Source organism: Pseudomonas citronellolis, assembly GCF_900112375.1.
GTDB classification, from domain to species: Bacteria; Pseudomonadota; Gammaproteobacteria; order Pseudomonadales; family Pseudomonadaceae; genus Pseudomonas; species Pseudomonas citronellolis.
Window position 1 is genome coordinate 1 of sequence record NZ_FOLS01000029.1, and the last position, 57,671, is coordinate 57,671.

The 57,671-nt window shown below is 66.2% G+C and carries 44 protein-coding genes (1 of these 44 running past the window's edge); 18 read left to right on the forward strand and 26 right to left on the reverse strand.

From position 1 onward, the window contains the following. The 7 genes from BM060_RS24040 to BM060_RS24070 all read right to left on the reverse strand — a co-directional run. A partial coding sequence (locus BM060_RS24040) for a toxin VasX (protein ID WP_369679012.1) occupies positions 1-601 on the reverse strand: 601 nt, incomplete at its 3' end. After that, a complete protein-coding gene (locus BM060_RS24045; protein ID WP_074983726.1) occupies positions 598-1,491 on the reverse strand; it encodes a DUF4123 domain-containing protein in 894 nt (297 codons plus the stop codon). The genes BM060_RS24040 and BM060_RS24045, both read right to left, overlap by 4 nt. Further along, positions 1,488-3,524 carry a type VI secretion system Vgr family protein gene (locus BM060_RS24050; RefSeq protein ID WP_074983728.1) on the reverse strand — a complete coding sequence of 679 codons (2,037 nt, stop codon included), beginning with the start codon at positions 3,522-3,524 and terminating at the stop codon, positions 1,488-1,490. The genes BM060_RS24045 and BM060_RS24050 overlap by 4 nt, the downstream gene beginning before the upstream one ends. A 137-nt stretch (positions 3,525-3,661) precedes the next feature. Further along, complete coding sequence (locus BM060_RS24055; RefSeq protein WP_074983731.1) at positions 3,662-5,074, reverse strand: efflux transporter outer membrane subunit; 1,413 nt, start codon at positions 5,072-5,074, stop codon at positions 3,662-3,664. A gap of 11 nt (positions 5,075-5,085) precedes the next feature. Further along, positions 5,086-7,065, reverse strand: a complete 1,980-nt coding sequence (locus BM060_RS24060; protein ID WP_074983734.1) for a MacB family efflux pump subunit — start codon at positions 7,063-7,065, stop codon at positions 5,086-5,088. Next, positions 7,066-8,238, reverse strand: coding sequence for an efflux RND transporter periplasmic adaptor subunit (locus BM060_RS24065; RefSeq protein WP_074983736.1), 1,173 nt, complete (start codon positions 8,236-8,238; stop codon positions 7,066-7,068). Between the two features lie 131 nt (positions 8,239-8,369). After that, complete coding sequence (locus BM060_RS24070; RefSeq protein WP_074983738.1) at positions 8,370-9,383, reverse strand: FecR family protein; 1,014 nt, start codon at positions 9,381-9,383, stop codon at positions 8,370-8,372. Positions 9,384-9,667: 284 nt separating this feature from the next. Between BM060_RS24070 and pvdQ the strand changes: the two genes are divergently transcribed. The 4 genes from pvdQ (at position 9,668) to BM060_RS24090 (ending at position 14,924) form a co-directional block, all read left to right on the forward strand. Beyond that, complete coding sequence (gene pvdQ / locus BM060_RS24075) at positions 9,668-11,956, forward strand: bifunctional acylase PvdQ (protein ID WP_135499923.1); 2,289 nt, start codon at positions 9,668-9,670, stop codon at positions 11,954-11,956. A 127-nt stretch (positions 11,957-12,083) separates the two neighbouring features. Continuing rightward, positions 12,084-12,392 carry a transcriptional repressor gene (locus tag BM060_RS24080; RefSeq protein ID WP_074983741.1) on the forward strand — a complete coding sequence of 103 codons (309 nt, stop codon included), beginning with the start codon at positions 12,084-12,086 and terminating at the stop codon, positions 12,390-12,392. 159 nt (positions 12,393-12,551) lie between these two features. Next, positions 12,552-13,874, forward strand: a complete 1,323-nt coding sequence (locus tag BM060_RS24085) for a lysine N(6)-hydroxylase/L-ornithine N(5)-oxygenase family protein (RefSeq protein ID WP_074983743.1) — start codon at positions 12,552-12,554, stop codon at positions 13,872-13,874. 57 nt (positions 13,875-13,931) lie between these two features. After that, positions 13,932-14,924, forward strand: coding sequence for a GNAT family N-acetyltransferase (locus tag BM060_RS24090; protein ID WP_074983746.1), 993 nt, complete (start codon positions 13,932-13,934; stop codon positions 14,922-14,924). Positions 14,925-15,492: 568 nt separating this feature from the next. Here BM060_RS24090 and fhuE read toward each other — a convergent pair. The 3 genes from fhuE to BM060_RS24105 all read right to left on the reverse strand — a co-directional run bounded on the left by fhuE (position 15,493) and on the right by BM060_RS24105 (position 19,508). Next, on the reverse strand, positions 15,493-17,919 hold the full coding sequence (fhuE, locus tag BM060_RS24095) for a ferric-rhodotorulic acid/ferric-coprogen receptor FhuE (protein ID WP_074983749.1): 2,427 nt from the start codon (positions 17,917-17,919) through the stop codon (positions 15,493-15,495). A gap of 99 nt (positions 17,920-18,018) precedes the next feature. Next, complete coding sequence (locus BM060_RS24100; RefSeq protein ID WP_315903719.1) at positions 18,019-19,017, reverse strand: FecR domain-containing protein; 999 nt, start codon at positions 19,015-19,017, stop codon at positions 18,019-18,021. Then, the gene (locus BM060_RS24105; protein ID WP_074983755.1) at positions 18,984-19,508 is read right to left on the reverse strand and encodes a sigma-70 family RNA polymerase sigma factor; all 525 of its coding nucleotides are present in this window, start codon (positions 19,506-19,508) and stop codon (positions 18,984-18,986) included. The genes BM060_RS24100 and BM060_RS24105 overlap by 34 nt, the downstream gene beginning before the upstream one ends. A 192-nt stretch (positions 19,509-19,700) precedes the next feature. Between BM060_RS24105 and BM060_RS24110 the strand changes: the two genes are divergently transcribed. From BM060_RS24110 to BM060_RS24130, 5 genes are all read left to right on the forward strand, one after another. Further along, a complete protein-coding gene (locus BM060_RS24110) occupies positions 19,701-20,228 on the forward strand; it encodes a sigma-70 family RNA polymerase sigma factor (protein WP_074983758.1) in 528 nt (175 codons plus the stop codon). Positions 20,229-20,249: 21 nt separating this feature from the next. Further along, positions 20,250-21,239: a FecR domain-containing protein gene (locus tag BM060_RS24115; RefSeq protein WP_210147053.1), complete on the forward strand. Its 990-nt coding sequence runs from the start codon at positions 20,250-20,252 to the stop codon at positions 21,237-21,239. A gap of 221 nt (positions 21,240-21,460) precedes the next feature. Further along, the gene (locus BM060_RS24120) at positions 21,461-23,962 is read left to right on the forward strand and encodes a TonB-dependent siderophore receptor (protein WP_074983762.1); all 2,502 of its coding nucleotides are present in this window, start codon (positions 21,461-21,463) and stop codon (positions 23,960-23,962) included. A gap of 120 nt (positions 23,963-24,082) precedes the next feature. Then, entirely contained in the window at positions 24,083-25,282 is a 1,200-nt protein-coding gene (locus BM060_RS24125; RefSeq protein ID WP_074983765.1) for an efflux RND transporter periplasmic adaptor subunit, read from the forward strand. Further along, on the forward strand, positions 25,276-27,222 hold the full coding sequence (locus tag BM060_RS24130) for a MacB family efflux pump subunit (protein ID WP_074983767.1): 1,947 nt from the start codon (positions 25,276-25,278) through the stop codon (positions 27,220-27,222). Before BM060_RS24125 ends, BM060_RS24130 begins: the two co-directional genes overlap by 7 nt. A 77-nt stretch (positions 27,223-27,299) precedes the next feature. On the opposite strand, the gene BM060_RS24135 is transcribed toward BM060_RS24130, so the two are convergent. The 5 genes from BM060_RS24135 to BM060_RS24155 all read right to left on the reverse strand — a co-directional run bounded on the left by BM060_RS24135 (position 27,300) and on the right by BM060_RS24155 (position 34,034). Then, positions 27,300-28,412: a PepSY-associated TM helix domain-containing protein gene (locus tag BM060_RS24135; protein WP_074983770.1), complete on the reverse strand. Its 1,113-nt coding sequence runs from the start codon at positions 28,410-28,412 to the stop codon at positions 27,300-27,302. A 10-nt stretch (positions 28,413-28,422) separates the two neighbouring features. Continuing rightward, complete coding sequence (locus BM060_RS24140; RefSeq protein WP_083426833.1) at positions 28,423-30,867, reverse strand: TonB-dependent siderophore receptor; 2,445 nt, start codon at positions 30,865-30,867, stop codon at positions 28,423-28,425. Between the two features lie 92 nt (positions 30,868-30,959). Beyond that, positions 30,960-31,925, reverse strand: coding sequence for a FecR domain-containing protein (locus tag BM060_RS24145; protein ID WP_074983773.1), 966 nt, complete (start codon positions 31,923-31,925; stop codon positions 30,960-30,962). 4 nt (positions 31,926-31,929) lie between these two features. Next, a complete protein-coding gene (locus tag BM060_RS24150) occupies positions 31,930-32,457 on the reverse strand; it encodes a sigma-70 family RNA polymerase sigma factor (protein ID WP_074983776.1) in 528 nt (175 codons plus the stop codon). A gap of 284 nt (positions 32,458-32,741) precedes the next feature. Next, on the reverse strand, positions 32,742-34,034 hold the full coding sequence (locus BM060_RS24155) for a tyrosine-type recombinase/integrase (RefSeq protein WP_174672453.1): 1,293 nt from the start codon (positions 34,032-34,034) through the stop codon (positions 32,742-32,744). Between the two features lie 1,577 nt (positions 34,035-35,611). Here BM060_RS24155 and BM060_RS24165 point away from each other — a divergent pair. Both BM060_RS24165 and BM060_RS24170 read left to right on the forward strand, forming a co-directional pair. Then, complete coding sequence (locus BM060_RS24165) at positions 35,612-36,544, forward strand: NAD-dependent epimerase/dehydratase family protein (protein ID WP_074983778.1); 933 nt, start codon at positions 35,612-35,614, stop codon at positions 36,542-36,544. Between the two features lie 166 nt (positions 36,545-36,710). Further along, positions 36,711-37,463 (forward strand): SDR family oxidoreductase, encoded by a 753-nt coding sequence (locus BM060_RS24170; RefSeq protein WP_074983781.1) that lies wholly within the window; start codon positions 36,711-36,713, stop codon positions 37,461-37,463. 29 nt (positions 37,464-37,492) lie between these two features. On the opposite strand, the gene BM060_RS24175 is transcribed toward BM060_RS24170, so the two are convergent. Then, on the reverse strand, positions 37,493-38,572 hold the full coding sequence (locus BM060_RS24175; protein ID WP_135499925.1) for a saccharopine dehydrogenase family protein: 1,080 nt from the start codon (positions 38,570-38,572) through the stop codon (positions 37,493-37,495). Positions 38,573-38,889: 317 nt separating this feature from the next. On the opposite strand from BM060_RS24175, the gene BM060_RS24180 reads away from it, so the two are divergent. Beyond that, complete coding sequence (locus BM060_RS24180; RefSeq protein ID WP_371857842.1) at positions 38,890-39,645, forward strand: type 1 glutamine amidotransferase domain-containing protein; 756 nt, start codon at positions 38,890-38,892, stop codon at positions 39,643-39,645. Here BM060_RS24180 and BM060_RS24185 read toward each other — a convergent pair. The 3 genes from BM060_RS24185 to BM060_RS24195 form a co-directional block, all read right to left on the reverse strand. Next, entirely contained in the window at positions 39,620-40,606 is a 987-nt protein-coding gene (locus BM060_RS24185) for an alpha/beta hydrolase (RefSeq protein WP_159458827.1), read from the reverse strand. The genes BM060_RS24180 and BM060_RS24185 overlap by 26 nt on opposite strands. A gap of 165 nt (positions 40,607-40,771) precedes the next feature. Further along, positions 40,772-41,677 carry an acetoacetate decarboxylase gene (locus tag BM060_RS24190; protein WP_074983788.1) on the reverse strand — a complete coding sequence of 302 codons (906 nt, stop codon included), beginning with the start codon at positions 41,675-41,677 and terminating at the stop codon, positions 40,772-40,774. Positions 41,678-42,009: 332 nt separating this feature from the next. Further along, a complete protein-coding gene (locus BM060_RS24195; protein ID WP_074983790.1) occupies positions 42,010-42,471 on the reverse strand; it encodes a MerR family transcriptional regulator in 462 nt (153 codons plus the stop codon). Positions 42,472-42,605: 134 nt separating this feature from the next. On the opposite strand from BM060_RS24195, the gene BM060_RS24200 reads away from it, so the two are divergent. Together BM060_RS24200 and BM060_RS24205 are read left to right on the forward strand one after the other, a co-directional pair. Continuing rightward, on the forward strand, positions 42,606-43,436 hold the full coding sequence (locus BM060_RS24200) for an alpha/beta fold hydrolase (protein ID WP_074983793.1): 831 nt from the start codon (positions 42,606-42,608) through the stop codon (positions 43,434-43,436). 171 nt (positions 43,437-43,607) lie between these two features. After that, positions 43,608-44,594 (forward strand): NAD(P)H-quinone oxidoreductase, encoded by a 987-nt coding sequence (locus tag BM060_RS24205; protein WP_074983795.1) that lies wholly within the window; start codon positions 43,608-43,610, stop codon positions 44,592-44,594. A 78-nt stretch (positions 44,595-44,672) separates the two neighbouring features. Here the strand turns inward: BM060_RS24205 and BM060_RS24210 are convergent, their stop codons facing one another. From BM060_RS24210 to BM060_RS24230, 5 genes are read right to left on the reverse strand one after another with little or no spacing between them, the layout of a single operon-like run. After that, entirely contained in the window at positions 44,673-45,440 is a 768-nt protein-coding gene (locus BM060_RS24210) for an SDR family NAD(P)-dependent oxidoreductase (RefSeq protein WP_074983796.1), read from the reverse strand. Continuing rightward, positions 45,437-46,612 (reverse strand): acyl-CoA dehydrogenase family protein, encoded by a 1,176-nt coding sequence (locus BM060_RS24215; protein WP_074983798.1) that lies wholly within the window; start codon positions 46,610-46,612, stop codon positions 45,437-45,439. The genes BM060_RS24210 and BM060_RS24215 overlap by 4 nt, the downstream gene beginning before the upstream one ends. Positions 46,613-46,636: 24 nt before the next feature. Continuing rightward, a complete protein-coding gene (locus BM060_RS24220) occupies positions 46,637-47,356 on the reverse strand; it encodes a histidine phosphatase family protein (protein ID WP_074983800.1) in 720 nt (239 codons plus the stop codon). Then, on the reverse strand, positions 47,346-47,723 hold the full coding sequence (locus BM060_RS24225) for a DUF6285 domain-containing protein (RefSeq protein ID WP_074983802.1): 378 nt from the start codon (positions 47,721-47,723) through the stop codon (positions 47,346-47,348). Before BM060_RS24225 ends, BM060_RS24220 begins: the two co-directional genes overlap by 11 nt. Beyond that, entirely contained in the window at positions 47,720-48,778 is a 1,059-nt protein-coding gene (locus tag BM060_RS24230) for a phosphotransferase family protein (protein WP_074983804.1), read from the reverse strand. The genes BM060_RS24225 and BM060_RS24230 overlap by 4 nt, the downstream gene beginning before the upstream one ends. A 198-nt stretch (positions 48,779-48,976) precedes the next feature. On the opposite strand from BM060_RS24230, the gene prpR reads away from it, so the two are divergent. The 4 genes from prpR to BM060_RS24250 all read left to right on the forward strand — a co-directional run bounded on the left by prpR (position 48,977) and on the right by BM060_RS24250 (position 54,842). Continuing rightward, positions 48,977-50,929: a propionate catabolism operon regulatory protein PrpR gene (gene prpR / locus BM060_RS24235; RefSeq protein WP_083426835.1), complete on the forward strand. Its 1,953-nt coding sequence runs from the start codon at positions 48,977-48,979 to the stop codon at positions 50,927-50,929. 272 nt (positions 50,930-51,201) lie between these two features. Then, the gene (locus BM060_RS24240; RefSeq protein WP_210147054.1) at positions 51,202-52,797 is read left to right on the forward strand and encodes a long-chain fatty acid--CoA ligase; all 1,596 of its coding nucleotides are present in this window, start codon (positions 51,202-51,204) and stop codon (positions 52,795-52,797) included. Positions 52,798-52,869: 72 nt separating this feature from the next. Further along, positions 52,870-53,199 (forward strand): DUF485 domain-containing protein, encoded by a 330-nt coding sequence (locus BM060_RS24245; RefSeq protein WP_074983811.1) that lies wholly within the window; start codon positions 52,870-52,872, stop codon positions 53,197-53,199. After that, positions 53,196-54,842 carry a cation acetate symporter gene (locus tag BM060_RS24250; RefSeq protein ID WP_074983813.1) on the forward strand — a complete coding sequence of 549 codons (1,647 nt, stop codon included), beginning with the start codon at positions 53,196-53,198 and terminating at the stop codon, positions 54,840-54,842. The genes BM060_RS24245 and BM060_RS24250 overlap by 4 nt, the downstream gene beginning before the upstream one ends. 87 nt (positions 54,843-54,929) lie before the next feature. Here the strand turns inward: BM060_RS24250 and hemB are convergent, their stop codons facing one another. Together hemB and BM060_RS24265 are read right to left on the reverse strand one after the other, a co-directional pair. After that, on the reverse strand, positions 54,930-55,901 hold the full coding sequence (gene hemB / locus BM060_RS24255; protein ID WP_074983815.1) for a porphobilinogen synthase: 972 nt from the start codon (positions 55,899-55,901) through the stop codon (positions 54,930-54,932). A 502-nt stretch (positions 55,902-56,403) separates the two neighbouring features. Then, on the reverse strand, positions 56,404-57,671 hold the 3' portion of the coding sequence (locus BM060_RS24265; protein ID WP_074983818.1) for a hybrid sensor histidine kinase/response regulator. Its footprint extends 1,102 nt past the window's final position; 1,268 of the gene's 2,370 nt are visible here — the last part of the coding sequence; its start codon lies beyond the right edge, outside the window; it ends in the stop codon at positions 56,404-56,406.

Below are 57,671 nucleotides of genomic sequence, written 5' to 3' on the forward strand. Positions count from 1 at the left end.
CCCGGGTCCGTCGTTTGTCCGCCTCGCGGTTCTGCGCATGCTCCTTGGCCAGAACGCGTTCGCGGACCTCCGGCATCAGTTCGGCCAGCAGCGTTTCACTTGCGTCGAGCGGAGGGCAGTGCGGTGCCTGCAGGCGCAGGGCGACCTCGCCCAGGGCGACGTGGCGCATGCGCCGCTGGCGTATGCCGGCCTCCGCCAGTTGGGCGCAGGCGTCTGCGCCGAGGGGGATTTCGCTGTACAGGAGCCAGGCATCGTGGCGCTTGTCCAGGGCGAAGCCGGCCTGGCTGCCGTGCAGCAGGACGCTCTCGTCGGCCGTCAGCGGCTGCGACTGCAGCAACCCGTCGGCGGCCACGGCATAGCGTTGCAGCGGCCCCTGCCCATGCCAGAGGTAGAGGAAGCCACCGCGCAGGCGGCGCAGGGCCATGGGGTGGCTGCTGGCACGCACGGCCGGTTGCAGGCGGGCGTGGCGGGCGGGGTGCTCGGCCAGGGCGTAGCGCGCCGGGACGACGTACAGCTCGTTCTGGCGCGCCGGGCAACTGGCTATCGGGTTGCGGGCGTCGTCATGGCTCATGCCGTGCAGGCGGTTGGGGTTGCTGATCATGAAGCGCTCCTTGCTTGCAGGACGATGGCGTAGGCGAGGTCCGCGGCAGCCTCCAGGCGCCGGGATGGCGTTTGGCTGGACGTCGTGTCGAGCAGTGCGGCTATCTCCGGGTAGTCCTGCAGCGCTTGCTCGCCCAGCAGACCGAAGAGGTTGGCATAGCGGGCAATGTCGACTTCGCTATATAGGCCTCTGGCGTGGGCCTGCTCGGCCAACCCGCGCAAATGGGCGCAGCGCGCCGACCTGTCGCAGTCCGCGGCGTAGTGCGGGAAGGCCTGCCGCAGGTGCGCATCCAGTTGTTCCACGACACGCTGCCAGCGCACTTCGCCCAGGCGTTCCAGTTCTTCGTCGTCAAGTCGGTACGGGCCGTCCTGTCGAGCCGGCACAGGCCCCGCGGGGCGACGGTGACATAGCCAGGAGCGGGTTTCGCCATCGAAGGCGAGGATGGTTTCGAATGGGCCGAACAGGCAGGCATCGCCATTGGCCACGGCCCGTCCCAGCAGCGCATTGGCTACCGCCGGATCGGCCAGGCGCAGGAGCATTTCCTCGCCCTGGGGATGGCGTACGTTGAGCAGCCAGCGCAGATGGGCGAGCCGTTCATGCCAGGGGGCCTGGCCGAACAGCAGGTAGCCCCAATCCCCCTGGCCCTGAGCCAGAAAGGCGTCGAGCAACGCATCGTCCGGCCCGTTCAGCTGGACGAGGCAGGGGGAGATATCGACCAGCTCGTCCCATCGCGTCTGGGTGTAGAGGAGCTGGAAGGTCGTGGTCCCGCTCCATTGCCGCAGCCATTGGGGGAGCTCTGCGAGGCTGGCGCCATCCAGCAGCAGGCTAGCCCCTTCGGTCCATGGCAAGCCGGCTGGCAGCGGCGGCAGGTAGCGAACCTCGGCGTTCATGCTTGCGCTCCCGCTGCCTGGGCGCAGATGGCGCACACCGGCAACTTGCGCAGCAGGGCCTGGCGCTGCGCGGCGATCAGCAAGGCTCCGGGCTTGTCCTGGTCCGCCTGTTGCAACGGCCCGGGCAGCAGGGGCGCGGCCGGCGTGCCGACACCGGGACTGCCGCCGCTGTTGAGCATCACCTCGGCACCGCTGAGGGTGACGCCGCCGGGGTCGAGCTTGACGAAGCTGCCGCCGGCCTTGAGCGTCAGTTCCTGGCCCGCGTCGATCGCCACCTTCTCGCCGGCGTAGTAGTGGATTTCGTTGCCGGCCTCGATGAACTGGCCACTGCCGAGCTTCAGGTGCTGGTCGTTGCCCACCGTCAGGTGGTCGTCGGCGCGCACCTCGACCTTGCGGTCGCCATGGGTGGTGCGGTGTTCCTCGGCCTTGAACTCGCTGTAGGCGTTGGCTTCCACCGTGTCGTGGCGTTCGTGGCCGACGCGGATCTTCTGGTCGCGCTCGATGTTCTCGTCCCAGTCGCGCTGGGCATGCAGGTAGATCTGTTCCTGGCCCTTGCGGTCCTCGATGCGCAGCTCGTTGTAGCCACCGCCGCCGGGGCTGGAGAGTGTCTTGAACAGGCTGCGGGTCTTGTTCGCCGGCAGCTCGTAGGCCGGCAGGTGCTCGGCGTGGTACAGGCAGCCGCTGATCAGCGGCTGGTCCGGATCACCCTCGAGGAAGGTCACCAGCACTTCCATGCCGATGCGCGGGATGGCGATGGCACCGTACTGCTTGCCAGCCCAACTGGAGGCCACGCGCAGCCAGCAACTGGTCTTGTCGTCGGCCGCACCGATGCGGTCCCAGTGGAACTGCACCTTGACCCTGCCGTAGCGGTCACAATGGATTTCCTCGCCCTTCGGCCCCGTCACCACGGCGGTCTGGCTGCCCAGCACGCGCGGCTTGGGATGCGCCAGCGGCGGGCGGTAGGGCACGTCCCAGGGCGTGGCGAGGAAACGGTTGCGGTAGCCCTGGTGGAAGTCGTCCTTGCCGTCGCGGGCGTCTCTGGTGACCGACTCTTCCAGCACCTGCGGCTGCTTGCCTTCGTGCAACACTTCGGTGAGCAACCAGAGGTCGTTCCACTCATCGCGCGGGTGCTCGCGCAGGGGCAGGAAATGGCCGCTGCGCAGGCTCGGCTGGTCGCTGCGGCCCTCGGCCTGGCGGTAGTCGGCGCGGTGCCTTTCCAGGCTGCGCTGGCTCAGCAGTTTGCCGCGCTCGCGCTCGGTGAAGCGGCCGGGGTAATCGTAGTCCTCGAGGTCCGGACGACTGTCGCTGCGGGCCATGCTTTCCAGTTGCAGCCTGGGCTTCTCGAAGTCGTAGTCGCGGCGGCTGACGCGGGCGGTACGGGTATCCAGGCGCTGACCGAAGCGCTTGATCACCGGCAGGTCGGCGACCAGGCCGGAGTCCTGCTGGTAGGCCACCGGCGCCAGCTTGGGGAAAGCCGTCTGGTCGTCGCCGAACACCAGCAGGTGCCCGTCGGGGCTGTGCTCGAAGTGGTAGTGGAGACCTTCCTCTTCGCACAGGCGCTGGACGAAGTGCAGGTCACTCTCGTCGTACTGGGTGCAGTAGTCGCGCGGCGGGTAGACGGTGGGGCCGAGCTGGAAGCGCTGGGCGTCGGCGAGGATGCCGTGCTCCTCCAGCACCCGGGTGATGATCTGCGGCACCGTCAGCTGCTGGAAAATGCGCTGGTTATGCCGATGCGCGAGGTAGGCCAGGCGCGGTACCAGGCTCACCTGGTAGCGGGTCAGGCGCTTGCCGGATTCGCCCTGGGCCACCCGGTGCAACTGGCCATGGATGCCGTGGCCCTGCCCCAGGTCCAGGTAGGCGCCCTTGTGCAGCAGGCTTTCCAGGTCCAGGTCGGGACGTTCGCTGACCAGCTCGATGTCGAAGCGATAGGGTTGGTTCAGGGCTTCGCGGCCATGGAATTCGAGCACCTGCAGGTCGCTGTCGAGGCCGTCGATATTCAGGCTGAAATGGGGCTGGTTGGCGGGGGAGAACATGGCTGGCTTCCTTTCCAAGGGAAGCCGCTATCACAGCAGGTCCGCACTAGGCAGGCCTGTAGGGGGTATCCGTCAACGGAGGATGAATCGGCTGAAGAAGGCAGGAGTGCCAGTGCCTGGGTGTGAAGAGCGCGGCGTCAGGGTCGTCGGGCGAGGCTGCCGCTCTCTTCCCAGCCGCCCCCCAGGGCCTTGAACAACCCCACCGCCGCCTGCAGGCGCGCCAGGCGCAGCTGCACCGCAGCGTCCTGCGCCTGGTAGAGGGTGCGCTGGGTGTCCAGCACCGTGAGCAGGGTTTCCGCGCCGGCCTGGTAGCGGCTGTCGGAGAGTTCGAAGGCGCGCTGCGCCTGTTCCAGTTCCTGCTGCTGCCAGTGCAGCTGGCGGTCGATGCCGTCGATGCCGTTCAGCGAGCGCTCGGTGTCGGCGAAGGCGCCGAGGATGGCCTTGCGGTAGTTTTCCAGCAACTCGCGCTGCAGCGCCAGGCGGCGGTCGCGCTCGGCGCCCAGGCGGCCGTGGTTGAAGATGGGCGCGAGCAGGTTGGCGCCCAGGTCGTAGTAGGAGGTGCGCAGCAGGTCGGAGGCGTGGTTGGCGCCGGAGGACAGGTTGGCCGTCAGCGTCAGGCTGGGCAGCATGGCGGCGCGGGCCACCTGCACGTCGGCCTGGGCCGCCGCCAGTTGCGCTTCGGCGCGGGCGATGTCCGGGCGGCGGGCGAGCAGTTCGCTGGGCAGGCCGGCGCCGACCTGCGGCCACTGCACGCTGTCGAACGGCTGGCCGCCCAGTTTCAGGGCCGGCAGCGGTTCGCCGATCAGGGTGGCCAGGGTGACCTGGGCATCTCGTTCCTGCTGCAGCAACAGCGGCAACTGGCGCTGTTGGGCGGCCACCAGACCGCTCTGCTGGGCCACCTCCAGCTCGGTGGCGGAGCCGGCCTCGCGGCGGCTGCGCACCAGGCCCAGGACCTGCTCGGCGTTCTCCAGGTTGAGCCGGGCGATGCGCTGCTGTTCGCGCAGCGCGAGCACCTGCAGGTAGGCGTCGGCTACCCCGGCCACCAATGTCAGTTCCACGGTGGCGCGGTCGTATTCGCTGGCCTTGAGGCTTTGCAGCGCGCTGCGGTAGGCGGCGCGGCGGCCGCCCCAGAAGTCCACTTCGTAGCTGGCGCTGAGGCCGGCGCTGAAGGTGTCCACCGCCTCATTGTCCTCGCTGGCGTCGATGCCGCTGTAGCCAGTGCCGTGCAGCAGCTTCTCGCGGGTGACGCCCAGTTGCGCGTTGACCTCCGGCAGCAGCGGCGCGCCGGCGATCACCGCGCTGGCGCGGGCCTGGTCGACGCGGGCGATGGCCGCCGCCAGGTCCTGGCTGTTGTCCAGGGCACGCTGGATCAGGCCGTCCAGCTCGCCGGCGCCGAAGCGCGTCCACCAGCGCTGCAGCTCGCCGCGGCGGGTGTCGCCGGCGCCATACTGCCAGGCGGGTGGGGTGACGATGCCGCTGTCGAGGGGGGCCGGGGCGCCGGCGCAGGCGCCCAGCAGCAGGCAGGCGGGCAGTAGGCTCAGGGCTTTCATTCGGGTGTCCGTCATTGGCTGGCCAGGGCGGCCACCGGGTCGAGGCGGGCGGCCTTGCGCGCCGGCATGAAGCCGAACACCAGGCCGGTGGCCAGGGCGCAGGCGAAGGCGCCGAGGATGGCCGCCGGGGAGAACGCCACCGCCACCTTGCCCAGCAGCAACGCGCCGCCGATGCCCAGGGCGATGCCGACGCCGGCCAGGCCGCCGACCACCGAGAGCAGCGTGGCCTCGGTGAGGAACTGGCGCAGGATGTCGCTCTGCCGCGCGCCGGTGGCCATGCGGATGCCGATCTCGCGGGTGCGTTCGCGCACGGTCATCAGCATCACGTTCATCACCCCGATGCCACCCACCAGCAGGGAGATGGCGGCGATGGAGCCGAGCATCAGCGACAGGGTGTTCTGGGTGTGCGCCTCGGCCTGGATCAGCGCGGCGTTGTTGGTCAGCTCGTAGTCGCGCTGGCCGCGGTGCAGGCGCTGCATCAGGCGGTCGATGGCCTTCTCCGTCTCGTGCACGCGGCGCGCGTCGGCGGCGGCGATGATCACGTATTCCGGGTTGCGCGTGCCGAACAGGCGGATGCTGGCGGCGGAGTAGGGCACGGCGATGCGGTTGTCGGCATCCTGGTCGCCGGAGCTGGAGCCCTTGGCCTGCAGCACGCCCACCACCTGGAAGGGTACGTTCTCGATGAGGATGTAGCGGCCGATCGGGCTGCTGGCACCGAACAGCTTCTCGCGCACCTTGGCGCCGATCACCGCGACCGTGGCGGCATTGGCTTCGTCGCGTTCGGTGAAGTAGCTGCCTTCGCTCACCGGCCAGTTGAGGATCGCCGGGAAGTCGGTGTTGTTGCCGCCGACGTAGGCGTGGTAGTCGAGGCTGCCGTGGCGCACCACCAGTTCGCCGCCGTTCACCGGCATGGCCATCTTCACCTGGGGCAGGGTGGCGATGGCCGCGACGTCGTCCAGGCTGACGATGCCCATGGGCGTGCGCGGGTTGGGCGAGTAGCCGCTGAGGTAGATGATGTTGGAGCCGAAGGCGCCCATCTGCGCCATCACCTGGCGCTTGCTGCCTTCGCCCACGGCGAGCATCACCACCACCGAGGCCACGCCGATGACGATGCCCAGCAGGGTGAGGGCGGTGCGGAAACGGTTCAGCCACATTACCCGCCAGGCGGCGCGGATGGCTTCCAGCAGTTCGGCGCGCCAGGCCCCGGCGGGCTCGGCGCTGCCCTGCTGCAGGCGCTCGCGCAGCTCCTCGGCGCGCAGGCCGGGGGTGGCCGGTTGCGACGGCGCGCCATTGGCGCTGTCGCTGACGATCTCGCCGTCGAGCACCTCGATGACGCGCTTGGCGCGGGCGGCGACGTCGCGGTCGTGGGTGATCAGGATCACCACGTGGCCCAGGGCGGCCAGCTCGTCGAGCAGCGCCATGACCTCGGCGCCGCTGTGGCTGTCGAGGGCGCCGGTGGGTTCGTCGGCGAGGATGATGTGGCCGCCGTTCATCAGGGCGCGGGCGATGGAGACGCGCTGCTGCTGGCCGCCGGAAAGCTGCTGCGGGCGGTTGCCGGTGCGCTCGCCCAGGCCCAGGCGCTCCAGCAACTGGCGAGCGCGGCCGTGGCGCTGCAGGGCCGGGGTGCCGGCATAGATGGCCGGCATCTCGACGTTTTCCTGGGCCGAGGCCGAGGGGATCAGGTGGTAGCCCTGGAACACGAAGCCGAAGGCCTCGCGGCGCAGCCAGGCCTGCTCGTCGCTGTCCAGCTCGGCGACGTCGCGCCCGGCGAACAGGTAGCGGCCGCTGCTGGGGCGGTCGAGGCAGCCGAGGATGTTCATCAGCGTCGACTTGCCGGAACCGGAGGCGCCGACGATGGCGACGAACTCGCCGGGGTGGATACTCAGGGAGATGCCGCGCAGCACCTCGACCTCGGGGCTGCCGTTGCCGCCGTAGCGCTTGCGTACGTCGCGCAGTTCGATCAGCGGGATGTCCTGGAGGGTTTCGCTCATTCAGCCCTCGCCATTGTCCGGGGCGGCCATCAGCAGGCGCTCGCCTTCCTGCAGGCCGGACAGCACCTGGACGTGCAGGCGGTCGCTGATGCCGGTCTCGACCTTGCGGCTCTCCGGCTTGCCGTTGCGCCCGACCACCCAGACGTGGCGGCCGCCCTGGCCATCTTCATGCAGCGCGGCCACGGGCGCGGTGAGGGTGCCCTGGGCGGTGGCGGCGACGAAGAACACCTGGGCGGTCATTTCCGCCATCAACTGGTGGTCGCTGTTGTCCACGTCCACCAGCACCGTGTACAGCACCACCCGGCCGCTGCCGCTGGAACCGCCGGCGGAGCCGCTGCCGGTGCTTTCCTGGTTGTTCGGGTCCAGAGGCTTGGGCGGCACCGGGAGGATCTGCCGCACCGTGCCGCTCCAGCGCCGTTGCTCGCCGGCGAGGGTGGTGAAATAGGCCGGCATGCCCGGCTTGACGCGGCCGATGTCGGCCTCCGAGACCTGGGCCCAGACGGTCATCGGCGAGAGCTTGGCGATACGCAGGATCAGCGGCGTCTGCTGCTGGGCGTTGAGCGTCTGGCCCTCGCGGGCGTCCACCGCCACCACGGTGCCGGACATGGGCGCATAGATGCGCGTGTAGCCCAGCTCGGCCTCGTCGCTGCGCAGGGTAGCCTTGGCCTGGTGGATCTGCGCCTGGTACATGTCTATCCGCGCCTGGGTCGCCTGCACCTGCGCGTAGGCGGTCTGCACGTCTTCCTCGCGGGTGGCGCTGGCGGCGGCCAGGCGCTGCTGGCGCTGGTATTGCTGGCGCGCCAGCAGGTGCTGGGCGCGCTGCTCGGCCAGCTGCGCCTTGAGCACTTCGATGGAGTAGCGGCCGGCGTCGACCCGCGCCTGCTGGGTGGAGGGGTCTATCTCCACCAGCAGTTGGCCTTCCTTGACCTCGTCGCCGGGCTCCACGTGCAGTTTGAGTATCTGCCCCGATGCCTGGGCGCCGACGTCCACGTAGCGCCGTGGCTGCAGGGTGCCGAGGGCGGTGACGCTGCTTTCGATGTCGCCACGGGCGACCGGGGCGGTGATCAGGTCATCGCCGCCGAAAGGGTGGGTCTGCCAGGCTGCGACGGCGAGCAGGGAGGTGAGAAGGGCTGCGATCAGCAGCGTGCGACCAGTACGACGGGGGCGTTTCATTCGGGGTTCCGGCCAGGGCTTGGAAGGCATGCCGCCGCGGGATCGCGGCCAGGCATGCGCTTTCGGGAAGACGGATGATGCCCAAGGAAATTTAGCGCCGACAGGGCTCGCGGAGCTTTATTCGCGCGCTGTTACAACTGCGCGTAGCGGCTGCTGATGCGGATGCTGCCGTTGTCCAGGCGCTGTAGCTCGACCGGCAGCACCCGGGGCAGGGCATTGACCAGTTCCTGCAGGTTGCGCGTGCGGTAGGTGCCGCCGATGCGCAGGTTGGCCACCGTCTGGTCGGCCAGCACCAGCGGGGCGTCCAGATAGCGGTTGATCAGCGGCAGGGCGGCGCCCAGCGATAGGTCGTCGAGCACCAGGCGGCCGTCGCGCCAGGCCAGGACCTGGGCGGGGTCGGCGCTGGCCACCAGGGGCTGGAGCATGCCGGCGCGGTAGCTGGCCTGCATGCCGGGGGTCAGGCTGCTGTCGTTGCCGTCCTTCTCGCTGCGCACCCGCACCGAGCCTTCGGTGACGGTCACGGTGACCTGGTCCTGGTACTTCCACACGTCGAAGCGCGTGCCGGTAACGGTGATGCTGCCCTTGGCGGCGCGCACCACGAAGGGGTGGCTGGCGTCGTGGCTGACGTGGAAATAGGCCTCGCCGTGGTCCAGCACCACCCGGCGCATGTCGCGGAAATTGGCATAGGACAGGCGGGTATTGAGGTTCAGCTCGACCTCGCTGCCGTCGGGCAGCACCACTTTGCGCAGGGTAGCGTCGGCCTGGTAGCGGTGGTAGCTGTCCGGCACCCAGCCCTGCAGCCAGCCCAGGTAGCCGGCGGCCGGCAGTACCAGCAGGGCGAGGGCGGCGGCGCGCAGCTGCTTGCGCCAGGAACGCCGGCGGCGCCCGGCCTGCGCGGGCGGGCGCGGCAGCGGCGGACGGCGGCCGGTAGTGCGCGGGGTGGGGCGGGCTTCCAGCAGGTGTGCGCTGAGCTTCCAGATCTTTTCCACTTCGGCGTACTTGGCCGCGTGCCGCGGGTCGCTTTCCAGCCATTGCTGGAACTCCGCACGCTCGGCATCGCTGCAGTCCTGCTCGTGCAGGCGCATGCACCAGTGCGCGGCGGCCTGCGCCACGGGATCGCTAGAAGGGGAAGGGGGGGTAGTCATGAAGGGGCCGGTTGAACCTTGCCGCGCCTGGATCCGGCGCCGCCATGGCGGAGGGATGATGGGCGCAATTATAGGAGAGCTCGCATCCTACGGAAAGCCGCGGCCGGGCGCCAGCCACCCCGATCCAGCCTTGCCCGGGCGCATACGGCGGGCGCCGGTAAAGTTTCCCGGGCGCGCTTCGTTCCCTGAATGCCGGCGTTCTGGGCGGAGCATTCATGCCGCCGAAGGCCGCGACTTCCCGTCGTCCTGCGCCATCCGCGGCGCGCTCGTACAGAGATGAATCGATGCAAAAGCGCACCCTCGTGGCCGGCCTCGCCGGCGCCTTGCTCGGCCTGCTGCCCCAGGCCCACGCCGACAGCGCCCGCCCGGCCGCCCTGGCCGCCGACATCCGCTGGACCGCTTACGGCGTACCGCACATCCGCGCCACCGACGAAGGCGGCCTGGGCTTCGGCGTCGGCTACGCCTACGCCCGCGACAACGCCTGCCTGCTGGCCGACGAGATCGTCACCGCCCGCGGCGAGCGCTCGCGCTATTTCGGCGCCGAGGGCGAATCCTCGGCGCAGGTCGGCAACCTCGCCTCGGACGTCTTCTTCACCTGGCTCAACCGTCCGGAATCGGTGGAGGCCTTCCGCAAGGCCCAGTCCGCGGAAGTGACGCAACTGCTGGAAGGCTACGCGGCGGGCTTCAACCGCTTCCTGCGCGAGGCCAGCACCGACACCACCAGTTGCCTGGGCCAGCCCTGGCTGAAGCCGATCGACAGCAGCGACCTGGTGCGCCTGACCCGCCGCCTGCTGGTGGAGGGCGGTGTCGGCCAGTTCGCCCAGGCCGTGGTGGCCGCGGCGCCGCCGGGCGCTGCCAGTGCAGCCCTGACCGGCGCGGAGGGCTTCCGCCTGGCCGAGCAGCGCCGCGAGCGCTTCCGCCTGGAACGCGGCAGCAACGCCATCGCCGTCGGCGCGGAGCGCTCGGCCAGCGGCCACGCCCTGTTGCTGGCCAACCCGCATTTCCCCTGGCAGGGCGCCATGCGCTTCTACCAGCTGCACCTGAGCATCCCCGGCAAGCTGGACGTCATGGGCGCGGCGCTGCCCGGGCTGCCAATGGTGAACATCGGCTTCAACCGGCACCTGGCCTGGACGCACACGGTGGACACCTCCAGCCACTTCACCCTCTACCGCCTGGAGCTGGACCCGCAGAACCCGCTGCACTACCGCCTGGACGGACGCTGGCAGCCGCTGGAGAAGCGCGTGGTGAAGGTCCGGGTGCGCGGCGCCGACGGCCAGTTGCAGACGGTCGAGCACAACGTCTACGAATCGGTCTACGGCCCGGTGCTGGTCTGGCCCGGCAAGCTCGACTGGAGCGCCGGCGAAGCCTACGCCCTGCGTGACGCCAACCTGGACAACACGCGGGTGCTGCAGCAGTGGTACTCGATCAACCAGGCGCGCGACGTGGCGGACCTGCGCCACCGCGTGGAATCCCTGCAGGGCATTCCCTGGGTGAATACCCTGGCCGCCGACGAACACGGCGACGTGCTCTACCTGAACCAGTCCGTGGTGCCCAACCTGACCCCGGGACAGCTGCAGGCCTGCGCCATTCCCGCGCTGGTCGCCGAGGGCCTGCCGGCGCTGCAGGGCAACCTCGGCCGCTGCGGCTGGAGCCGCGACCCCGGCGCGGCGCAGCCCGGCATCCAGCCGGCCACGCAGTTGCCGGCGCTGGTGCGCCGCGACTTCGTGCAGAACTCCAACGACAGCGCCTGGATGACCAACCCGGCGGCGCCGCTGGAAGGCTTCTCGCCGCTGGCCAGCCGCCAGGACCAGCCGCTGGGCCTGCGCGCCCGCTTCGCGCTGCAGGCCCTGCAGGGCAAGGGCGCTATCGATGAACCGCTGCTGCAGCGGCTGGTCACCGGCAACCACGTCTACGCCGCCGACCTGGTGCTGCCCGACCTGCTGCAACTGTGCCGCCAGGCGCAGGAAGCAGCGCTGTCGTCCGCTTGTGGCAGCCTCGCCAAATGGGACCGCAGCGCCAACCTCGACGCCGGCCCGGGCTTCGTCTACTTCCAGCGCTTCATGAGCCACTTCGACGCGCTGGAGGGCGCCTGGAAGGTGCCCTTCGACCCTGTGCGCCCGTTACAGACGCCCAGCGGCATCGCCCTGGACAAGCCGCAGGTGGCGAAACAGGTGCGCGAGGCTCTGCTGGCCGCGACGAAAGAGGTGCATGAGCTGGGGCTCGACCAGCGCCAACGCTGGGGCGAAGTGCAGGTCAGCAGCACAGCCAAGCCGCCGATCCCGATCCCCGGCGGCGACGGCCACCTGGGCATCTACAACGCCATGCAGAGCGTGCCCCACGGCGACCATCTGGAGGTGGTGAGCGGCAGCAGCTACATCCAGCTGGTCAGCTTCACCGCCGAGGGCCCGCAGGCCAAGGGGTTGCTGGCGTTCTCCCAGGCCAGCGAGCCGCGCTCGCCGCACCACGCCGACCAGACCCGGCTGTTCTCGCGCCAGGCCTGGTCGCCACTGCCCTTCACCGAGGCGCAGATCGACGCGGACCCCACACTCCGGGTGGTGCGCCTGGCGCAATGAAAGGAGGCGGACTCCCATGATTTCCAACGAGTTTCAGGCACCTGCGGAACGGATTCGACCATGCAAGAGGAGGGCGGCGCACCCTGACCACTGGCTGCGCCCGGCCCAGGGGGACAAGGAGAAGCCAATGACCCAATCCAGAGCCAGCGAGCCCGCGCGGCGGATTCTGGCCCATGCCGGCCTGCGCACCAGCCTGCCGCGGCTGGTGGTGTTGAGCGCCTTCCACGAGCAGGACGCCTACACGGTGGAAGAGCTCTACCAGCGCCTGCGCGAACCGACCAACTCCATCACCCAGGCCTGCGTGCAGAGCACCCTGCGCAGCCTGGGGCGCAGCGGCGTGCTGGTGCGCGATGCACAGCGCCGCTACCGCCTGGCGCCCTCGTTCTCGTTCTCGATGGCGCTGGACGAAGAGGGCGAGGCGCGCCGTCTGCAGTGATGCGTCGCTAGAGATTCCTACAGAAAACGCTAATAGGACGCATTCTAAATTTCCGCAAAGCGGTCTCGTCTTTCAGAAACAAGGCGCCGATGCGGCGTCCCCATGGGCCGGCGGACCGCCACCGCGCCTCCTGGCAAACGGGCTAAGGATATTGGCAGCATGAACCAGATGATCACCCCCACCTACGACGTTCTCGGCATCGGTTTCGGGCCTTCCAACCTGGCGCTGGCGATCGCGCTGCAGGAGCAGGCGCAACGCGAGGGCCTCGACTACCATGCGCTGTTCCTCGACAAGCAGGGCGACTACCGCTGGCACGGCAACACCCTGGTGGCGCAGAGCGAACTGCAGATCTCCTTCCTCAAGGACCTGGTGAGCCTGCGCAACCCCACCAGCCCCTACAGCTTCGTCAACTACCTGCACAGCCAGGGGCGCCTGGCGGACTTCATCAACCTCGGCACCTTCTACCCGTGCCGCATGGAGTTCAACGACTACCTGCGCTGGGTCGCCCGGCACTTCGCCGAGCAGGCCCGCTACGGCGAGGAGGTGCAGCACGTGGAGCCGGTCGCCGGCGCCCACGGCATCGACCTGCTCAAGGTGGTCTCGCGTGACGCCGAAGGCCACGAGAACTACCGCCTGGCACGCTCCATCGTCCTCAGCACCGGCGGCACGCCGCGCATCCCGCAAGCCTTCGCCAGCCTGCGCGGCGATGCGCGGGTGTTCCACCATGCGCGCTACCTGGAGCGCATGGCCGAGCAGCCCTGCGTGCGCCACGAGCCGATGCGCATCGCCGTGGTCGGCGGCGGGCAGAGCGCCGCCGAGGCCTTCATCGACCTCAACGACAGCTACCCCTCGGTACAGGTCGACATGATCCTGCGCGCCGCCGTGCTCAAGCCGGCTGACGATAGCCCCTTCGTCAACGAAATCTTCGCGCCCGACTACACCGACCTGGTGTTCCAGGAGCCGGAAAGCGAGCGCGAGAAGCTGATCGCCGAATATCACAACACCAACTACTCGGTGGTGGACCTCGACCTGATCGAGCGCATCTACGCCATCTTCTACCGCCAGAAGGTCTCCGGGCAGGCCCGCCACGGCTTCCTCTGCCGCCGCCACGTCGAAGGCGTGCGCGCCGACGCCGCCGGCGTGCACCTGAGCCTGCGCGACAGCGCCACCGGAGAGGTGGGACAGAAGCAGTACGACGCGGTGATACTGGCCACCGGCTACGAGCGCAACTCGCACCGCGAACTGCTGGCGCCGCTGCAGGCGCACCTGGGCGACTTCCGCGTCGACCGCGACTACCGCCTGCAGACCGACGCGCAACTGCGCGCGCCCATCTACTTGCAGGGCTTCAGCCAGGCCAGCCACGGCCTCAGCGACACCCTGCTGTCGGTCCTGCCGGCCCGCGCCGAGGAGATTTCCACGTCGCTGTTCCGGCACCTGCAGGCGCAGCCGGCAGCTCGCACAGTCGCCGCCGAGACCGCCTGAGCCCATGGGCCCGTTGCCGCCCCCATCGGGGCGGCGCCTCCAAGCGAGAGTATCCGCATGTCCAGTCCGCTTCCCGAATCCATCCTGCCACTACCCGACGGCCGCCAATTGAGTGCCGAGACGCAGGGGCGACGCCTGACGCTGTCCCTCGATGGCGCGGGGCTGCTTGCCCTGGAAAGCGATGGCCATACCTGGCAGCTGCTGTCCGAGGTGTCACCCTTCGCGCTCTGGGCCTTCGCCTACTGGTGCTTCGCCCATGACGAACAGCGCCAGGTAATCCTCCTGCAAGGCGCCGGCTGCCCGGCGCAGGCCTACGCCGAAGGGCTGCTCAGCCGCACCGGCGACGGCCTGGCGCAAGTGGAGCGCAGCGCCTTCTGGCAACTGCCGCAGCCCTGGTTGCGCCAGCCCCTTGAGGTGGCGTTCCCCCAGGTGTTCCGCATGGACGCCGGCAAGCGCCACCCGCTGCGCCCGCCCAAGCCTGAAGGCGAGGTCTACCGGCGCTTCGATGCCCGCCTGGGAAGCTGGATATCCCTGCGCACCCTGGATATCGACGCCGACCTGGAACGCTTCAACCGCTGGCAGAATCACCCGCGCGTGCTGGAGTTCTGGCAGGAGGGCGGCAGCCTCGCGCAGCACCGGGCCTACCTGGAAAAGCTCGCGCTCGCCCCTCACGCGCTGACGCTGATCGGCTGCTTCGACGACCAGCCCTTCGCCTATTTCGAGGCCTACTGGGCCAAGGAAGACCGCATCGCACCGTTCTACGCAGCGGACGACTATGACCGCGGCATCCACATGCTGGTGGGCGAAGACAGCCAGCGCGGCCCGCACAAGGTACAGAGCTGGCTGGATGCCCTGGTCCACTACCTGCTGCTGGACGAACCGCGCACCCAGCGCATCGTTGCCGAGCCCCGCGCGGACAACGCGCGCATGATCGGCCACATGCAGCGCCTGGGCTTCTGGCGCGAAAAGGAATTCGACTTCCCGCACAAACGCGCGGCGCTGATGGTGCAGAGCCGGGAAAGCTTCTTCGAGCGCTGCGCGCTGCGCTGACCGCCTCAGCCCCGGGGGCGCTCCAGGCGGGGGCCTGCTTTTCTACGGGGCTACGGATTTACGACGGTGTTGAGGCAGAGGTTAAAGAGCACCCTCACCCCAGCCCTCTCCCGCAAGCGGGAGAGGGGCCATTCGTGCCACCGGCGTGCCACCGGGGTGTCCGGCGGGGGCGTTGAATCCAATCGCGGACAAAGTCCGCTCCTACGCCCTCCGGCAAACATCAGACCTGTAGGATGGCGTTGAGCGAAGCGATACCCATCACCACGACCGCATGGGTTTCGCCAAGGCTCAACCCATCCGTTGAGGCGCGCCTTGGCGCAGCCGGCAAGACAGTTGCTCCTACGCCCGTGCTTCCTGGAACCGTAGGAGCGGACTCTGTCCGCGATTCGGCGGATAACGCCGTAGGCGTTATGCGCCCTACGGATTTCCAGAGAAACATCCGAGCACTCGGAGCGGCGTGCTACACCAAGCCCTCAACCCCACCCCACATGAAAATGCCGTTCCCCTCATAAAGAGAAACGGCATTCTTCCTTGACTGAACAGCGTCCAGAGCTTTGTCGTTCGCCGCTCAGAACTTGTAGTTCAAGGTGGCCAGGACGTTGCGGGGGGCGCCCCAGATGCCCTGGCCGTACCAGTTCACCGCGGTCTGGTACTTCTCGTCGAACAGGTTGTTGACGTTCAGCTGCGCCGAGATCTGCGGGGTGATGTCGTAGCGGGCCATCAGGTTGGCGACCAGGTAGTCGGACTGCTCCTGGCGCTGGCCCTGGGGACCCACGCCGTCGTAGTAGATGCGGCTCTGCCAGTTGGCGCCGCCGCCCACCGTCAGCTGCTTCCATTGCCCCGGCAGGCGGTAGGTGGTGAACAGGCGTGCCATGGTGCGCGGCAGCTGGGTGTTCACGTCATTGTCGTCGGAGTCCTTGGCGCTGTAGTGGGTGGCGAAGAAGAAGGCGTTCCAGTTCTCGGTGAGGGCGCCGGACAGTTCGAACTCCACGCCCTTGGAGGTGGCGCCGTCGGTGGCGTAGTAGGCCGGGCTGTCGGGGTTGCCGGGCACGGAGTAGCCGACGTCCTGCTGGCCGAGGTTGTCCTGGACGATCCGGAAGGCGGCCAGGGAGGCGTTCAGCCTGCCGTCGAGGAATTCGCCCTTGATGCCGGCCTCGTAGGCGTCGCCGGTGACCGGGTCGAGCCAGCCGCCGTTGCGGTCGCGGTAGTCCTGGAAGTTGAAGATGCTGGTGTAGCTGGCGTACAGCGAGTAGTTCTGGTTCAGGTCGTAGACCAGGCCGGCGTAGGGGATGAACTTGTGGTCGCTGTAGTCGTACTCGCCCGAGGAGGCCCAGCCGGCGCCTTCGCGGTCGTACTGGGTGAAGCGGCCGCCGAGGATCAGCTTCAGCGGGTCGGCCAGGGACAGGCGCAGGGCGGCGTAGCCGGCCTTCTGCTTGGTGTGGTTGCGCTCGGAGAGTTCGCGGTTCTCGTAGTCCCACTCCGGTTCCGCCACGTGGCCGAAGTCGTACACGCTGACCGGGGATTGCCAGGGCGTCTTGTTGCCGATCCAGTCGAACGAGTACTTGTGGTCGAAGTAGGTGGCGCCGACCACGGCCTCGTGGGTGCGGCCGAACAGTTCGAACGGGCCGGACAGGCGCAGGTCGGTGCTCTGCTGCTTGCGCTCGCCGGGGAAGCGCGACTGCGAGGGTTCGGCGTCGATCAGGCCGGTCTCCGGGTCGGGAAAGCCCCAGTTGAAGATACGTGCGTTGTCCACCTCGTTGCGGTTGTGCATGACGCGGAACTGCGCCTGCCAGTCGTTATCGAAGCGGTGCTCGAGGTTGGCGAAGAAGTTCTTGACCTCGACTTCCTCGGTGTTCCACTTCGGCGCGATGCTGAACGAGCGACTGTAGTGGGTCTTCGAGCCGTCGCTGTTCCACAGCGGCACGCCGCCGTAGGTCAGGCCGTCGGCGTCGGACTTCTGGTAGCTGGCGCCCAGGCTCAGGGTGGTGGCGTCGGTCAGGTCCACGTCGACCACGCCGTAGATCACGTGGCCCTCGCGGGAATAGCGGTCGAAGAAGTTCTTCTTGTCCTGGTAGGCGCCCACCAGGCGGCCGCGCACGTTGCCGGTGGGCGTCAGCGGGCCGGACAGGTCCAGGGTGCTGCGGTAGTTGTCCCAGGAGCCGGCGCTGACCTGCGCCTCGCCGCGGAATTCCTTGCTGTCGGCGCGCTTGCGCACCAGGTTGACCGAGGCCGAGGGTTCGCCGGCGCCGGTGAGCAGGCCGGTGGCGCCGCGGACGATCTCGATGCGGTCGTAGATGATGGCGTCCAGCTCGGACTCGCCCGCGGCGTAGTTGCTCTTGTAGTAGCTGGAAATTCCGTCGTACTGCAGGTCGTTGATGAAGAAGCCGCGCGAGGCGAAGACGGTGCGCTCGCTGTCCAGCTGCGGCGCGGAGATGCCCGGCGCGTTGGCCAGCACGTCGCCGAGGGTGGTCATGTTCTGGTCGTCCATCCGCTGGCGGGTGATGACGCTCACCGACTGCGGTGTCTCGCGCGTCGACAGCGGCAGGCCGGTGGCGGAGGCGGTGGCGCCGGTGGTGTAGGAGCCGGTGCCTTCGGTGGTGGTGCCCAGGGGGCTGGAGATGACCTGGGTAACGCCCAGGTTTACCGGCTCTTCCGAGACCGGCTTCATGGTGTAGCGGCCGTCGCTGTCCTGCTCGGCCTGCAGGCCGGAGCCATCGAGGAGCCGTTGCAGGGCTTGCTGCACGCTGTAGCGGCCGTCCAGGCCGTGGCTCACGCGGCCGTCGGTCAGCGCCGGGTCGAAGGAGATCAGGACCTTGGCTTCGGTGGCGAAGCGCGTCAGCACTGCGCCCAGGTCGCCTTTGCCGATGTGGTATTCGCGCACGTCGGCGCCATCGGGTTCGGCCTGGGCGGGGACGCCCAGGCCCAGTACGGCGGAAAACAGCAGCGCCTGGGCCAGCGCCAGGGGGAGGGGACGTGGGGCGAAGGGTGCTCTCATGGTGGTGTCGTGCTCTTCCAGGTTGGCAGTGGGGCGTTTGCCCTCTGCTTGATGAGTCGAAGGAGCACGGGGAAACCTATCAGCGGCCCGCAGAAATTTTCAGCGAGGCACGACCTTGACCCAATAGCGGGTGCGCTGGACGACCCGCACCGGCAGGCTGGAGGCCACCGCCCGCAGGGCCTTGTCGGTGTCGTCCAGGGAGAAGGTGCCGCTGATCCTGAGCCCCGCCACGGCGGGGTCGCAGTGCAGCCAGCCGCTGCGATAGCGAGCCAGCTCGGCCAGGAACTCATCCAGCCGCTGCCGGTTGGCGACCAGCAGCCCGGTGCTCCAGGCATCCTGGCCCGGAGAAACGGGGAAAGGCCTGCCGGCAGCATCGGCGCTGAGCGAGCACTGCTGGCCGGCCTCGAGCAACAGCGGCTGCCCGTGGGCCGGCGTGAGGCGGACACGGTGCTCGAAGACCGCGACCTGGGCGCTGTCGTCCTGCAGGCGCACGGCGAAGCGGGTGCCCAGCGCCTGCACCGTTCCTTGCGGCACCTGGACGAGGAAGGGGCGGTTCAGGCTATCGGGGGCCGTGGTCACCAGCAGCTCGCCGCGACGCAGGATCAACTGGCGCTGGTGGGCGTCATAGGCGACATCCACCGCGCTGTCGCTGTTGAGCTGTACGCGGGTGCCGTCAGGCAAGGTAGTGCCGAACCGCTCGCCCAGCGGGCTACGCAGGTCCGCATCCCATCCCGCCGTCCTGGTGTAGCGAAGGCCGCCATAGCCCAGCGCCGTGCTGCCCGCGACGAGCACGAAGCCCTTGAGCAGCGTGCGTCGGTTCAGGCGTCCGTTCCGCTCGGCCTGGAGCAGGGCCCGGGGCGCGAGCGAAGCGGGCAGGCGGCCGAACTGGCCAAGCGTCAGCTCCACCTGGCGCCAGGCCCAGGCGTTCTCGCCGCGCTCTTCCAGCCAGCGCTGCCAGGCATTGCGGTCGTGCTCGGTGGCGTGTTCGCTCTGCAGCAGGCTGTGCCAGGTGGCGGCCTGCTCCAGCGCTTCGCGCTGCTGTCGGTCGAGGCGGTCCAGGAGGCTCAGGGCAGGGCTCCCAGGCGGAAGAGCATGCAGTGATGGGTGGCCTTGGCGATGTAGCGGGTGATGGTGACCTCGCTGAGGCCCTCGGCTTCGGCGATCTTCCGGTAGGTCATGCCCTCGAGTTGGGAAAGCAGGAAAGCGCGCCGCACCTTCGGGCCCAGCCCGGCCAGCATACGGTCCAGCTCGCAGAGCGTTTCGAGCAGGATGGCCCGGTCCTCTTCGCTGATTTCCAGCGCCTCGGGCTGGCCGGCCAGCTCCGCGAGCCAGGCGCGCTCCAGGCGGTCGCGCCGGTAGTGGTCGATCATCAGCCTACGCGCGATGGTGGCCAGGTAGCCCCGGGGCTCGCGTACCTCCTGCAGGCGATCCGGGGCGTCCTGGGCGGTCAGGATGCGGATGAACACATCCTGCACCAGGTCCCGGGCAAGCTCGGTGCAATTGACCCGCGGCCGCAACCAGCCGAGCAGCCAGCGGTGATTGTCTTGATAGAGGTGACTCACCAATTCCCTGGTACGCGATGCCGACATGGATAGTCTGGGTCATGAAATTGAGACTTATTACCATCTTATGATTTTCGCCAGGCCTCCGGCAAGGCTGGCACGGAAGAGAGGATGCCTGTTTGGCAGGCTTGTTTTGCGTGTGGCAGCCAGGTTATAAATGATAACTATTGCCATTTGACAATCCCTCCCTGCGCTCCTCCAGCAAACACGAGGCCACCAATGTCCGTCGCCGAGCTTCCCGGGCAGCAGGGGTTGCATTTGCTGTACAGCGATCACCACGGCTGGCTCAAGGGCTGGCTGCACAAGCGCCTTGGCAATGCAGCCGATGCAGCGGACATGGCCCATGACGTGTTCTTGCGTCTGCTGCTCAAGCCTGCCTCGCGTGGCTTCTCCAGCCCGGTGGATGCGCGTGCCTACCTGCGCACGATGGCCCGCGGGATGTGCATCGACCTGTGGCGCCGGCGCGAGGTGGAGCAGGCCTGGCTGGACACGCTGGCGGCCCAGCCGGAGCCTTTCGAGCCGTCGCCCGAGTTCCGCCTGCTGGTGATCGAGACGATCCTGGAGGTCGGCGCCGTGCTCGCGCGCCTTTCCGACAAGGCCCGGCAGGCATTCGTGATGGCGCAGATACATGGCCTGCCTACGCGGGAGATCGCCGCCAGCCTCGCGGTATCCGAGCGCATGGTCCAGAAGTACCTGGCGCAGGCCATGCTGCAACTGGCCCTGGTCGATGCCGGCCTGGCTCACTGACGCATGGACAGTAGGCCCGCAATGACGCTGCGCGACGACGAGGTCAAGGCCGATTTCGCCAGCCTGGAAGCTGCGGCGCAGTGGTACGCGACGCTCTATGCCGAGGGCTCCACGGGGGCCGAGCGGAGTGCTTGGGAGCAGTGGCTCGCGCAATGCCCGGAGCACCGCCAGGCCTGGCGACATATCGAGGCCGTCAGTGCCCGTTTCGTCCCCCTGCGTGGCGATGGTGTGCGCGAAGCGGCCGCCGCGGCGGTGGGCGCCGCAACCAGCAAGGATCTGGAACGGCGCCTGGTGCTGCGCGGCCTGGCCGCGCTCGCCGGAGTGGGGCTGTGCGCCTGGCTGGGGTGGCGTTATTCGCCGCTGCCGGGGCTGGTCACGGCCTGTCGTTCGGACTTCAGCACCGGTATCGGCGAGCGGCGCGACCTGAAGCTGGCCGACGGCACGCGAGTCTGGTTGAACACCAGGAGCGCGCTGGACGTCGCCTACGACACCAGCCAACGCCTGCTGACCCTGGCGATGGGCGAAATACTCATCGATACCGCGAAGGACGACTTGCGACGGCCCTTCTTCGTCCGTACCGATTTCGGCAGCATGCAGGCACTGGGGACGCGCTTCAACGTCCGCCAGACGTCGACCCATACGCTGCTGGCGGTATTCGAGGGCAGCGTCAGGATCCGCAATGCGGCGGGCGAGATGCAACTGGTCGCGGCCGGCCAGCAGCGCCAGTTCACGGCCACGGCCATCACCCCGACTATGCCTGCCGAGCCCATGCGGGAGGCCTGGACGCGGGGTGTCGTCCTGGCCGACAACATTCCGCTGGGCGTGCTGGTGGAGGAGCTGGGACGCTACCGACAAGGTCATCTTGGCGTGGCGCCGGAGGTGGCCGAGCTGAAGGTCGTGGGACGTTTCCCCATCGACGATCCCGATCATGCCCTGGCCATGCTCGAACGCAATCTGCCCGTGCGGGTACGCCATACCTTGCCCTGGTGGACGAGCATCGAGCCGCGTTGAGCGGCGAGCGGCAGAAGCCTCGCGAATATTTTTCATCGCGACGGTTCGTTTTTCAGCGCCTCGTTCGATTCCGTAGATGACAGAGGAGCATTCGGGAGCATGAGCGCCCCGAGCGCGCCCGGCAGACGAGCCCACCCAGGCGGCCGCTGCCAGGGCTCCGGCGCCTGCCGTAGCGGCGCTGGCCCTCGCCTTGCCAACCGTCATTCCAGGGAAATCGTCCTATGTTCTGCCCATCGTTCCGGTCGCGCGCCGTTTCCACCGGCCGCCCCCGCCTGCTCCTGCACTTCGCGCGTCGTCCCCTTTCGCTGGCAGTGCGCTGCGCGCTGTTGGGCGCCGTCACCGTGGCGGCCATGGGGGCGAGCGTCGCCACGCGGGTCGAGGCCGCCGTCAGCGCCGGGCGGACCGTGGCGAAGCGTTTCGACATCGCGGCCGGGCCGTTGTCGGCGGCGCTCAACCAACTGGCGGATCAGGCCGATGTGCTGCTGAGTGTTCCCGGCGCGGTGACGACGGGCAAGAGCAGCGCCGGTTTGCATGGAACCTACAGGCTGGACGAAGCATTCGACCTGTTGCTGTCCGGTACGGGGCTGCAGGCGGTGGAGCAGGGCGACGGCAGCTACACGCTGCAGGCCATTCCCACCACCGGCGCGGCGGAGTTGGAGTTGTCGCCGATGACGGTGGTCGGTAGCGAGCCCGACGCGATCGCGCAGAGGGTCAATCCCGCCACCACGGTTGGCTCGAAGACGCCGCTGAGCCAGCGCGAGATACCGCAGTCGGTCAGCGTGGTCGGCCAGCAACAGATCCAGCAGCAGAAAATGAAGAACCTCGACGACGCCATGCGCCAGAGCCCCGGGGTGACCGTCAGCCTGGCCAACCCGATGGCCACCGACTACTACGCGCGCGGCTTCCCGATCGGCACCTTCCAGCTCGACGGCGTGCCCACGGCGATCCCCGCCGGCGGCGCGGCGACCATCGCCGATAGCCTGGCCATGTACGAGCAGGTCGAGGTGCTGCGCGGGCCGGCCGGGCTGTTCAACGGCTTCGGTGGCGATGGCGGGGTGGTGAACCTGGTGCGCAAGCAGGCGCCGGCGCAGTTCCAGGGTTCGGCGGAAGTGCTGGCCGGCAGCCGCAGCACCCACCGCGAGCAACTGGACGTGGGCGGGCCGTTGAACGACGAAGGCAGCCTGCGCGGGCGCTTCGTCGGGCTGACCGGCTATGGCCATCAGATGCAGGATGGCACCTGGCAGCGTGACCAGCAGTTCTACGGCACCCTGGAGGTCGATCCCGATCCGGACACCACCCTGCGCACCGGCATCAGCCATAGCGAAACCACCGCCAAGCCCATGTACGGCCTGCCCGGATACTCGGACGGGCGCTTGCTCGACGTATCTCGCTCCACATATCTGGGCGCCAGCTGGAACGCCCTGAGCAACCGTCGCAGCAACGCCTTCGCCGAGGTCGAACGGCAGCTGGCCAACGACTGGAAGGCCAAGCTCACCTACAACTACCTCACCATCGACACCCACTTCCTCAATGGCATTCCCGGCGGCCCGCTGGAGCCGGGCACCAACATCGGCAACCCCTACAGCTACAACTACCAGAGCGAGGATCGCCAGCAGGCCGTGGACACCTACGCCAGCGGGCCGTTCTCGCTGTTCGGCCGCGAGCACCAGCTGACCTTCGGCGCCAACTACCTGCACGAGAACACCCACAACACCCAGCGCTTCATCAACACCGAGACCAGCGGCCTGGACGATTGGGGCGACTACTTCGAGGACGTGTTCAGCAGCAACCCGCTCTACTCGAAGGACTTCGCCGGCGGCCGGCACAACGAGAACTGGACGCTGATCGAGCAGTACGGGGTCTACGGCAACGTGCGCCTGCACCTGGCCGACCCGCTGACGCTGGTCGCCGGTGGGCGGATGACCTGGTGGCATGCGCGCATCAAGCCCGCCGACGCCTATGACAACTACTTCGGCACGCCGCCCTCCGATACGCACGTCAAGGGCAAGTTCTCGCCCATCGTCGGGCTGGTCTATGCGCTCGACGACACCTATTCGGCCTATGCCAGCTACACCTCGATCTTCAAGCCGCAGAGCGGCTTCTACACCGAGGCCGGCAGCCTGATCGAACCCGTCGAGGGCAAGCAGTACGAGCTGGGCATCAAGGGCGAATACCTCGGCGGCCGGGCCAACGCCTCGGCGGCGCTGTTCCAGATCGACGAGAGCAACCGCGCCCTGTCCGACCCGCGCTTCCCCGGCTACTACCTGGCCCAGGGCAAGGCGCGCAGCCAGGGCCTGGAACTGCAGGTCAGCGGCATGCTGCTGCCGGGCTGGACGCTCTCCGCCGGCTACACCTACGACGACGTCAAGTCGCTGGACGACAGCACCAATGCCGGCGCGCCGTTCAGCATGGTGGCCCCCAGGCACCTGTTCAAGCTGGCCTCCGACTACCAGTTGCCCGGCGCCTGGCGCCAATGGAGCATCGGCGGCGCGGCCTATGCCACCAGCTCCACCGGCTGGAAGGACAGCAGCGGCGAGTGGAACGGCGGCGGCTATGCGACCCTGGATGCCCACGTGGCCTACCAGTTCCTGCCCGACTGGAGCGTCGGCCTGTACGGCAGCAACATCCTGGACCGCAAGTACTACCAGTCGATCGCCGGCGCCGCCGGCAACTACTACGGCGAGCCGCGCACCCTGCTGGCCTCGCTGCGCACCACCTTCTAACCCGCTGCAAGCCCGCCCCGGTGCCGCCGCGCCGGGGCGGGCGGCCAGCCTGCCGGTGCCTGGTAACCGGCATACCCTGGCGCGGCCCACGGGCTGCGCTTCGCTGCCACGAGGTCGTCGATGCTCCCCCGCCGCAACCCTTTCCTCCGCTTCCTGCCCTTCCTGGTTCCGCTGGCGCTGCTGCTCGGGCTGCTCTGGTGGACGCTGCTGCGCACTGTGCAGACCGTCGACAGCGTGCCCGTCGGCTACGGTGACATCGAAGCCAGCGTGAGCGCCGTGGGCACCCTGCAGCCGCAGAGCTACGTGGACGTGGGCGCCCAGGCTTCGGGCGCGATCCGGCGCATCGCGGTGCACCCCGGCAGCGTGGTGCGCAAGGGCGAGTTGCTGGTGGAGATCGACCCGTCGCTGCAGCAGGCCAAGGTCGATGCCGACCGCGCCGCGCTCGACAGCCTGCGCGCGCAGCTGGCCGCGGCGCAGGCGCAGCGCGACCTGGCCCAGCAGGACGCGCAACGGCAGCAGCAGATGCACGTCCATGGCGCTACCCGCCTGGAGGACCTGCAGGTCGCCGAGGCCGGCCTGCGCGTGGCGGTGGCGCGGATCGCCGACCTCACGGCGCAGGTCGTCGGGGCGCAGTCCACCTTGACGGGCGACCTGGCGCAGCTGGGCTACACCCGTATCTACGCGCCGATGGCCGGCACCGTCGTCACCCTCGATGCGCGCGAGGGCCAGACCCTCAACGCCACCTACCAGACGCCCAACCTGCTGCGCATCGCCGACCTGTCGCAGATGACGGTGTGGACCGAGGTGTCCGAGGCCGACATCGGCCGCATCCACCCCGGCATGCCGGTGTACTTCACCACCCTGGGCAGCCAGACCGAGAGCGGCGTGCGGCGCTGGCGCGGCCGGGTGCGCCAGGTCCTGCCGGCGCCGCCGAACCCGCCGGGGCAGGCGCGCGAGCAGGGCGGCGCCCAGGCCACGACGGCGCCGCCGGCGGGCAAGGTGGTGCTCTACACCGTGCTGTTCGACGTGGACAACGCCGATGGCGCGCTGATGCCGCAGATGAGCGCCCAGGTGTTCTTCGTGCAGGCCAGCGCCAGCCATGTGCTGCTGGCGCCCCTGGCGGCGCTGAAGGCCGGCGCCGGCAAGGCGGATGCCTACACTGCGCAGGTCCAGGCCGGCGGCGGCATCGAAACGCGCCAGGTGCGCATCGGCGTGCGCGACCGCCTGCATGCCGAGGTGCTCTCCGGGCTGGCGGCCGGCGAACGGCTGGTCACCGCGATCCACCGGCAGCACGCCGGCGCCGGGAGGTTCCGGTGGTAGCGCCGCTGATCGAACTGCGCGACATCCGCAAGACCTACGGCGGTGGCGACAGCCCGGCGCTGGAGGTGCTGCACGGCATCGACCTGTCGATCGGCGCCGGCGAGTTCGTCGCCATCATGGGCGCCTCCGGCTCGGGCAAGTCCACGCTGATGCACATCCTCGGCTGCCTGGACCGGCCCAGCGCAGGCAGCTACCGCTTCGCCGGGCAGGACATCGGCGCCTTCGACGCCGACCAACTGGCCTGGCTGCGCCGCGAGGCGTTCGGCTTCGTGTTCCAGGGCTACCACCTGATCCGCACGCTGGATGCCCTGCGCAATGTCGAGATGCCCGCCGTCTATTCCGGCGTGCCCGCGGCCGAGCGCGACGGCCGCGCCCGCCAGTTGCTCGAGCGCCTGGGCCTGGGCGAGCGGCTGGGCAACCGTCCCCACCAGCTCTCCGGCGGCCAGCAGCAACGGGTGTCGATCGCCCGCGCGTTGATGAACGGCGGGCGCATCATCCTCGCCGACGAGCCGACCGGAGCCCTGGACAGCAAGAGCGGCGCCGAGGTGATGGCGCTGCTGGCGGAACTGGCGGACGCCGGCCACACGATCATCCTCATCACCCACGACCGCGACGTGGCGGCGAAGGCGCGGCGCGTGGTGGAGATCCACGACGGGCGCATCGTCAGCGATTCCGCCGACGCCGCGGTGGAGCAGGGCGGGGCCGGGCATGATTTCATGGCGGCGATGGCCGAGGGCGTGGCGCGCGCGGCCTCGCCGTGGACCGATGCGCGCGAGGCCATCCGCAGCGCCTGGCGGGTGATGTGGCTCAACCGCTTCCGCACCCTGCTGACGCTGCTCGGCATCGTCATCGGCGTGGCCTCGGTGATCGTGATGCTGGCCGTGGGCGCCGGCACCCAGGAACAGGTCATCGCGCGGATGGCGATCTTCGGCACCAACCGCCTCTACGTGGTGCCCGGCGGCGACAGCGCGCGCGGCCCCGGCGGCACGCTGAGCGAAGCCGACGCGGCGCTGCTGCGGCAGGTGCCCAACGTCAGCGTGGCGATGCCCTTCGTCCAGGGCCAGGTGACGCTGCGCGCCGGCAACGTCGATACGCTCGGCCCGCTGTGGGCGGTGACGCCGGATGCGCAACGGGTGCTCAACTGGAAGCCGGCCCGCGGACAGCTCTTCACCTGGGAAGACGAGCGCACCCTCGCACCGGTGCTGCTGCTGGGCAAGAAGGTGCGCGAGCGCCTGTTCGGCGACCTCGATCCGCTGGGGCGCTACGTGCTGGTCGACAACGTGCCGTTCCAGGTCATCGGCGAGCTGGAGGAGAAGGGCGCGCTATCGGGGGATGCCGACGACGACGATGTGGTCATGGCGCCGTTTTCCACCGGTAGCCGCCGTGTGCTCGGCCGCCTCGACCTGTCGTGGATCTCGGTATTGATCGATGACCTGGAGCAATCCGCGGCCACCGCCCGGCAGATCACCGCGACGCTGGCTGAGGCCCACCACGTGCAGGACTTCCACGTCTACGACCGCGCGGCCTCGGTCAAGGCGCAGCAGGACACTCAGCAGACGCTGACCCTGCTGCTCGGGCTGATCGCCGCGGTGTCCCTGGTGGTGGGGGGCATCGGGGTGATGAACATCATGCTGATGACGGTCCGCGAGCGCACGCGCGAGATCGGCATCCGCCTGGCGACCGGGGCCCGCCAGCGCGACATCCTGCGCCAGTTCCTCAGCGAGGCCATGCTGGTGTCGCTGGTCGGCGGCGTGGCGGGCACGGTGATAGGCCTGGGCATAGGCGCGGCACTGATCCTCTGGGAGGTGCCGATCATCTTCTCGCTGCGGGGCATACTCACCGCCTTCGTCTGTGCCCTGGGCACCGGGCTGCTGTTCGGCTTCATGCCGGCCCGGCAGGCGGCGCGACTCGATCCGGTGGTGGCGCTGGCGAGCGAATGAGGGCACTGGGGCGCTCGATGAGAGCGGGCCTAGGTGCTCCCCGCAAGGCGGTATGGGCGGCCTTTTGCGGTACATCTCTAGGGGAGCCGCGGCGGGAGGTTTCCGACGCCGCGAAGCCCTCGCTTGCCGCCATGGCGGGCCAGCCACAGGTAGACGCCGCTGCCGAGCACGACGATGGCGACGATGTCGAACGCCGCCCAGATGAGCTTCAGCGGCAGGCCGCCATAGTTGCCGAAGTGCAGGGGGCGCGAGAGTTCCAGCGCGACTATGTACCAGCGTGGCTCGGCGACGGCGCTGAGCTTGCCGCTGCGCGCCTCGACCAGCACCGGCTGGAGAATCTCCGAGGTCAGCGGCGTGCGCCCGCGCATGAATACCGCATAGTGCTGCGGGCTGCTGAAGAAGGTGCCGGGCATGGCCAGGAATTCCGGCTGGCTGCCCGGCAGCGCCTGTGCGGCGACACGTAGCGCCACGCCGGGCGGCACGGGGTCGGCGACGCGCGGCTGGCCCCGGTATGGCGCCACCAGTTGCGCCAGTTGATCGCTCTGCCAGTGCTGAAACAGCGGAATGGCCAGGGTATTGAGCACGCCGGTCAACCCCACCACCAGCAACCAGACCAGGCTGACGATGCCCAGCAGGTTATGCCAGCCCAGCCAGCGTATGCGCGCATTCCTGTGGCGATGCATTTCGGCGAAGCCCAGGCGACGCATGAAGGGCGCGTAGACCACGCAGCCGCTGACCAGCGACACCGCCAGCAGCAAGCCCATGAAGCCGAGCAGCAGGCTGCCCGGCAAGCCGGCGAGCAGGTCGGTGTGCAGATCGAGAATGAACTCCAGTAGCGCATTGTCATCGGGCAGTTGCGCACCGCTGTAGGCATCCAGGGTGAAGATGCGGCTGTTGCCACGCGGTGTGTCGAGGGCCTGGTCGAAATTCAGCTTGATCCGTCCTGGCACCCGGTGATCCCAGATCAGGTAGCGCAGCACCAGGCCGGGCGCCCGGGCCTGGCCGAGGGCGACCAGTCGCTCCAGGGGCAGAGGTTCCGCCCCGGGCGACTGGTCGATTGCTGGTTGCAACGCGTGCTCGATCTCTTCCTGGAAAACCAGCGGCAGCCCGGTCAGGCACAGCAACAGCAGGAACAGGGTGCAGACCAGGCTGGACCAACGATGCAGCCATAGCCAGTGTTTCAGCGACATGCGCGCGGGCTCACCAGCTGTATTTCACGCTGGCCAGCACGCTGCGCCGGCCGCCCCAGAAGCACTTGGTGGCGGTAGCGCAGGCCGAGACGTACTCCTTGTCCGCCAGGTTGTTCACCGTGGTTTCCACCTGCCAGCCGGCCAGGCTCGGGTCCAGTGCCGCCAGGTCATAGTGCGCGCCAACGTCCAGCAGGGTGTAGGCGGGCACCTTGAGGGTGTTCAGCGCGTCGGCGTAGCTGGTGCCGATGTAGCGCACCCCGGCGTTGACGCCGAAGCGATCCAGTGCACCGCCGTGGAAGCTGTAGTCGGCCCACAGCGAGGCCATGTGTTGCGGGATGTAGGTGATGCGCTTGCCTTCGTTGCCGTCGTTGCTGTGGGTGACCTCGTTGTCCAGGTAGGTGTAGGCACCGATCAGGCTGAGCGACCGGGTCGGCTCCAGATGCCCTTCCAATTCCACGCCACGCGAGCGCGCCTCACCGGTCTGGGTGCTGAAGTTGGGGTGATCGGCATCGGAGGTGAGCACGTTCTGCTGGGTCAACTGGTACACCGCCAGGGTGACGAAGCCGTTCTGCTTCGGCGGCTGGTACTTCACGCCGGCCTCGTACTGCTCGCCCTTGCTCGGCTGGAAGGCGCCGCCCTGGTAATCGGTGCCGGCAGTGGGCTGGAACGAGCGCGAATAGCTGACGTAGGGAGCCAGGCCACTGTCGAACTGGTAGACCAGGCCGCTGCGCCAGGTGAAGGCACGGTCGCCCTGGTGGGTGGACTGGTCGTTGCGACGGTCGTCGGTATCGGTGGAGGCCACGTCCTCGCGGCCGCCCAGCAGCAGCGACCAATTGCCCAGGTGCATCTGGTCCTGCAGGTAGAGCCCGGTCTGCTCCTGGACCTGGCGTGTGCGCAGGGTTTCCGCCGGCTTGCCGATGCCCTGGTGGTAGTCGGGGGCCGTCACGCTCAGCGATGGGGCGCTGGCCAGGCCCTGCTGTTCGCGGGAACTCAGGTGCTGGTAATCGACGCCGAGCAGGGCCGTGTGACGCAGCGCGCCGGTGGCGAAGTCGGCCTGCAGCTGGTTGTCCAGGGTGTAGGCGTCGAGCTGGTCCTCGTCGAACATGACGCGACGGGTGAGCAACTGCTGGGCCGTGTTCACCCCGGCGGTGAAGACGCTGCGGTAGTCGGTGTCCATGTGCATGTAGCGGAAGTTCTGGCGCACGCTCCAGACCTCGTCGAAACGATGCTCGAAGAGGTAGCCGAGGGACTGCTGGGTGCGGCGGAAGCGATCGAAGTCGGCGTCGCCATCGAAGAAGTGCGTGGACAACCGGCCGCTGGCCAGCGGCTTGACCGTGCCCTGGTAGGGCAGGAAGCCGTAGTAGCCGCCGTCCGGATCATCCTGGTAGAGCGCCTGCAAGGTCAGGCGGGTGTCTTCGTCGGGCTGCCAGGTCAGCGACGGCGCCAGGGCCAGGCGTTCCTCGCGGGAATGGTCGACCTGGCTGTCGGCGGTGCGTTTGAGCGCAATGACGCGGTAGGCCAGGCGGCCCTCGTCGTCCAGCGCGCCGGTGCTGTCCAGGCCCAGTTGGTAGCGGTCATGGCTGCCCACCTGGAGTTCCACCTCGTGGGCGGCATCGGTGCTTGGGCGCTTGCTCACCAGGTTGACCATGCCGCCCGGGGTGGCCTGGCCGTACAGCACCGACGAGGGACCGCGCAGCACCTCGACGCGCTCCAGCAGGTAGGGGTCGACCTGCGGGACCGCGTAGTTGCTACCCAGCAGGCGCATGCCGTCGAGGTAGCCGTAGTCGTAGTTCACGCCGCCGCCGAAGCCGCGGTAGAGGATGGTGTCGTAGCGGCTGCCACCGGTTCCGCGGTATTCGGGGAGTACGCCGGGCACGTAGCGCAGGGCCTGGCGGACGCTCTGCACGTTCTGCCGGTCCAGTTGCTGGCGACCGACGACCGAGATCGATTGCGGGGTGTCCAGCAGGGCCGCATCGGTCTTGGTTCCGGTGGCGCTGCGCTTGGCGCTATAGCCCTGCACCGGGCCCCAGGCCGATTCGCGCTGGGCGGTTACGGTGGCGTCAGGCAAGGCCAGGGCCTGGTCGTCGCCACGGCGCAGGAGGAACCCGCCGCCAGGTTGAGCCTGGGCTACCAGACCGCTGCCGGCCAGCAACCGGGCCAGCGCCTGGGTGGCGTCGAAGCGGCCGTGCAGGCCCGGGCTGGCGAGGCCATCGAGCTGGTGTGCGGCGAAAGCGATGTTGACGCCCGACTCGTGGGCGAAGCGGGTAATTGCGCTGTCCAGCGAGCCCGCGGGAATGTCGTAGGCGCGCACGCTTTCACTCGACAGCGGGGCGGCCTGGAGCCCGGCCAGGGGCGCTGCGGCCATGGCCAGGTGCAGCGCAAAACGGAGGGAACGGGCGCCACGTGCCACGCTGGCTGGCGGGCAGAAGGCTGGCAGACTGCGGAAGGCGTTCATGCAACGGCTCTCGGCAAGGAGTGGATGTCACTGTCTCTACCGAAGCAGATCGCCAATCCCCTCAAAAAAATTTCAAGAACCTCGCAAGGCGCTCAAGCCGGGCTGATGTTGACCCAGAAACGCGTGCGGTAGCTGAGCTGCAAGCCGTGGGTGCGGGCCAGGAAACGCAGCGTCTGGTCGGTGTCGGCGAGCTGGTAGTTGCCGCTGATGCGCAACTCGGCGATCCGTGGGTCACAGGCCAGGCGGCCGACCCGGTAACGCCCCAGTTCGTCGAGGAGCTCGACCAGCCGCATGTCGCGTGCTGCCAGGATGCCCTCGGCCCAGGCGCCTTCGGCGAAGGGCCTGGCCGGCGCTGGCTCGGCCCGTGTCGCGCGTAACCACCAGTCCTGCCCCGTTTGCGCCTGGCGCGGCGGCGCCCCGTTCGCCGGCAATAGGCTGAGCTCGCCATGGCTGACGCTGACCCACGCGCAGTCCGGGTACAGGCGCACGCAGAACCGTGAATCCATCGCCTGCAGCAGGCCGAAGGGCGTCTCCACGCGGAACGGCCGCCGCGGGCTGGAGGTATCGGTAGCGGTACTGACCAGCAGCTCGCCACGGCGCAGTATCACGCGCCGTTCGGTGGCACTGAAGCGCGTGCTGATGGCGGTGTCGGTGTTGAGCACCAGGCGGGAGCCATCGGCCAACTCGATGTGGCGCATCTCGCCGGTGGCGGTGCTGTACTCGGCCAGCAGTCGTTGCCAGGGGGCCTCGCGATAGGCCAGCCAGGCCGGCGCCGCGCTGGCGCCCAGCAGCATCAGCAACTTGAGCGCCTGGCGTCGGTTCAGGCTGGTGGCGGGCAGCTTCTCCAGCACCTGCCGGGTGAGTTGCGGGGAGACCCGCCGGAAATCCTCGCCCAGCGACTGCACGCGTTGCCAGGCCAAGGCATGCTCGGTGTTGCTGGCATGCCATGCCTGAAAAGCCGAGAGGGTTTCCTCGCTGGGTTCGCCGAACTGAAGCTTCACCGCCCAGCCGATAGCGTCGTCGATGGTCCGGTTGGACAGGGGAGCGGGCGCGCTCATTGCCTCATTCCTCGAAATGCAGGGCGTAGCAGGCGCGCAGGGCGGTAGCCAGGTAGCGCTCGACGGTGGCCAGGGATACCTCCAGGCGCTGGGCGATCTGCGGACAGGTCAGGCCCTCCAGCTGGGCCCAGATGAAGGCCTGGCGAACCTTGGGCTTGAGCCGGTCGAGCAGGCGGTCGATGCGTATCAGGCTTTCCAGCATGAGCAGGTGGGTTTCCGGCGACGGCGCTTCCGCTTCCGGTAACTGTGCGACCACCTCCAGCCAGGCCTGCTCCAGCTGTTGCCGGCGCCAGTGGTCGATGACCAGCCCGCGAGCGATGGTGGTGAGGTAGGCGCGTGGCTGGTCGAGGTAAACCGCTGCGCCACGGGCACGCGCCAGCAGGACTCTAAGAAAAGTGTCCTGGGCCAGGTCGGCTGCGCGCTGGGAACAGCCGGTCTTGCCCCGCAGCCAACCCTGGAGCCAGCCATGATGCTCGGTGTAAAGCTTGTGCAGATCGCACTCCGCAAGCTGGGAACGGCCAAGACTGGACACTGGGGCACCATGTGCAATTGATAATCGATCTTATTATATTTTTCTGATGGCATCTCGCAATAGCCATGAGGGCGGTGGCCTCGGGAGTTCCTCAGGCGAGATGAGTGAGCCTGGGTGGGGCAGGGCTTGGTCAGAGTTCAGCCAGGCATGGCGCGCGGATCCCTTGGGGACGTTGAGGCTGACCAGGCTGATCAGGCCCTGGTTGCACCGGAGTATTAGCGGGTGTTCAACGGTAAGAGTGGTGCGCCCGCGCTTGAAAGTTCGGGGAGTGCTTTTCCTGAATATCAGCGCTTGATTTTCAGCCCCTTTACCGAATGCGCGCGCTGTTCGTCCAGCGAGTTGTAGTAGGTGTTCTGCGTGGTGCTCAGGCTGTTGTGGCGCAGGTCGGCCTGCAGGTCCTTCATGTCGCGCAGCGGCGCGTCGAAGGTGGCCGAGGTGTGGCGCAGCCAGTGCAGCGAGACCGAGCGCAGCTGGTCCACTTCGTCGTCGCTCCAGCCTTCGGCCGCCATGCGTTGCAGCGCGCGGTCGAACAGCGCCTGCAGGAGCAGCCGCACATGGCGGTCGGATAACCCGGCGCGGCCCTTGAGGGTGCCGATCAGCGGCGTCCGTTCCTGGGGCGAGGGCAGGGGAGGCAGGCCCAGGTGGCGGCGGTAACGGGCCAGGTAGCCGTGCACGTAGTCGTCGCGCACGCTGATGCGCGCGGCCTTGTTGCCCTTGCCGACCACGTGGAACCACCAGTTGCCGGTGGTATCGCGGCGGAAGTCGCCCATGCTCGGCGTCCAGTTGTCGCGGCCGATCAGGTCGGAGATGCGCAGGTACATGGCGAACAACGTGGCCACGATGAACAACGTGCGTTCGTGGCTGGCGTCCTCGGCGGCCATCAGTTCGGCCGTCTCGATGACGTAGCTCCATTGCAGTTGCGTCAGCGAACGCGAGGCCACGTTCATGGTGTTGTGCTGCTTGTAGACGGACTTCTGCTTCACCGCGCGGAACGGGTTCACCTCGGTCAGCCCTTCGTCCATGGCGTGCTGGAAGAAGCTGCCGCACACGGCGAACACCTGCGCCACCGAGCCCTGGGACATGCGGTACGGGCGCGAGGGCAGGGGGCTCATGGCCTCCGTGGCGAGCTTGCGCTCGCGCTTGGCCAGGGTGCTGCTGAAGGGGCGCCAGGCGGGGTTCAGCACATGGCTGTCGGACTCCAGCTGCTTGCGGCCGCCAACACGCACGAAGCGCGACTTGACGACCGGGCCGACCCATTCGGCAGGCGGGTTGAGGCAGAACTCCATGAAGGCCTCGGCATCGCGCCGGCGCAGGTCGAGCAGCGGCTTGCCGGCCACCAGCAGGGCCCACAGCAGCAGGCGCTCGACGTGGGTGCGATAGGAGGTATAGGTGGCCTCATTGCCGCCATAGGACTTGAGGAAGCCCCGCACGGCGAAGTAGCCCTCGATGGCCCGCAGGTCTTCAGCGAACGCCTGCAGGTAGTCGCGCACCGTGGGCAGTTCTTCGCTCAGCTGCATGAAATTCAGTTCATGGAAACGCGCGAAGGTCTCGAACAGCGGCTGTGGCGATTGCGGCATCGTGAAGGCTGGAAATGGAAAAACGGCGGTCGCGCCGGGGTGCCGTGCAATATCCAGGTCTGGCTGTTATCGGATATTGCTTGCGCGCTAAGGAGTTGGCCCGGCAGGGCGAGAAGCGACAAGCCGAAGGCTCGGCAAGGCGCATTCTAGACAGCTTCGGCTGCAAAGGTCGAGGGCTGCCGATGGATTTCTCGCAAGCGTCGTTCCGTCGTCCATGGACGTTTCAGATTGACTGGCGCAAGGCACGCGAGCGCATCTGAGCCGATTGGCTCAAGGCCTGGAGAATTGGTGCCAGGTCCAGCCTTGGGCCTGGGGCCGAATCGATGAATGCGCCGGCTCAAAATCTGGTGCCGCATGGATCGCTGCAGGTGCAGTCCGGCGCATGAGCGTCGTACGTTGCACGAATAGCTGCTGCGTTTACGTGAAAAGCGTGACGAGGATTGGCCGCGAGGTTCGCAGATTTCACGTAGCGTCGCGTTGGTGTTGGTGTTGGTGTTGGTGTTGGTGTTGGTGTTGGTGTTGGCAGCGTCGAATGGGTTGCCTGCGAATCCGTTTGGGGAAACGTGGAATGATCGAGCGCCGAGTCTGCGGTGAACCGACAACCGAGAGATCGAGCTTCAGATCGGCGAACTGGAAATACGAAGTCGGTTCGTAACCGGGAGCGAGGCCAGGTGTGGACATGAATGCCGATCGAGCGGAGCTGCCACGGCAGATCGACGGATCGACTCGGGGAAGATGCCGAAGCGGGCAAACGAGCGGTTTTCCCTGGTGAATTCTGCAAGGGCCATCTGCAGCTGCGCTTACCCATGACTTCGCATAATGTATATTATGTTAAATTAAATATCTGCCCATGAATCCCTGAGCCAACCCTGGCTTGCTTGCGACTGCTCGAATTTGAAACTATTTGGCTCGGATCTCGCCTCCTCGCTCTCTGGTAGCTAAAGAAGTTTCGAACGATTCCCTGAGCTCAATTTCCTGCAACTGAGTGCGGAGCTTCCCGCCGTTCATCTCAGGAGCCTCAAATAAGTGGAATTCCATTCCTTAAAGGTGGAATGCCCGTTGCAGTCGGGGTTGCGGCCATTCGCTCACTCGCGAGCCGGCCGAGCTCGCAGGCATACAGATGATCGCTGCCGTCCATAAACCTGTGTCTGCCTTTCGCGTACTGTCCGGGACGACCTTCGAAGCTAAAGCCCCCTACCCGCTGCCTGGGAATTTGAACGGCAAGAACGGCTTGGCGAAGTGGCGCAGCAAGAAGGTGTACCAGCCCAAGACCTCCAGGTTGTGGCGATCACCGGCCTGAGAGCCGAGGCGATAGCCAGAGTTAGGTGGTACCGATATTCACACCAGTCATCTCCGCACATCCCTCCCTCGAATAGCTGGAAGCATGCCCTTGACCTTAAAGCCAGCTTCAATCTTAGGGTGCGCATAAAAGCCCTGCTGTAAAAACCATCGCTGAACAGTGCCGACGTACGAAAGGCTGCGACAGATGGGCTTCGCGCCGGACGTCCCGGCATACGTGACGGCCCAGGGCCAGGCAGTTGGCAGATTGATCTTCATTCACAGTTCAAGGAAACATCATGCAAACCGTTCTAGGAGCAACCGGCCAGATCGCCATGGAGTTGGCCCGAGAACTGCGCCGTACCTACACGGACGACATAAGGCTCGTCAGCCGTAAGCCCCTCAAAATCAACGACTCCGACGCTCTGGTGGCGGCCGATCTGCTTGATGCCGATCAGGCAGCCAAGGCGGTCAAGGGCAGCAGCATCGTCTACTTCACGGCTGGTCTACCGCCGGATACCCAACTGTGGGAAACGCAGTTCCCGGTGATGCTGCGCAACTCGCTCGATGCAGCGCGAGCGGCCAAGGCCAAGTTCGTCTATTTCGACAACACCTACATGTATCCGCAGGATGACCGCGTGCTGACCGAGAGCGCTCCGTTCGAGCCCGTCGGCCGCAAGGGCCGGGTGCGCGCGCAGATGGCATCCATGGTGCAGCAGGAGATGCAGCGAGGGGACATCCCGGTGGTGATTGGCCGTGCCCCTGAGTTCTATGGGCCCGGCAAGACGCAGAGCATCACCAACACCCTGGTCATCGACAACATCAGGGCCGGCAAGACGCCCCGCGTGCCCGTGCGGGACGATACCAAGCGCACGCTCATCTGGACCCCGGATGCAAGCCGGGCGCTGGCCGCCCTGGGGAACGCATCGGACACGTTCGGGCAGACCTGGCACCTGCCCTGCGACGACGACCGCCTCACCTACAAGCAATTCGTCGCCCTGGCGTCCGAGATCTTTGGCCGGGAGCCTTCCTACAAGGTTCTCGGCAAATGGACACTGACGGCCGTTGGCCTGATATCCAAGCAGGTCCGTGAATTGCGGGAGCTGCTGCCGCGGTACGAGCACGACAACCTGTTCGACTCCTCTAAGTACAAGCAGCGTTTCCCCGATTTCAAGGTCACGACTTATCGCCAGGGGCTCACTCGGATCCTGGCCGACTCTGGCCGCAGTTAAGCCAGGAAAGACCGCCATGACTGCAGCCTCCTGCGCGTGGCCTCGAACGCAGTATTTCGGTGCGGCTCGCTAGCGCCAAAGACGGGATGTGCTCCATGTCTATAGGGGAAAGGTGCAGAGCACCAGGGCTCACTATCCTCCCCCCTTTTCTCCATGAGGGAATCAAATGAACACCGACGCCAAGAACGTCGTTATAACCGGCGCCAGCTCTGGACTTGGGGCCGGTATGGCCAGGGGGTTCGCAGCGCGTGGCTACAACCTGGCGCTGTGCGCGAGACGAGTCGATCGGCTTGAGGATCTACGGCGAGAATTGATCGCACGCTACGATGTCAGGATTGAATTGCGTGCTCTGGACGTGAACAACCATGCCGATGTCTTTCAAGTCTTCCGAGAGTTTCAACAACTCTTTGGGCACATCGATCGCATCGTCGTGAATGCGGGAGTCGGTGAGGGGCGTCGCATTGGAACGGGGCACTTCGACATCAACCGGCGGACTGCCGAAACCAACTTCATTGCGGCACTGGCTCAATGCGAGGCGGCTGTAGAAATCTTTCGCCAACAGAACTTCGGCCACCTGGTCAATATATCCTCCATGAGCGCAGTGCGAGGGCTTCCCAAGCATCTGACCACCTATGCCGCGAGCAAGGCCGCCCTCGCCCACCTGACCGAAGGCATCCGCGCAGAGCTGCTTTCGACACCCATCCGCGTCAGCGCGATCTTCCCTGGCTACATTCGCACCGAGCTCAATGCGGGCGCAAAGCGGCTACCCTTCGAGGTCGACGAAGAAACCGGATGTCGAGCCTTGGTGGCCGCTATCGAGCGAAAGCCCGCAACAGCCTATGTTCCTGCATGGCCATGGGCATTTCTTGGGGTTTTCATGCGGTTTCTTCCCCTGCGCTGGATAGTGAAGCTCAATTGATTCGAGCGACGTAACGGAACTTGAACGCACTAATCAATCCGCAGGGGACCTGACTCCGGCAGCCGGCTCACCAGGTCGGCACCGACCAGCTTCGCCGGCGTGTAAGCGCCGCCGGCGGGTTGATGCGTCATCAGGTATTCGACCACCGTCAGCGAGCCGGTGATGGTCAGGCTGTAGCCGTTCGCCGTGCGGATGCGCGCAGTTTTCCTTTCACCCCGTGCATTGATGGCCTCGCCCCAGACGAAGGTGGGCTGCAGTGCGCGTTTTTCCTCGCTGGGGCCCTTCACCGTCCTGGCGATGCGCGCCTTGATCAGCCTTTGCACCCAGCCTATTCCCAGCAACGGCCGGATATAGTTGGCGCGCCTGGCGCTGGCGATCATGCGCGGTGAGCCGGGAATGAACACTTCGATATTGGGGATGCCGGTGGTGTGGTAGGCGGTGGATACGTCGCCCCAGGGGATCGTCATCGCCTCCTTCTCGCCGTCGCCGAAATCGATCCGGCGCACCTTGTAGGCCAGCGGCACGCTGACTATCCGGCCGTCGCGGCGCACCTTGCCGCCCTGCGCCAGGCCTTCGACCGAGGTCTTGGCAGTGCCGGGCGAGAAGCCCGAGCGCGAATCGAACCCCAGCGCCAGATGCGTGGCGTCGGGCAGCGCCGCCTTCAGCGCAGCGGCAACGCAGTCCGTCGGGATGACGTCGAAGCCCACGCCGGGGCAAAGCACCACACCGGCTTGCTGCGCACGGCCATTCAACGACTGCGCCAGCTCGAACACGGCGATCTCGCCGGTAATATCCAGGTAGTGCGCGCCAGCGCGCAAACAGGCTTCCATCATGGGCGCGGCGGTGGCCGAGAACGGGCCCGCACAGTTCAGCACCAGCGAGTGCCCCTGGATCTGCCCGGCCAGCGCTGGGGCATCGTCAAGCCCGAACGCACGGGCCTGCAGACCAAGCTCGCGTGCCAGCGCCTCGACACGTTCCCGGCTCCGGCCGGCCAGCACCGGCTTGAGCCCTCGCCGAGCGGCCTCGCGGGCAATCAGCTCCCCGGTGTACCCATTCGCACCGTAGATCATCCAGCGCATCGCTGCAGGCATACTGTTTTGCGCACTCATGACATCGTTCCTGATTCGTTAATGTTCCAGAGCCTAAATGACCTGCCCATGGGACAGGGGCAACTCGACGAGCACCGTCATCGAGGGCCGGGATTGGCGCCTGCAACACCGTAACCTTGAAGTAAACTTCAATGTCAAGCCAGGTCCCTCCCATACCCCACCCATCCACTCGGAGGATTGGATAGCGCCCGGACAGGCTTGACCTTCAATCGAGGTTGAAGGTGAACATGCTTGCGCGCTGTTGAAAGCGAGCATTGAAGGAATTGAGGATGAGGCTGAAGACTATTTTTTCCGTTGCTGTGGCGGCTCTGGCCGGAATGTTTGTTTCATTGAGCAATGCGGAGCCAACCCCGGCTGGCGCAGTGACAGACAATCGACAAATCCTCGTGATCGTTACCAATCACTCCCGCTATCCGTCCAGGGCCGACACAACGGGACTTTGGCTGACCGAGCTGACGCATTTCACCGATGTCGTCGAAGCCGCGGGCTACTCCACCGTGTTTGCCAGCCCCAAAGGCGGCAAGACTCCGCTGGACGAACGCAGCATGGGGTGGCTGTACATGGATGAGTCGGCCCGGCAGCACATGAAGTCGCCGGCATTTCGCTTGCGCCTCGCCAACACGGTGCCGGTCGCCAATGTCGACCCGAGCCGGTTCAGTGCCATCTATTTCACGGGTGGCCATGGTGTCATGTGGGACTTCCCGGACAATCCGGACCTTCAGCGCGCCGCCGAAAAAATCTATGCCCAGGGAGGCGTCGTTGCAGCGGTCTGCCACGGCGTGGCCGGGTTGGTGGGTGTAAAGGACGACAAGGGAAACATTCTGATCAAGGACAGGACCGTCACCGGCTTCTCCAATCGCGAGGAACTACTGTCGGGAATGAGGAGCCAGGTGCCGTTCTTCCTCGAAGACCGGCTCGTCGCTCAGGGCGCTCGGTATCGAAAAGCCTGGCTGCCTTTCACGTCCTACGTGGTAACGGACGGCAGGCTGGTTACCGGCCAGAATCCTCAGTCAGCAGAGGCGGTGGCAAAAGCGGTGGTCACTCTCCTCACCAGCCGGCAGATGAAACACTGATGCAAGTCCGCTGCGCTCTGGATCGGTAGGTCCAGAGCGCAGCGCAACTATGCGAGCAGCGGAGCTTGGGTGCCACCCTCCCCAGAACGGACACCAAGAACTCAGCCTGGATGTCCAGGTTCCTGCTCAGGTGCGGCTCCAGATAGGGTTCGAAATGGTTGCTGTCGAGGGTGACGACCGTCACATTCGGGTTGCCGGCATTTCGTACCGACTGCTCATCGAATGGCGCGATCGTATCGCGGCTGCCGCCAATGACCAGGGTGCGGGAGGCTATCCGGCGCATCGAGTCGATTGGACGATATCCCAGCATGGTCAGGACAGAGCGTGCGGCGATGTAGTTCGGTGCGCCCGGGCCGTACAGCTCGGCACTCGCCGCCTTGGCGCCGGCGGCTCCATCTCGCGTCATGGTAGCGAAGCCACCTTCATCGGCCACGATGGGTATGTACAGTGGATTCCCTCCCCTGAAGACATCCCGCACCGCGTGCAACAGGATGCGAATTCGTGAGCGCAATGGGGTACGGCGGGACGCAGCCTTGCCATCGAGCATGGGCACTTGAGCAATGATTCCTTTCAGCTCGGGATGTCGCTCCCCTACGGTGAAAGCGATGCCTGCACCCAGGGATGACCCCCACAGGAAGATCGAGTCGCAAGCCACTTCTGGCTGAAGGGACAGGTGCTGAAGAGCGGCTTCTGCATCCGCGATGCGGTCGGGGACCGAAATCACATGCCGCGGCTCCCCCGAGCTTTCCCCCCAGCAGCGGAAATCAAAGGTCATCACGGCACACCCCAATTGCAGGAATCGGTCTCGGAACGGCGGTAGGAAAGAAGTCTGCACGCCACCCCAGCCATACATCAGCAGGATGGCAGGAACCTTGTTGGAACGACTGGCGCCGTCAGGGAGATAGACCGTTGCAGCGCAGCGCTCTCCCTGGCTGATGAAGCTGCTTTTTCTCATGCTCATGGAGTGAGGACCTTGGAGGGGGGGGGATTGCGGGACCGCCAACATCACACCGGGCAGGACTCCCCTGCCCTGCTCCAGCGCCAGTTGCTACCTGGCGCCACGACACAGGCGACAGCCAAGACCTGGTCGACCTGCAAGTGATATCTGCGGCATTCATCCGCCGCTTTAGTCGAAAACCTTCAGCGCGGTTGGCAGGTTCAGTACGATCTGCGCGTCCTTGACCACATCCAGGCGCAGCACCTTGGTAGCTCCCAACCCATCGAGCAGTTGGCTCAGCGGACCGCCGTTGCGCACCAGATTCACCTCCTTCGGCAGCAGGCGCTGGGCGAAGGACAGAGTGTTGGTCTGCACCTGCGTCTGATGCCACTGGCCGTCGACCAGGTGCACCATGGTCGTGGTTCCCATGCGCGACTGTGGCTGAACGTTCTGTAGAGCCGGAAGAGGCGCGTTCAGGGACAGGTCCGGCAGCCCCTTGGGCCCTGCTATGCGGGCGGTCACATCAGTGCCGATGTTCATCTCGATATCTGCACGCCACTTGGGCAGTTGGTAACCGTGCACGCCGCGCACCCTGGCGATCTCGGTGGTCACGGGCAATGCCAGTACATGCGCGACGAAGCTGCGTCGCCGAATGGAATCGAGCAGCTCCAGGGCATGGGGCTTCCGGCTACCGGGCCGGCGAATGACGATGGCGACGGATACTTCGTCGTAGGGATCGTTATCGCAAACCGAGTACGAGAAGAAGGTCAGCGCCACCAGGCCGTAGCCGGGCAACGCGCGGAGCGGCTCCAGCGGCATCGGCAGGGTCGCCTTCAGCCGGTCGATGGGCGCGAGAAAAAGCAGCTGGATGCTGCTTGAGCGGTAATAGAAATTCGGGGCCCACGTCGGCCCGACCCTGGAGGCGACCAGTTGCTTAGGGATTCTACGGAAGAAATCGATGTTGCCGGCTGCCGGGTCGCGCGCGACCTCGTCGAGGTTCGGGTTCATTCGGTAGCGGTCGTAGTAGCCACCGGCAAGTACCTCGACCTTCTGCGATCCGAATTCGACTTCAGTGAAGCGCCTGCTCATGTTCATTGACCTTCCTCGATGATTGCCTTGGCAGATGGTTCGGGTGCCGGGCCACACAGGCCTGCCGCAATCACTCTAAGGTTCAACCAAGCTTCAAGGTCAAGGGAGCCTGGCCTTATTGCCTGCATTCACACGGCTTATCGAGCCCGCGCGCCGGAGCCGTTGAACGCCTTTCCCCCGCCCACCTGAAGGCACGCGAGGGGTAAACATGAATACATTCCTGGGTTCCAGCGCGCGCTTTATGCGCCCAAACCGCTGAGCTGCCTGATCGCTGGTCGGCCCGACAAGCCGTTTCGATGGAAGCCAGGCAGCATGCCCGGCTTTTCCGGGGCCGGGGCTCATTCGACGGAAGCGCTACGGCCCTTGGTCTGTTTGCGGGGCCGCATTGTCACACTGCCCTCTTGGCGCAGACGCTCCAGCACCCGCTGGGTATTGTCTGCGCACTGCATCCCTTCCGGCTTGCTCTCGATGCCCTCGATGGCCACCAGCAGCTGTGCCTTGTTCTGCTCCAGGCGCTTCTGCAGCACCTCGATCTCGCCCACCTTGCGCCTGAGGCCCTCCAGCAGCTCGCCATGCTGCCAGCCACTGGCGTTCAGCGGAAGCAAGGGGCGGATCTCCTCCAGCGAGAAGCCCGCGCTCTGGGCGCCAGTGATGATCTCCAGGATCACCAGCGTCTCCGGCGCGTAGTCGCGGTAGCCATTGGCCTTGCGCTCCACCGAGTTGATCAGGCCACTGGCCTCGTAGAAGCGAATGCGCGAAGGCGCCAGCCCACTGAGCTTCGCCAGCTCTCCAATTCTCATGCAGCACCCTCGAAAAAAGCGTTGACCTTAAAGCTTACTTTAAACCTACAGTGATTGGACGGCCAAGCGATGGGGCGTTCACGCGGTGTCGCATCGTTGGTCGCCGAACTCCACCTCACACAGGAGATGCGAACATGGGATACGTCACCACGAAGGACGGGGTTGAAATCTTCTACAAAGACTGGGGCCCGCGGGACGCCCAGGTAATCCACTTCCACCATGGTTGGCCGCTCAGTGCCGACGATTGGGATGCCCAGATGCTCTTCTTCCTGGCCAACGGCTTCCGCGTCGTCGCCCACGACCGCCGCGGGCACGGGCGTTCGAGCCAAGTGTGGGACGGCCACGACATGGATCACTACGCCGACGATGTCGCTGCGGTGGTCAATCATCTTGGCACCCAGGGCGCGGTTCACGTCGGCCACTCCACCGGCGGCGGCGAAGTCGTCCACTACATCGCCCGCCATGGCGAGGACCGTGTTTCCAAGGCCGCCATCATCAGCGCCGTCCCGCCGCTGATGGTGAAGACCGACAGCAATCCTGGCGGCCTGCCCAAGCAGGTATTCGACGACCTGCAGGCCCAGCTCGCGGCCAACCGCGCGCAGTTCTACTACGACGTGCCCGCAGGCCCCTTCTACGGCTACAACCGCCCAGGCGCGAAGCCCTCGGAAGGCATCATCTGGAACTGGTGGCGCCAGGGCATGATGGGCTGCGCCAAGGCCCACTACGACGGCATAGTCGCGTTCTCGCAGACGGACTTCACCGAGGACCTGAAGAAAATCACCATCCCGGTCCTGGTGATGCATGGTGACGACGACCAGATCGTCCCCTATGAGGATTCGGGCCTGCTCTCGGCGAAGCTGCTCCGGAACAGCACGCTGAAGACCTACTCCGGCTTCCCCCACGGGATGCCGACCACCGAAGCCGATACGATCAACGCCGACCTGCTTGCCTTCATACGCGGCTGACAAGCCCGGGAGCCAGGTGCACATATCCTGGCTCCCCTTCTTTCCTGGCCGATCAGACCAGCGTCAGCTCCGCCCCCTCCCAACGACCCGTGGTCAGATCAGCCATTCCCACGCTGCGTCAATTCTTATACCGAGGTTCGCAATATGAACGCGCCCAACATTCCTTCCCATATGACAGCCATTGAGATCAGCCGCCCGGGAGGGCCGGATGTTCTGGTCCCGGTCCAGCGGCCCACTCCTCGTCCGAGTGAAAGGGAAGTGCTGATCAAGGTGCATGCCGCCGGCGTGAATGGGCCTGACGTCCTCCAGCGCAAAGGTCTCTATGATCCGCCTCCTGGCGCCTCGGATATTCCCGGGCTGGAAATATCCGGCGAAATCGTGGCGCTGGGCGCCGAGGTAAGAAATTTCGCCATCGGTGACAAGGTGATGGCCCTGGTTCCCGGTGGCGGCTACGCCCAGTACGCCGTTGCAGACGAGCGCACCACTCTCCATCTGCCCGAAGGCTTGAGTCTGGAAGAAGCGGCGGCCTTGCCGGAAACCTTCATGACCGTCTGGACCAACCTGTTCCAGAGAGGGCAGTTCAAGGCCGGGGAATCGGTGCTGATCCATGGCGGCGCTTCCGGAATCGGCACAACGGCCACCATGCTGGCCAGAGCTTTCGGTGCCTCGCAGATCTTCACCACGGTGAAGAACGAGGAACAGCAGGCCGCCAGCCGGTCTCTGGGCTCGGATCACCCCATCGACTACACCCGGCAGGATTTCGTGGAAGAGGTCATGCGCGAGACCGGGGGACGAGGCGTCGACGTGGTGGTCGACATCATCGGCGGGGACTACGTCGATCGAAACTTCCAGGCAGCGGCCATGAACGGCCGCATCGTTCAGATCGGGCTGATCAAAGGGCCCGCGGCCACCGTCAATTACTTCCAGATGCTGGTGAAGCGCCTGACACATATCGGCTCGACCCTGCGCTCCCGAACCCACGATGAGAAAAAGGCGATCATCGATGAGCTCGAGAGCCAGGTCTGGCCCCATGTACGCAAGGGGGAAGTCAAACCCCTGCTTTGCAAGACCTTCGGCCTCACGCAGGCTCGTGCGGCGCATGAAATGATGGACGCCAGTCAGCACATCGGGAAGATCATCCTGACCGTCGAGGCCTGACGATCGCGGTCGGCTCGTTCCCCGTCATGATCCAGGCTCGCCTCCCTGCCACAGCTATTGCTGGCAGGGAGGCCTGCCTTAGAGCGCAGAGCAGGAATGGCCACCGTCGACAACGATTTCCGCGCCGGTCATGCTCCGGCCGGCCTCCGAAGCCAATAGCAGAAGCGCCCCGTCCAGATCCTCGTAGGTACAGAACTGCCCGGAGGGAATGCGCTTTCTCAGGCGCTCGCCTGCATCGCTGGCAAGAAAGTCCTGGTTCAGTTCGGTCACCACATAGCCCGGGGCTATCGCGTTGATCCGGATGCGGTGACGGGCAAGCTCCAGGGCCATGGAGCGCGTCAGGTGACCCAGACCGGCCTTGGCCGCGCAGTATGGCCCGACCCCGCCGCCTACACGCGAGGCGAGAATCGAGGTGATGTTGATCAGGCTGCCGCCACGCCCCGCAGCCACCATCCTGCGTGCCGTCTCCTGCGCAACGACCCAGGCGCCCTTGAGATTGGTATCCAGTACCGCATCCCAGTCACTGTCCTCGTAGTCGAGGACACGCTTCGTGTTACTGACGCCGGCGTTGTTGACGACGATATCGAGCCCTGCCAGGTCCCATTGGATGCTGTCCAGGCACGCATTGACCGATTCGCGCGAGGTGACGTCGAGCTCATACGCCGTTGCTTCCAGTCCCTGCTCGCGCAACTCGAGAACAAACGCGTCAAGGCGATCGAGTCGCCGCGCGGCGACTGCCACGTGGGCGCCAGCCACCGCCAGGGTTCGAGCGAAGTGCCTGCCGAGCCCGCTGGAAGCCCCCGTCACCAGGGCGCGTTTGCCGCTGAGGTTGAACAGTTGGTTCATCGCCCGCCTCCGCTCACCCTATCCAGAATCTTGCGAGCCAGGCTCATGCGGTGAACTTCGTTCGGGCCGTCATAGATCCTGAAGGCTCGCGCGTCACGGAAGATCCGGTCGACGATGGCCTCGCTAGTGACGCCCTGCCCGCCCAGCACCTGGACGCTACGGTCGATGACCCGCCAGATTCCCTCCGAGCTGATGACCTTGGCCATGCTGGATTCAACGTTGCCCCGCTCCCCCTGGTCCAGCACCCAGGCGCAATGCCAGATGGCCAGGCGCGTGGTCAGCAGGTCCATTTCGTTGTCGGCGAGCATGAACCCAACCCCCTGATGCTCGCCAAGTTTCTTGCCGAAAGACTCCCTTCGGCTGGCGTAGCGGCAGGCAACCTCATGGGCGCGGCGAGCCTGCCCCAGCCATCGCATGCAATGAGTCAGCCGGGCAGGCGCCAGGCGAACCTGGGCATAGCGAAACCCCTTGCCCACTTCACCCAGCACATCGCTGGCAGGGACTCGCAGATTCTCGAAGCGCAAGACGGCATGGCCACCGGTGAAGCAGCTATCCAGCGAATCCATCATCCGCTCGAGAATGAACCCCGGGCGGTTGGTATCGGTGAGGAACATGGTCGCGTGCCCCTCCTCGGTACGCGCCATGATGATGGCGAAGCCTGCGCCATCGGCGCCGGTGATCAGCCACTTGTGGCCGTTGATGATGAAATCGTCGCCGTCGCGAACCGCGGTGGTGGTCAGCATCGATGGATCCGAACCTGCGCCAGGCGAGGGTTCGGTCATGGCGAAACAGGAACGGATGTGGCCCTGCGCGAGCGGACGCAGCCAGCGGTCTTTTTGCGCCGGCGTTGCGACCACCTCCATCAGGTGGATGTTGCCTTCGTCGGGGGCATGGATATTCATTGCGGTGGGACCGAGCGGCGAGTAGCCAGCCTCTTCGAACACAACCGCCTTGGCGACGTGCGACAAGCCCTGGCCGCCCATCTCGGCAGAGGCATGCGGGGTCAGCAACCCCCAGGCACGTGCCCTCTCGACCAACGCTTGCCGCAGCTCATCCGAGGGGCCGTGGGAGCTCTGGCGAGGGTCGTTCTCCATGGGAATGACTTCTTCTGCGATGAAGTCGCGCACACGTTTCTGCAGGGATTGGAGCTCTTCGGGAAGGGAGAAATTCATGGATGGTTCCTGTCATCGGGAAGATCAGGCCGTCAGGCTTTCCGGCTGGATAGCCCTGAAGAGGTTTTCCAGAACGGTGTCGTGGATCCCTGCCTTGTGAGGGCTATAGGGGGTGTAGTTGAGCGTACGGATGACGGCGCCGAGCAATTGACCGTCCCGGGTATCGATGTCCAGCACGTTCAGGCACGCGGGATCCTGTTCGAACGCCGCGATCGCGCCGAGCCCCAGGCCGGTGGCCCAGCTCAGGATCACGCGGTTGACGGCGTCGTGGCTGACGATCAGGACGCTCTGCCATGACGGGTCCTGGATGAGGCCCTGGAAAAGGCCGAGGATGCGCGACTGGAATTCGTCCCAGCGCTCTCCGCCGAGAAAGCGGGCATTCACGGCACCGGCATTCCGATAAGCGCCCAGCACCTGCTCGGGCAGCGACTCGCGCTCCAGTTCGCGCAGGCGACCGGCACGTATTTCGCGTAGTTCGGGCAGAGACTCGATGGGCACGCCATGGCCCGGCAATATCAGCTCGAGCGTCTGCCTCGCGCGGGGGTAATCGGAGCACAGGGCCCTGTCAACGCGAGCATCCTGCAGCACCTGGCCGAGCGCCCATGCCTGCTGCGCCCCTTTCTGCGAGAGCGGAACATTGCGTGGGTCCAGGGGTTTGCCTTGCTCATCGAAATACTCGACATGCCCGTGGCGGACCAGGTAGCAACGGCGTCGACGCACACCGGCGAAGGCTTCAGCGGCCATGGTTCAGGACCTTGGGGTTGCTGACACTCAGCCGGGCCTCGGTGATCGCGGTCAGCGCTTGCTGCAAGCTCGCCTGCCCGGCTCCCGGCCGGTCGAAGTCTCCCTGGCGGATCAGCTTCACGAGTGTGCCCAGGGCCCGCTCATGGGGCAGATGGGGAATGCCCTGTGGTTCCAGCACATGATCCAGCGCGTGGCTCTCCAGGTCGGCGACCTGTTCTCCAAGCTCCAGCTCTCGGACGGCGATCGCCAGCGCATTGGCAACCATCCTGCATTGGTAATGCAGTTCGCTCGGCAGCGAGGGAAGCAACGCTTCCAGCACGGTGCTACGGGCGGCTACCAGTAGATCCACTGCATTCGGGGCAATCATGGCCGGGCTCCTGTGAGAGAAAGGATCTCGTATTCCAGTTCCGGGATCAGCCGCCCGGTCAGGGCCAGCTCCAGCGAGCGCTGCTGTCCGGTGAGATGCCGCTGCGCCTGTTGCAGCGCGATCAAGGCCCAGCGGACATGGGCCATCAGCTGCCAGAACCGGAGTTCTTCCAGCGTCGGACGCAAGCCCGAAACACTCGAATACCCTTCGAGAAAATCGTCCAGTTGCCCGATGCCGCCGGCCTCCCGGTCCGGCCGGGCGAAACGCCAGCAGCGCGCGGTGAACCAGCCCAGGTCCTCACGGGGGTCGCCCCACCCCGCGAACTCCCAGTCCAGCACGCCGACCAGGCGCCCCTGGTCCACCATGTAGTTGCCAGTGCGGTAATCGCGATGAATCAGCCTTGGCGCAAGCGCGTCCGGCCGGTTCAGCTCGCACCAGCGCAAACCCCATTCGATGACGGGATGGGCAATGGGCAACTCATCGAGGTATTGGCGGTAGAGATCGATATCGCGCTGAATCGGATCGATGGCGGCCGCATGCAGGAAATCGAGTTCAGCATGGTCGGGCTTCACTTCATGGAGCAACGCAAGGTTGGCACCAAGCTCCCGGCAAAGGTCTCTCCGCGCCAGTTCGAGGGCCTTGTCCGTCGTGAGCCGGAAGCCGCTGGCGGTCCCCTCCAGGGCCGCCATGAGAAAGAAGTCGCGCCCCAATATCCCGGGGTCACGGCATAGCCAAAGCGGGTCCGGTACCGTGACGCCGGCCTGGTGTACCGCCTGCAATACGGCGAACTCCTGGGCTCGCCCCATGCTGACGGCAACCGTTGACGGCGCATCCGTACGCAACACCCAGCGCTTCTCGATCGGTTCCCCATGCACCAGGACGCTGGCGCTCAGTAACCAGTTTTCCTGGATGGCACCGCCGGAGAGCCGTTCGCAGGATTCGATTTCGACATGCTCGTAGGCAAACTGGCAGGCCAGGCGGGCTGCCAAGGGCGCCAGAGCCGAGGGGACATCGATTCGGGGAAGATCGGAGTTGGGGGCTGAAGGGCTATGCATGGATAAAGCTTGCTCTGGTTTGTGACGTGCAAGAGGCAGAGCAAGAGCCGTTCCAGCTGCAGAAAATCTATATTTTCCTATTAAAAATCAGATGCTTATGAATTCGCGCGATTGATAAGGAGTCTTCCCTGCTGGATTGTTCGTTGCAATTCTGAAACCTTGATTGCAGGTTGGAAAATGAATTGCACGAGACTCCCCATGGCCACAGAGCAGCATTACCTACCCCGCATCGTCGCCCTCATCAACCATCTCCGCACTCCCCATGGCCCCAACAGCATGTCCCGCATCGTCGAGAAGGTCGTGCCCCTCTACAGCCAGCGGGCCCACGTGGAGATCGTCGAAACGACCATCGATGAGCTGCGCCAGATCGGCAAGGCCCTGGAAGGCCGGCAGGATGTCGACATCATCATCTGTTCGGGCGCAACCGCGGATTACCTCCGGCGACATATCTCCACCGCGATCCTGTCGATTCGCATGGGCGAATACGATCTGATCCGGGCGCTGGACATCGCCAAGGCGCGGGCGACGAAAGTCGGCATCGTCAGCTTCCAGCGGGGCCACCCGGAAATCGACGCCATGGCCTCGCTGTTCACCGTCGACGTGCGCCAGGCCACCTACACCAACCTGAATGAAGTCCAGGAACAGATTCGCCGGCTGGTCGATGAGGGTTATCGGGTGATCGTCGGCTCCTCGACCGCTGTCGAAATCGCAGAGGCGGCCGGCGCCCAGGGCGTCCTGGCATTGAACGAAGACGCCGTGAAGAGAGCGCTCGATGAGGCCCTGGCGATCTGCCGCAGCAGGTCCCAGGCCCTCATCCAGCAACAGTGGCTGAACGCCGTGCTGCGAAACCTCAACGACGGCGTGATCGCCGTGGATGCCAAGGGTATCGTCCAGTCACTGAATCCCCGGATGGCACAGATGCTCGGCGTCACCATCGAATGGGCGCAGGAACGCCCATTCGCCGAAGTCATGCCCGACCTGGACATCAGCCTTGCCATCGGCCAGGGCGAAAGCGACGAAAGCCGGATCATTCGCGCCGGTGGGCGGGTGCTGGCAGCCAACGTCACGCCGATCATCGAACATGGCAAAGCGAATGGCGTGGTGGTCTCCTGCCAGGAAACGAACACGATCCAGCGCGCGGACCGGAGAATCCGCAGCCAGGCCCGCCCCCGGCAATTCACCGCTCGATATCGCTTTGATCAGCTACTCGGCCAGGCGCCGGGGTTTCGCACGGTGCTGGAACTGGCTCGGCGCTACGCCGGTACGGACTCCACCGTGCTGATCACCGGCGAAAGCGGGACCGGAAAGGAGTTGCTCGCACAAAGCCTGCACAATGCGAGCCCCCGACAACCGGGGCCCTTCGTGGCGATCAACTGCGCAGCCTTTCCGGAGACGCTATTGGAAAGCGAACTGTTCGGCTACGAAGAGGGCGCGTTCACCGGCTCTCGCAAGGGCGGGAAGTCCGGCCTGATCGAGGCCGCGCACACTGGGACCCTGTTCCTGGATGAAATCGGCGATATGCCGGTGACCCTGCAAACCCGCTTGTTGCGTGTGCTGCAGGAACGAGAGGTCCTGCGTCTCGGCGCCTCGGAGCCCACGCCCGTGGATATCCGCATCGTAGCCGCGACCCATTGCGACCTGCGGGCCCGGGTGGCCGATGGCCGCTTTCGCGAAGACCTCTATTACCGGCTGAACATTCTTCGCCTCGCCGTCCCTCCTCTCAGGGAGCGCCCGGAAGACATCCAACTGCTGGCCGGCTCGATCCTGCGCAAGCTTTCGCTCGCGCCGGAACACATTCTTGCCGGGCAAGCGGTTCTGGATGAACTGATGCCATACCTTCAGGCTTACCGTTGGCCCGGCAACATTCGCGAACTGGAAAACCTGGTGGAGCGCGCGGCACTTTCCGCCCAGGCGATGGGCGCCAGCAGCGTCGCATTGTCCACCTTGTTCCCCGAGTTGCTCGAAGACAGCCTGTGCCCCTCCTCCCCGCCATCCGCCGACGCTCCGCAGTTGGACCTGCGGAGCGTCGGCAAGGCCAGCGAAATCGCCCACGCGCGCAAGGTGCTCGAAGCATGCAACGGGGACATGGACGAGGCCGCCCGGCAACTTGGCATCAGCCGGACCACGCTCTGGCGCCGCCTCCGCACTTGAGCCGTGGCAATTCAGAAATGAAACCTCGCGGCGGCGAGTTCATTACAGAATTGAAATCGACGCGGAGCCAAGCGGCCCGACTCAAGTCGTAGCCTGATCGGGAATGCGTTTTATCCAATTGAAATGAAATGAGTTTCTGCCGCCGGGAAGGATCCGGACAGGCAATGGCACACCCCTTGCTCAACCCTCTGCCAAAGGCTGCGAGTCGCCCCTCGATGCCTGCGGATAGCCAAACAAGAAAAAGGCGGAGGTTGCCTGTGCAAGGTTTGATGATGAACTTCAACCTCGGTATTGCCGCAATCATGCGGCATGCCCTCCAGGTTGCAGCGGATACCGAGATCGTTTCCCTGTTCGCCGATGGCCGTGTGCATCGCTACCGCTATGCGCAAGCCTTCGCGCGAGCCGCGCGGCTGGCGAATGCGCTCGACGATCTGGCCTGCCCGCCCAATGCGAGGGTAGGCACCCTGGCCTGGAACGATCATCGTCATTTCGAACTGCACTACGCGGTTCCCTGTTCCGGACGCGTCTGCCACACCATCAACCCCAAGCTCTTCCCCGAGCAGATCCGGTTCATCATCCGCCATGCGCAAGACGACCTGCTGTTCATCGACCCGCAGTTCATCCCCCTTGTCGAAGGGCTTCGCGATGAGCTTCCATCGGTGCGGCATTTCATCGCCCTTTGTGGCGAAGACGAATTGCCGGCCAGCACCCTTCCCAACCTCCTGAGCTACGAACGCCTGCTGTCCCGGGCGAGCGAGGCCTGCGACTGGCCGGAGATCGACGAACGCCAGGCCAGCGGCCTCTGCTACACCTCCGGCACGACCGGCGATCCCAAGGGGGTGTTGACCAGCCACCGCAGCGCCGTCCTGCACAGCATGTCGCAGAACATGGCGGACAAGGTGGGACTGCGCGCCGTGGACGTGGTGATGCCGATGGTTCCCATGTTCCATGTCAACGCCTGGGGCATGCCCTACACCTCGGTGATGGCCGGAGCCAAGCTGGTATTGCCGGGCCCCAACGTGGGCGACGCGGCGAAGATGATCCGCTTGATCAACGAGGAAGGCGTCACCTTCTCGCTGGCCGTTCCGACGATCTGGGCGAACATCAGCCAGCAGCTGGCCGCTGGAGGTGGTGCGATACCGACCTTGAGAAGGGCCGTTACCGGTGGCGCCGCCTGCCCCCTTTCCCTGCTCGAGGCCATGGCCCGCCATGGTGTCGTTCTGGAGAATGGCTGGGGCATGACGGAGCTCAACCCGCTGGGTAGCTACAACCGCCACCAGCCCTGGTACGAGGAGCTCGACCCCGATGCCCGCGGCGAGCAATCGCTCAAGTCGGGGCGCCCGCTGTTTGGCGTGGAGATGCGTATCGTCGACGACGCCGGGCAGGTTCTTCCGCACGATGGACTGACCTCGGGCGTGCTGCAGGTGCGCGGTCCCTGGGTACGCAGTGGCTATTTCGGCCAGGACGGCTCGGACGACTGGTTCGATACCGGCGACATGGCCACCCTCGATCCGCGTGGATACATGCAGATAACCGATCGCATCAAGGACGTCATCAAGTCCGGCGGCGAATGGATCTGCTCCGTGGAAATCGAGAATGCCGTGATGGCGCACCCCCTGGTGGCCGAAGCCGCGGTGATCGGGGTACCGCACCCGCGCTGGAGCGAGCGTCCCCTCCTGGTGGTGGTGCCGCGCTGCCGCGAAACGGCGCCCAGCCACCAGGAGCTGATCGGCTTCCTGGACGGCAAGGTGCCCAAGTGGTGGATCCCCGATGCCAGCGAGCTGCTGGACGCGTTGCCGCTTACCGCCACCGGCAAGATCAGCAAGAAAACCTTGCGCGAGCGCTACACCGACTACAGCTGGCGCTGAACTCCCCTCCTGATAACGGCCCGTCCATACGGGCCGATGGATCGCCCTACAACAAAAACAAGTGGAGGCTCCATGACCATCCCCCCCAAAAGCCATACCGATCATTACCGGCGAATTCGCCAGGATCCGAAGTTCATCGCCCTTAGCCGTGCGCGTGGCCGTACCAGTTGGTGGCTGACGATCGTGGTGCTGAGCGGCTACTTCCTCTTCATGGGCGTTGCCGCAAGCGATCCCCAACTCCTTCATCGTCCTCTCTACCCTTCCAGCCACATCAGCCTTGGCATTCCCCTGGGCGCCTTGCTGATCGTTGCCGGATGGTCGCTGACAGGCTGGTACGTGCATCGAGCCAACAACCACTACGACCGCCTCAACCAAAGCATCATCCAGGAGAGCCAGGAATGAAACGAATCTGCGCAGCCTGCCTGATCGCCCTGCCGCTCTTCGCCCACGCCAGCGAGGCCGGCCGTCAGGAGCCCAACCTGAACGCCATTGCGATGTTCGTGCTATTCGTGGGCATCACCCTGCTGATCACCTGGTGGGCGGCGCGGCGCACCCGGTCCGCGCATGACTTCTACACGGCCGGAGGTGGCATCACCGGTCTGCAGAACGGGCTGGCCATCGCCGGCGACTACATGTCGGCCTCCACCTTGCTGGGCATCTCCAGCATGGTGTTCGCCAAAGGCTACGATGGCATGATCTACGTCACCGGCTTCTTCGTCGGCTGGCCGGTGCTGACCTTCCTGATGGCCGAGCGCCTGCGCAACCTGGGCCGCTACACCTTCGCCGACATCGTCTCCTATCGGCTCGACCAGCGCAGGATCCGCATACTGGCGGCCTGCGGCTCGCTGACGGTGGTGAGCTGCTACCTGCTGCTGCAGATGGTCGGCGCCGGGCAACTGATCAAGCTTCTATTCGGCCTGGACTATAACGTCGCCGTGGTAGTGGTCGGTGTGCTGATGCTGGTTTACGTGGTGTTCGGCGGAATGCTGGCCACGACCTGGGTCCAGATCACCAAGGCCGTTCTTTTGCTCGCCGGTGGCACCACGCTCATGCTGCTGGCCCTGGAGCGGTTCGATTTCAGCCTGGAAACCCTGGCCCGGCGCGCGGTGGAAAGCCATGCCAATGGCTGGAGCATCATGGGGCCGGGCAGCATGCTGGCCAACCCGGTCAATGTGGCCTCCATGGCCATAGGCCTGGTGTTCGGCCTGGCTGGCCTGCCCCACATCATGATGCGCTTCTTCACCGTGCCCAATGCGCGGGAAGCCCGTAAATCGGTGCTCTACGCATCCGGCTTCATCGGCTTCTTCTTCCTGGTGGTCTGCGTGCTCGGCTACTCCTCCATCGTCATCGTCGGCACCGACCCGCAGTACTTCGTCGATGGCAAGCTGGGTGGAGCCTTGCTTGGGGGCGGCAATATGGTCGCTATGCACCTCGCCAAGGCCGTTGGCGGGAATCTGTTCCTCGGCTTCATCTCGGCGGTGGCCTTCGCCACCATACTGGCCGTCGTTGCCGGCCTCACCCTGGCGGGCGCCTCGACCATCTCCCACGACCTCTACGGCATGGTCTACAAGCGCGGCCAGGCCAGCGAAGCGCAAGAGATGCGCATTTCCCGCTTCGCCGTGCTCGGGCTCGGGGTGCTGGCTATCGCGCTGGGCATGCTCTTCGAGCAGGTGAACATCGCCTTCCTGGTGGGGTTGACCTTCGGCATCGCCGCATCGGCCAACTTCCCGGTGCTGATAATGGCCATGTACTGGAAGGGGCTGACCACCCGCGGCGCCATCTGGGGTGGGCTGAGCGGGCTGATCGCGGCGCTCGTGCTGGTCGTTCTTTCCCCCACCGTATGGGTGACAGTGCTTGGCCATGCCAAGGCCCTGTTCCCCTATGACCACCCGGCGTTGTTCGCCATGCCCCTGGCCTTCGGCATGATAGTGGTGGTCTCGAAGCTCGACCGCAGCGCACGTGCCGATAGGGACCGAGAGGGTTTCGAGGATCAACGGGTTCGCGCCGAAACGGGCCTGGGTATCGCCACAGCGCTCAGCCACTGAGCCCCTGACCGGGGAGCGAAAAATCGTCCGGCGTGGAGGGGAACCGGTCGCCCTCCACGCCCGGGCGACCGCGCGCCCCGAGCATCATCAGATGCCGTCGCGCGCCAGATCCATCGCGAAGTAGGTCAGGATCAGATCGGCCCCTGCGCGCTTGATGGCGCCGATGCTTTCGCGCATCACGCGTCCTTCGTCGATGGCGCCGGCCAGGCCAGCGAACTTGATCATCGCGTACTCGCCACTGACCTGGTAGGCCGCCAGGGGCAGGCGCGATGCGGCGCGGATGTCGGCAATCACATCGAGGTAAGCGCCGGCCGGCTTGACCATCAGCGCGTCCGCCCCTTCCTGCTCGTCCAGCAGAGACTCGCGCACCGCCTCCCGACGGTTCATCGGGTTCATCTGGTAGCCCTTGCGATCGCCCTTGAGCGCGGTGCCACCGGCCTCGCGGAATGGGCCATAGAGCGAGGAGGCGAACTTGGTCGAGTAGGCCATGATCGCCGTGTCGTGGAAGCCCGCGGCATCCAGGGCGTTGCGGATGGCCTGGACCTGCCCGTCCATTGCAGCGGACGGAGCGATGAAGTCGGCACCGGCAGCCGCGGCGACCACAGCCTGCTTGCCCAGGTTGGCCAGCGTGGCGTCGTTGTCCACCCCGTGCTCATGCAGCACGCCACAGTGGCCGTGGCTGGTGTATTCGCAGAAGCAGGTGTCGGACATGACCAGCATTTCCGGCGCGGTGTCCTTGCAGATGCGCGCCATGCGCGCCACCAGGCCGCTCTCGTTCCAGGTGTCGGAGCCAGTCTCGTCGAGGTGGTGCGAGACGCCGAAGGTCATCACCGAGCGGATGCCGGCGCGGGCGTAACGCTCGATCTCGCGGGCGAGCAGTTTCTCGGGGATACGATTGACCCCCGGCATGCTGGCGATGGGCACGAAGTCGTCGATGCCCTCCTCGACGAAGATCGGCAGGATGAGGTCATCGAGACGGAATTCGGTTTCCTGGAAGAGTGTGCGCAGGGATTCGTTTCGGCGCAGGCGGCGCGGACGGATGATGGGGAACGCGGGCATGAATACTCCAAAGGGTTTTTCCTAGCCAAAACCTTAAGTCGAGAACGCGTCGCGAGAAAAGGGACCATGACGAGAAACACCTTTGCAGGCTGGGTAATGGCCCCAGGCACCGGCGGCCTGAGGTTTGGCTACCCAATCTGTTCCAGGGTGGGCCCAGCACCCTTTCAGCCTTTGACGGCCGCCCTTTTCCATCGAGGGCTAACGCAACGATTGCCTCCGTGGCGGCAGAGTCCATAGCGTACTGGTGAGTTGAACGGGTGAGTTTCATTCGCTTCAGTTGGTAAATCCAAGTGCCTGCAACTCGCCTTCCAGGCGAGCGATAAGCGCCTGGCTATCCCAATGCGGCTCTTTAAAAAGGCAGGCCGCAATCAGCATCGGTTTCATTGGCGTCCCCTGCTCTACTTAACCGCCCTCCTCCTCTCCTGTTTCCTGTGTTCCTGGATGTACTAGCGCCACGCAGGGCATGGAGGATCTGCAGCGCTCCCGGCTCGGCGAGCCCTCGTCATTCAACGACGCAGCTACCGAGCAACCTGCGGACGCTGCCCAGTACCTGCCCGCTGGCAGCAGGCTTGAGCAGCGCGGCGTCGAACGCCAGTCCGGCGGGCACCCAGCGTGGCCGCAGGGGCGGCGCCGCCGAGTACAGCAGGACAGGCAGTTCCGGGTAGTGCTCGCGGACCTGGCAGAGCAAGGCCCAGCCATCCATCGGCGCCATCATCTGGTCGGTGATCAGCAGGTCCACCGTGGATGTCTGCAGCAATGCCAGCGCTTGCCCGCCGTCGGCGGCGGTCAGCACGTCGAAGCCGTAGCCGGCCAGCAGGTCGTACAACCCCTCACGGTTCTGCTGGATGTCGTCGACGACCAGGATGCAACGGCCATCGCCGTCGATGTCTACGGTGCCGGTATCGCTCACCACGCTTTCGACCTCATCTTCCGTCGCGCAGGCCATCCTCAGCACGAATCCCAAGGCGGCCCCCCGCTCCCGCTGCGCATCGACGTTCAGCTCGCTGCCCATCTGTTGCAGCAGCTGGCAGACGATCGAAAGCCCGAGCCCGGAGCCGTCGTAGGCCGCGGCATTGCTGCCGCGCTGGAACGGCTGCAGCAGTTTTTCCCGCTCGTCCGCGCGGATGCCGATCCCGCTGTCCCTGACACTGAAGCGCAGAGTGACGCCGCTCTCGTCGGCGTCCAGGCGTTCCACGGCGAATTCAATGAGGCCGTCGCGGGTGAATTTGCCGGCGTTGGCCAGGAGGTTGATCAGTACCTGGCGCAGGCGGCGGAAGTCGGCCTGGACCAGGGGTGGCAGGTCGGAGGCGAATTCGCAGGCGAAGCGGTTGTCCTGGCGCAGGGCGAGGAAGCGCCCTTCGTCCTCGATTTCCCGCAGGAAGCCGTAGAGGTAGCCGGGCGCCAGGACCAGCTCCAGTTGCTGCAGGTCGCTGCGGGAAAATTCCAGCAACTCGTCGATCATCTCCAGCTGGCGGCGGGCGTTGCGCTCGATGCGCTGGGGCAGGTCCGTCCGGCCCTCGCGCTCCAGGGCCCGCGAGTAGTCGATGATGCTCGACAGTGGCGTGCGCAGGTCGTGGCTGATGCGCGCCAGCAGCATGCTGCGGGCCCGTAGTGATTCGCGCAACTGCTCGGTGCGCCGGGCGACCGAGCCTTCCAGCCGCTCGTGCTCCGCCCGGCGCTGCTCCTCGAGATCCGCCAGGGCCCGGCGCTCGCGCCAGCGACTGCGGCTGAACTCCATCACCAGGGTGCAGACCAGCAACAGCACGCCGG

Coding starts and splice junctions, on each gene's coding strand:
- BM060_RS24125 (WP_074983765.1), top strand. CDS start 24,083: ATGCTCCCCCGCCGCAACCCTTTCCTCCGCTTCCTGCCCTTCCTGGTT.
- BM060_RS24065 (WP_074983736.1), bottom strand. CDS start 8,238: ATGAAACGCCCCCGTCGTACTGGTCGCACGCTGCTGATCGCAGCCCTT.
- BM060_RS24230 (WP_074983804.1), bottom strand. CDS start 48,778: ATGCATAGCCCTTCAGCCCCCAACTCCGATCTTCCCCGAATCGATGTC.
- BM060_RS24200 (WP_074983793.1), top strand. CDS start 42,606: ATGGGATACGTCACCACGAAGGACGGGGTTGAAATCTTCTACAAAGAC.
- BM060_RS24185 (WP_159458827.1), bottom strand. CDS start 40,606: ATGAGCATGAGAAAAAGCAGCTTCATCAGCCAGGGAGAGCGCTGCGCT.
- BM060_RS24175 (WP_135499925.1), bottom strand. CDS start 38,572: ATGAGTGCGCAAAACAGTATGCCTGCAGCGATGCGCTGGATGATCTAC.
- BM060_RS24195 (WP_074983790.1), bottom strand. CDS start 42,471: ATGAGAATTGGAGAGCTGGCGAAGCTCAGTGGGCTGGCGCCTTCGCGC.
- BM060_RS24050 (WP_074983728.1), bottom strand. CDS start 3,524: ATGTTCTCCCCCGCCAACCAGCCCCATTTCAGCCTGAATATCGACGGC.
- BM060_RS24170 (WP_074983781.1), top strand. CDS start 36,711: ATGAACACCGACGCCAAGAACGTCGTTATAACCGGCGCCAGCTCTGGA.
- BM060_RS24135 (WP_074983770.1), bottom strand. CDS start 28,412: ATGTCGCTGAAACACTGGCTATGGCTGCATCGTTGGTCCAGCCTGGTC.
- BM060_RS24060 (WP_074983734.1), bottom strand. CDS start 7,065: ATGAGCGAAACCCTCCAGGACATCCCGCTGATCGAACTGCGCGACGTA.
- BM060_RS24080 (WP_074983741.1), top strand. CDS start 12,084: ATGACCCAATCCAGAGCCAGCGAGCCCGCGCGGCGGATTCTGGCCCAT.
- fhuE (WP_074983749.1), bottom strand. CDS start 17,919: ATGAGAGCACCCTTCGCCCCACGTCCCCTCCCCCTGGCGCTGGCCCAG.
- BM060_RS24250 (WP_074983813.1), top strand. CDS start 53,196: ATGAAACGAATCTGCGCAGCCTGCCTGATCGCCCTGCCGCTCTTCGCC.
- BM060_RS24165 (WP_074983778.1), top strand. CDS start 35,612: ATGCAAACCGTTCTAGGAGCAACCGGCCAGATCGCCATGGAGTTGGCC.
- BM060_RS24180 (WP_371857842.1), top strand. CDS start 38,890: ATGTTTGTTTCATTGAGCAATGCGGAGCCAACCCCGGCTGGCGCAGTG.
- BM060_RS24205 (WP_074983795.1), top strand. CDS start 43,608: ATGACAGCCATTGAGATCAGCCGCCCGGGAGGGCCGGATGTTCTGGTC.
- BM060_RS24140 (WP_083426833.1), bottom strand. CDS start 30,867: ATGAACGCCTTCCGCAGTCTGCCAGCCTTCTGCCCGCCAGCCAGCGTG.
- BM060_RS24090 (WP_074983746.1), top strand. CDS start 13,932: ATGTCCAGTCCGCTTCCCGAATCCATCCTGCCACTACCCGACGGCCGC.
- BM060_RS24115 (WP_210147053.1), top strand. CDS start 20,250: ATGACGCTGCGCGACGACGAGGTCAAGGCCGATTTCGCCAGCCTGGAA.
- BM060_RS24155 (WP_174672453.1), bottom strand. CDS start 34,034: ATGCCGCAATCGCCACAGCCGCTGTTCGAGACCTTCGCGCGTTTCCAT.
- BM060_RS24085 (WP_074983743.1), top strand. CDS start 12,552: ATGAACCAGATGATCACCCCCACCTACGACGTTCTCGGCATCGGTTTC.
- BM060_RS24145 (WP_074983773.1), bottom strand. CDS start 31,925: ATGAGCGCGCCCGCTCCCCTGTCCAACCGGACCATCGACGACGCTATC.
- BM060_RS24110 (WP_074983758.1), top strand. CDS start 19,701: ATGTCCGTCGCCGAGCTTCCCGGGCAGCAGGGGTTGCATTTGCTGTAC.
- BM060_RS24055 (WP_074983731.1), bottom strand. CDS start 5,074: ATGAAAGCCCTGAGCCTACTGCCCGCCTGCCTGCTGCTGGGCGCCTGC.
- hemB (WP_074983815.1), bottom strand. CDS start 55,901: ATGCCCGCGTTCCCCATCATCCGTCCGCGCCGCCTGCGCCGAAACGAA.
- BM060_RS24190 (WP_074983788.1), bottom strand. CDS start 41,677: ATGAACATGAGCAGGCGCTTCACTGAAGTCGAATTCGGATCGCAGAAG.
- pvdQ (WP_135499923.1), top strand. CDS start 9,668: ATGCAAAAGCGCACCCTCGTGGCCGGCCTCGCCGGCGCCTTGCTCGGC.
- BM060_RS24210 (WP_074983796.1), bottom strand. CDS start 45,440: ATGAACCAACTGTTCAACCTCAGCGGCAAACGCGCCCTGGTGACGGGG.
- BM060_RS24220 (WP_074983800.1), bottom strand. CDS start 47,356: ATGGCCGCTGAAGCCTTCGCCGGTGTGCGTCGACGCCGTTGCTACCTG.
- prpR (WP_083426835.1), top strand. CDS start 48,977: ATGGCCACAGAGCAGCATTACCTACCCCGCATCGTCGCCCTCATCAAC.
- BM060_RS24070 (WP_074983738.1), bottom strand. CDS start 9,383: ATGACTACCCCCCCTTCCCCTTCTAGCGATCCCGTGGCGCAGGCCGCC.
- BM060_RS24105 (WP_074983755.1), bottom strand. CDS start 19,508: ATGTCGGCATCGCGTACCAGGGAATTGGTGAGTCACCTCTATCAAGAC.
- BM060_RS24225 (WP_074983802.1), bottom strand. CDS start 47,723: ATGATTGCCCCGAATGCAGTGGATCTACTGGTAGCCGCCCGTAGCACC.
- BM060_RS24045 (WP_074983726.1), bottom strand. CDS start 1,491: ATGAACGCCGAGGTTCGCTACCTGCCGCCGCTGCCAGCCGGCTTGCCA.
- BM060_RS24240 (WP_210147054.1), top strand. CDS start 51,202: ATGAACTTCAACCTCGGTATTGCCGCAATCATGCGGCATGCCCTCCAG.
- BM060_RS24215 (WP_074983798.1), bottom strand. CDS start 46,612: ATGAATTTCTCCCTTCCCGAAGAGCTCCAATCCCTGCAGAAACGTGTG.
- BM060_RS24245 (WP_074983811.1), top strand. CDS start 52,870: ATGACCATCCCCCCCAAAAGCCATACCGATCATTACCGGCGAATTCGC.
- BM060_RS24120 (WP_074983762.1), top strand. CDS start 21,461: ATGTTCTGCCCATCGTTCCGGTCGCGCGCCGTTTCCACCGGCCGCCCC.